39 protein-coding genes (1 of these 39 running past the window's edge) are annotated in these 57671 nt (G+C 65.6%); 12 read left to right on the forward strand and 27 right to left on the reverse strand.

Annotation, left to right across the window (positions count from 1 at the left end; genetic code table 11):
• Positions 1 to 67: 67 nt before the first annotated feature.
• Complete coding sequence (locus tag WCL10_RS12155; protein ID WP_336895913.1) at positions 68 to 3397, reverse strand: glycosyl hydrolase; 3330 nt, start codon at positions 3395 to 3397, stop codon at positions 68 to 70.
• A 406-nt stretch (positions 3398 to 3803) separates the two neighbouring features.
• Here WCL10_RS12155 and WCL10_RS12160 point away from each other — a divergent pair, with 406 nt between their 5' ends.
• Entirely contained in the window at positions 3804 to 4685 is an 882-nt protein-coding gene (locus WCL10_RS12160; protein ID WP_336895914.1) for a sterol desaturase family protein, read from the forward strand.
• Here the strand turns inward: WCL10_RS12160 and WCL10_RS12165 are convergent.
• The 9 genes from WCL10_RS12165 to WCL10_RS12205 form a co-directional block, all read right to left on the reverse strand.
• Entirely contained in the window at positions 4674 to 5624 is a 951-nt protein-coding gene (locus WCL10_RS12165) for a YncE family protein (RefSeq protein WP_336895915.1), read from the reverse strand. The two genes, WCL10_RS12160 and WCL10_RS12165, sit on opposite strands and share 12 nt — an antisense overlap.
• Positions 5625 to 5686: 62 nt before the next feature.
• Complete coding sequence (gene atzF / locus WCL10_RS12170) at positions 5687 to 7474, reverse strand: allophanate hydrolase (protein WP_336895916.1); 1788 nt, start codon at positions 7472 to 7474, stop codon at positions 5687 to 5689.
• Positions 7471 to 11067, reverse strand: a complete 3597-nt coding sequence (gene uca, locus WCL10_RS12175) for an urea carboxylase (protein WP_336896014.1) — start codon at positions 11065 to 11067, stop codon at positions 7471 to 7473. The genes atzF and uca overlap by 4 nt, the downstream gene beginning before the upstream one ends.
• Before the next feature lie 181 nt (positions 11068 to 11248).
• Positions 11249 to 11887 (reverse strand): urea amidolyase associated protein UAAP2, encoded by a 639-nt coding sequence (locus tag WCL10_RS12180; RefSeq protein WP_336895917.1) that lies wholly within the window; start codon positions 11885 to 11887, stop codon positions 11249 to 11251.
• 13 nt (positions 11888 to 11900) lie between these two features.
• On the reverse strand, positions 11901 to 12740 hold the full coding sequence (locus WCL10_RS12185) for an urea amidolyase associated protein UAAP1 (RefSeq protein WP_336895918.1): 840 nt from the start codon (positions 12738 to 12740) through the stop codon (positions 11901 to 11903).
• Positions 12737 to 13210, reverse strand: a complete 474-nt coding sequence (locus WCL10_RS12190; protein ID WP_336895919.1) for a CopG family ribbon-helix-helix protein — start codon at positions 13208 to 13210, stop codon at positions 12737 to 12739. The genes WCL10_RS12185 and WCL10_RS12190 overlap by 4 nt, the downstream gene beginning before the upstream one ends.
• A gap of 11 nt (positions 13211 to 13221) precedes the next feature.
• Positions 13222 to 14007: an ABC transporter ATP-binding protein gene (locus tag WCL10_RS12195; RefSeq protein ID WP_336895920.1), complete on the reverse strand. Its 786-nt coding sequence runs from the start codon at positions 14005 to 14007 to the stop codon at positions 13222 to 13224.
• A complete protein-coding gene (locus tag WCL10_RS12200; RefSeq protein WP_336895921.1) occupies positions 14004 to 14819 on the reverse strand; it encodes an ABC transporter permease in 816 nt (271 codons plus the stop codon). Before WCL10_RS12200 ends, WCL10_RS12195 begins: the two co-directional genes overlap by 4 nt.
• 4 nt (positions 14820 to 14823) lie before the next feature.
• Positions 14824 to 15867, reverse strand: a complete 1044-nt coding sequence (locus WCL10_RS12205; protein WP_336895922.1) for a putative urea ABC transporter substrate-binding protein — start codon at positions 15865 to 15867, stop codon at positions 14824 to 14826.
• Between the two features lie 797 nt (positions 15868 to 16664).
• On the opposite strand from WCL10_RS12205, the gene WCL10_RS12210 reads away from it, so the two are divergent.
• The 3 genes from WCL10_RS12210 to WCL10_RS12220 all read left to right on the forward strand — a co-directional run bounded on the left by WCL10_RS12210 (position 16665) and on the right by WCL10_RS12220 (position 21622).
• Positions 16665 to 19037 carry a TonB-dependent receptor gene (locus tag WCL10_RS12210; protein WP_336896015.1) on the forward strand — a complete coding sequence of 791 codons (2373 nt, stop codon included), beginning with the start codon at positions 16665 to 16667 and terminating at the stop codon, positions 19035 to 19037.
• Positions 19038 to 19157: 120 nt separating this feature from the next.
• On the forward strand, positions 19158 to 20051 hold the full coding sequence (locus tag WCL10_RS12215) for a sterol desaturase family protein (RefSeq protein WP_336895923.1): 894 nt from the start codon (positions 19158 to 19160) through the stop codon (positions 20049 to 20051).
• Positions 20048 to 21622 carry a sulfotransferase gene (locus WCL10_RS12220; RefSeq protein ID WP_336895924.1) on the forward strand — a complete coding sequence of 525 codons (1575 nt, stop codon included), beginning with the start codon at positions 20048 to 20050 and terminating at the stop codon, positions 21620 to 21622. The genes WCL10_RS12215 and WCL10_RS12220 overlap by 4 nt, the downstream gene beginning before the upstream one ends.
• 6 nt (positions 21623 to 21628) lie before the next feature.
• On the opposite strand, the gene WCL10_RS12225 is transcribed toward WCL10_RS12220, so the two are convergent.
• The 16 genes from WCL10_RS12225 to WCL10_RS12300 all read right to left on the reverse strand — a co-directional run bounded on the left by WCL10_RS12225 (position 21629) and on the right by WCL10_RS12300 (position 42915).
• Complete coding sequence (locus WCL10_RS12225; RefSeq protein ID WP_336895925.1) at positions 21629 to 24025, reverse strand: glycoside hydrolase family 3 N-terminal domain-containing protein; 2397 nt, start codon at positions 24023 to 24025, stop codon at positions 21629 to 21631.
• 80 nt (positions 24026 to 24105) lie between these two features.
• Complete coding sequence (locus tag WCL10_RS12230; protein WP_336895926.1) at positions 24106 to 25314, reverse strand: MFS transporter; 1209 nt, start codon at positions 25312 to 25314, stop codon at positions 24106 to 24108.
• Entirely contained in the window at positions 25307 to 26371 is a 1065-nt protein-coding gene (locus WCL10_RS12235) for a LacI family DNA-binding transcriptional regulator (protein WP_336895927.1), read from the reverse strand. Before WCL10_RS12235 ends, WCL10_RS12230 begins: the two co-directional genes overlap by 8 nt.
• A 3-nt stretch (positions 26372 to 26374) precedes the next feature.
• Complete coding sequence (locus WCL10_RS12240) at positions 26375 to 27361, reverse strand: glycoside hydrolase family 16 protein (RefSeq protein ID WP_336895928.1); 987 nt, start codon at positions 27359 to 27361, stop codon at positions 26375 to 26377.
• Positions 27361 to 28863, reverse strand: a complete 1503-nt coding sequence (locus tag WCL10_RS12245; protein WP_336895929.1) for a tryptophan halogenase family protein — start codon at positions 28861 to 28863, stop codon at positions 27361 to 27363. Before WCL10_RS12245 ends, WCL10_RS12240 begins: the two co-directional genes overlap by 1 nt.
• Positions 28860 to 29891, reverse strand: a complete 1032-nt coding sequence (locus WCL10_RS12250) for a cupin-like domain-containing protein (RefSeq protein ID WP_336895930.1) — start codon at positions 29889 to 29891, stop codon at positions 28860 to 28862. The genes WCL10_RS12245 and WCL10_RS12250 overlap by 4 nt, the downstream gene beginning before the upstream one ends.
• Positions 29884 to 30603 (reverse strand): SapC family protein, encoded by a 720-nt coding sequence (locus tag WCL10_RS12255; RefSeq protein WP_336895931.1) that lies wholly within the window; start codon positions 30601 to 30603, stop codon positions 29884 to 29886. The genes WCL10_RS12250 and WCL10_RS12255 overlap by 8 nt, the downstream gene beginning before the upstream one ends.
• A complete protein-coding gene (locus WCL10_RS12260; protein ID WP_336895932.1) occupies positions 30600 to 32135 on the reverse strand; it encodes a tryptophan halogenase family protein in 1536 nt (511 codons plus the stop codon). The genes WCL10_RS12255 and WCL10_RS12260 overlap by 4 nt, the downstream gene beginning before the upstream one ends.
• Positions 32136 to 32243: 108 nt before the next feature.
• Positions 32244 to 35240 (reverse strand): TonB-dependent receptor, encoded by a 2997-nt coding sequence (locus WCL10_RS12265; RefSeq protein WP_336895933.1) that lies wholly within the window; start codon positions 35238 to 35240, stop codon positions 32244 to 32246.
• A gap of 149 nt (positions 35241 to 35389) precedes the next feature.
• Positions 35390 to 36319, reverse strand: a complete 930-nt coding sequence (locus WCL10_RS12270; protein WP_336895934.1) for an alpha/beta fold hydrolase — start codon at positions 36317 to 36319, stop codon at positions 35390 to 35392.
• On the reverse strand, positions 36319 to 37281 hold the full coding sequence (locus WCL10_RS12275) for an NAD(P)H-binding protein (RefSeq protein WP_336895935.1): 963 nt from the start codon (positions 37279 to 37281) through the stop codon (positions 36319 to 36321). Before WCL10_RS12275 ends, WCL10_RS12270 begins: the two co-directional genes overlap by 1 nt.
• Positions 37278 to 38138 carry a hypothetical protein gene (locus WCL10_RS12280; protein ID WP_336895936.1) on the reverse strand — a complete coding sequence of 287 codons (861 nt, stop codon included), beginning with the start codon at positions 38136 to 38138 and terminating at the stop codon, positions 37278 to 37280. Before WCL10_RS12280 ends, WCL10_RS12275 begins: the two co-directional genes overlap by 4 nt.
• Positions 38138 to 39736 (reverse strand): acyl-CoA dehydrogenase family protein, encoded by a 1599-nt coding sequence (locus WCL10_RS12285; RefSeq protein ID WP_336896016.1) that lies wholly within the window; start codon positions 39734 to 39736, stop codon positions 38138 to 38140. Before WCL10_RS12285 ends, WCL10_RS12280 begins: the two co-directional genes overlap by 1 nt.
• A 121-nt stretch (positions 39737 to 39857) precedes the next feature.
• Positions 39858 to 41087, reverse strand: a complete 1230-nt coding sequence (locus WCL10_RS12290; protein ID WP_336895937.1) for an acetyl-CoA C-acetyltransferase — start codon at positions 41085 to 41087, stop codon at positions 39858 to 39860.
• Positions 41084 to 42292 carry a CoA transferase gene (locus tag WCL10_RS12295; protein WP_336895938.1) on the reverse strand — a complete coding sequence of 403 codons (1209 nt, stop codon included), beginning with the start codon at positions 42290 to 42292 and terminating at the stop codon, positions 41084 to 41086. Before WCL10_RS12295 ends, WCL10_RS12290 begins: the two co-directional genes overlap by 4 nt.
• A 149-nt stretch (positions 42293 to 42441) precedes the next feature.
• Entirely contained in the window at positions 42442 to 42915 is a 474-nt protein-coding gene (locus tag WCL10_RS12300; protein ID WP_336895939.1) for an Lrp/AsnC family transcriptional regulator, read from the reverse strand.
• A gap of 131 nt (positions 42916 to 43046) precedes the next feature.
• On the opposite strand from WCL10_RS12300, the gene WCL10_RS12305 reads away from it, so the two are divergent.
• Entirely contained in the window at positions 43047 to 45389 is a 2343-nt protein-coding gene (locus tag WCL10_RS12305) for a transketolase (protein ID WP_336895940.1), read from the forward strand.
• Here WCL10_RS12305 and WCL10_RS12310 read toward each other — a convergent pair.
• On the reverse strand, positions 45329 to 45877 hold the full coding sequence (locus WCL10_RS12310; protein ID WP_336895941.1) for a glycosyltransferase family 4 protein: 549 nt from the start codon (positions 45875 to 45877) through the stop codon (positions 45329 to 45331). The two genes, WCL10_RS12305 and WCL10_RS12310, sit on opposite strands and share 61 nt — an antisense overlap.
• Between WCL10_RS12310 and WCL10_RS12315 the strand changes: the two genes are divergently transcribed.
• The 7 genes from WCL10_RS12315 to WCL10_RS12345 form a co-directional block, all read left to right on the forward strand.
• Complete coding sequence (locus tag WCL10_RS12315) at positions 45870 to 46754, forward strand: ATP-binding protein (RefSeq protein WP_336895942.1); 885 nt, start codon at positions 45870 to 45872, stop codon at positions 46752 to 46754. The two genes, WCL10_RS12310 and WCL10_RS12315, sit on opposite strands and share 8 nt — an antisense overlap.
• Before the next feature lie 234 nt (positions 46755 to 46988).
• Positions 46989 to 49457 carry a TonB-dependent receptor gene (locus tag WCL10_RS12320; protein WP_336895943.1) on the forward strand — a complete coding sequence of 823 codons (2469 nt, stop codon included), beginning with the start codon at positions 46989 to 46991 and terminating at the stop codon, positions 49455 to 49457.
• A 177-nt stretch (positions 49458 to 49634) separates the two neighbouring features.
• Complete coding sequence (betB, locus tag WCL10_RS12325; protein ID WP_336895944.1) at positions 49635 to 51044, forward strand: betaine-aldehyde dehydrogenase; 1410 nt, start codon at positions 49635 to 49637, stop codon at positions 51042 to 51044.
• Positions 51031 to 52698: a choline dehydrogenase gene (betA, locus tag WCL10_RS12330; protein ID WP_336895945.1), complete on the forward strand. Its 1668-nt coding sequence runs from the start codon at positions 51031 to 51033 to the stop codon at positions 52696 to 52698. The genes betB and betA overlap by 14 nt, the downstream gene beginning before the upstream one ends.
• Positions 52677 to 54344: an APC family permease gene (locus WCL10_RS12335; protein ID WP_336895946.1), complete on the forward strand. Its 1668-nt coding sequence runs from the start codon at positions 52677 to 52679 to the stop codon at positions 54342 to 54344. The genes betA and WCL10_RS12335 overlap by 22 nt, the downstream gene beginning before the upstream one ends.
• A 252-nt stretch (positions 54345 to 54596) precedes the next feature.
• Positions 54597 to 57104, forward strand: coding sequence for an FAD-dependent oxidoreductase (locus WCL10_RS12340; protein ID WP_336895947.1), 2508 nt, complete (start codon positions 54597 to 54599; stop codon positions 57102 to 57104).
• Positions 57105 to 57108: 4 nt separating this feature from the next.
• On the forward strand, positions 57109 to 57671 hold the start of the coding sequence (locus WCL10_RS12345; RefSeq protein ID WP_336895948.1) for an aromatic ring-hydroxylating dioxygenase subunit alpha. Its footprint extends 679 nt past the window's final position; 563 of the gene's 1242 nt are visible here — the first part of the coding sequence; the start codon lies at positions 57109 to 57111; the stop codon falls past the right edge of the window.

A 57671-nucleotide genomic window follows, 5' to 3' on the forward strand; every position in this document is an offset into this window, starting at 1 on the left:
CGCACTTCAACCACAGCACTCGGGGCAGGCAAGGTGGGGCCGGAACACCGCTTACGATGAGTTCGATCTAGTACTCGACCTGAAGCGTCACCGGTCCGATCAGGCCCGAGGGCCGCAAGGGCGCATCGGCGCGGTAGGTCTTGAGCGTGGTGAAAGTGATCGGTTTCGCATCCGGTTGGGCGTCGCCGATCAAGCGGTTGACCCAGAGGTTGGTGACGCGGATTTCGAGGGTGTTGGTGCCGCGCCGGGCGAGTGCCGTGATGTCCGCTTGGTAGGGCGGATTCCAGAGAATGCCGGCAGATTTGCCGTTCACCAGCACCTCGGCGAGTTCGCGCACTTCGCCGAGATCGAGGATCAGACGGTGGCCGGGCCGGATGGCGGGAACCTTGAGCACTTGGCGGTAGGTTGCGGTTCCGGAGAAGTAGCGCACGCCAAGATCGGCATTCTGCGTCCAGTCAGCGAGTGCGGGCAGCGTAACGCTGACGGGTGCGCCCCGTCCCGACTGGAAGGCCACTACCCAAGGACCTTGAAGCAGTGCAATCTCGCTGCGGACTGGTGTCGGCACATCGTCGCTGGCGGGGCCTGCCTTGCGGAACACCACGAAGCCCGATTGCAACGGGTTCAGCGTGAGCGCGATCTCGGTGCGGCCATCCTTCGTGGTGTAGCCGAGCGGGGTGGCCTTGCCGCTGGCCGCATCCCACCATTCGGGGGCCTTGCCGGTCTGCGCGAAGCTCAGCGTAGTTGGCTCGGCGCGGTCCTTGCGGTTGGTGACGAAGTAGATTTCGGCGTCCGGCGTCTTGCGGTGGACGAACATCAGCGAGGTGTCTGCTGCCGCCCGGGTGTAGGTCAGGTCGGGCGCGATGTCGAGCGTGGCCAGCGCGCTGTCCGGATTGCGGCTGGCTAGGACGCGGCCCTTGCCCGCAGCACCGCTCCACAGGGCATCTGCGATGCGGGTGAACTCGGACGCATCGTCCATCAGTACGGGCGAGCCGGTGGGCTTTTCGCCGATCAGCGTCGCGCCGGCGCGGACCAGTGTGTCGATGCGCTTGAGGACAGCAAGGCTCATGCGGGCCGAGCTGCCGCCGAGGTAGAGCGCCTTGTAGCGCGCGCCGCTCTTGGCAACGAGGTCCGTGCCGTCATTGGAAAGCTGGTTCAGCAGGACGTCGGGATTGACGAAGTCGAAGGCGTTTGCGGTGGGCAGGTCGCCCGGTACGGCCTTGGCGAAAAGCGCGGTGAGCGGGGCTTCCTCGCCGTAGAAATAAGCGACATCCGCCACATTGCGGCCCTGTTGGAGCATGTAGCTGCTGCGCGCCATGTAATCGACCCAAGGCTTGGCCTGCTCGCCCCAGGTCTCAAGGCGGTTGAAGTACTGGCCGAAGATGAAGAGCGAAAAGCCGGGCGCCTTGTCGGTAAGCGGCTGGTGGACCGAGGTGTGGATCACCGGGCGGTTCACGCCGAGCGCGAATTCCATGTCGATCATGGGTTTGAGGTCGCGCGGGGAAAAGGCCCAGGGCTGCAGCGCGGCGGTTAGCGATTCCGCGGCGACGAGGTTCTGCCCATAGACGTGGGCAACCGAGGCCGCTCCGCGCATATCGCCCTGGTGCGTGGGCTGCGGCGCGCCCCCGGCCGGGTAGGACCACATCGCGGCCATCGGCACATCGGCGTTGCGGCGCATGGCCATGTCGTCGCCCAGTGAGGGGCGCTTGTCCTCGAGCGCTTCGGAATAGTGGATAAGACCGCGCTTGTGGGCTTCCTCGGTGATGGTCTTGTAGTGCGCGTCGGCCATGAGATCGGCGAGGGTGGCGCGGAAATCGTGGAGGAAAGCATCGGTGCGTGCCGGGCTTTCGAGGATCACCCCGGTGAGCGCGGGGAGCCATGGCACCGGATCGTAGCCGCGCCGGGCCTTGAATTCGGCCACAAGATGCGGCGTCCAATTGCTCGCGCCGACTTCGATGCTGTCATTGAGCAGCGCGCGCACGCCCTTTGCGCCGATCAGGTCGGGGCCGGCCGCGGTGATATAGGTATCGAGGTAGGTGTTGATGTAGCGGCGCACGGCATCGGCATCGAACTTGTCGACCTCGAACCCGGTTGCTTCGGGCGGGGCGGGGTGGTTCTCGGTGCCGGTGAGGCTGTAGCCCAGGCGCAGCACACGCCACTGGCCCTTGGGCGGCGTCCAGTCGAGAGTGCCATCGGGCTGCAGCTTGCCGGTAAGGTCAATCACCGCGCCGGCCGGAAGCGCGGGCGCATCGGGCGTGGGAATCGCGTCATAATCAAGCGTGGTGGCAAAACCTGCCTTTTCCTCGAAACGATGCGTGCGCGCGGTGGCCGAGAGGGACAGCTCCGACACGGTGATGTGCGGCGCGGTGCCGCTCATGAAGCCTGGGAAAGCCGGAAATTCGGCCCCGGGCGCGGGCGGCGTGGGCAGCCCGAAGCCGGTTTGCTCGGCCAGAAAGCGCACCCGCAGTGCCTTTGCGGTGACCGGTGCGAATGTGACCGTGTACTGCGCGGCGGTGCCGGTGGGGAAGCGGGCGACTTCGCGGAAGGTTGTGCCGTCCTCGCTCGCCTCCAGCACAGGCACGTACTTTGCGGCACTGAACAACGAGACCGGGGGCATGCCGAGCGTCGCCGAGCGGACGGTCTGCGGTGCGGCGAAATCGGCGCGGATCCATGCAGGTGCATCGGCCGTGCCGGCGGGAACTTCGGCGGCGGTCGTCTGCCTGCCGTCAGTGAGGAGGGCGCCGTCGACGTTGCCGGAGGAAGCGGACCAGACCGGGGCAAGCGGCGCCTCGGCTTCGGGCACCGCGAAGACATAAGTATCGCGGTAGAGCTGCGGGAGGTCGGTCTTGGGATGGTCCGAGCCGATCTCGGGCTGCATGCCGAGGTCCTGGAATGGGCCGGTCACGGTGGGCGGCGGGGCAAGCTTGCCCTTGAAACGCTTGCCGCCGGGGATGCGGGTTTCCGACCAGACGAGCTTTTTCATCCCGTCCTCGGGCTTCACCCAAGGCCCGCCGCTCTCGCTCCAACCCGGCGAGGCGGCAATGGCAAGTTCGAGGCCAAGCCGGTCAGCGGTTTCGGCGGCGGTGCGGAAAGCGTGCTTCCATTCGGGGGTCATGTAGACGAGGCGCTTGTCCACGACTTGCGGCGTCTGGAGCTGGGCATCGAAGGTCTGCGCGCCGCCGATGCCGATGCGCTTCATCCATTCGAGATCGAGCTTGATGCCTTCTTCGGTGACGTTGCCGTTCATCCAGTGCCACCAGACGCGCGGGCGGGCCGAGGCTGGGGGATCGCGGAAAGCCTCGGCGAGCGGATCAGCGGCGGCCTGCTGGGCCTGAAGCGGGGCCAGTGCTGTGCCGGTGAGGAGGAGCGCGCCGAGCAGGCAGGTGGGGGCCTTGAACACTGCGTCTCTCCCGCAGAATGATTGTTTATGATTGATTTGATCAAAAACGCGCATCGAGTGCAAGCGAATTCGCCGGGGGTGCATCGTTGAGGGTGACACAGGGTGACACCGTGTAACCGTCGATTTCCAGAAATTAAACTTCTTTATCAGCGGCTTGAATGGTGAGAGCGACAGGGTGACGCCGATTGGCGCGCTGCTTTTCCGGGGGGACTCACAATTTCAAGGAGCAGATGTGCAACATGGCAGATTCGGGGTGTGTAGGACAGCGGCTTGGAAGATGGCGCCTGATGTGTTGACCGGGCGCTCTGGATTCCTGCCTTCGCGAGTATGACGAATGGGGCAGTTGTTCATACCTGGACTTGGTGTTAGCCTCATGCCCGCAAGACAAGCCGTGAGGGTTCGCATAATGGCGGCAGTTATTAAATTGATCATCTTCAAGTATTACCAGCCGGCCACGTTGCTGGCGATCTTCGCGTTCTGGTCGCTGCTGCCGGCGGAGCTCGCCACAAACGGCTGGACCATCGTAACTGCCGCGATCTGCACCAAGTTCATGATCCTGGGGCTGGAACAGGTCAACGAGCGGCACGCCGGATGGCGGTTGACGCGGGCGGAGCTCCTTTCCGACCTGTTCTATTTCGTGATGTTCTACACGGTAGTGCGCTGGGCAGGGAAGCACTGGGCCGATACGCCGCTGCTGAGTTTGAAGGACGCGCTGGGCATTCACACGCCCTGGCTCGAACACGCGCCGCTTGTCGTGCAGGTGGCGCTGATCATGCTGCTCATCGAGTGGGGACACTATTGGCTGCACCGCGCGATGCACAATTGGTATCCGCTGTGGCTGACCCATGCACCGCACCATTATGTGCGGCAGTTGAATGCCTTGAAGGGTGCGGTGGGCAATCCCTTCGAGCTGTTCCTGATCGGCCTCAGCGTGGTTGTCTTCCTCGATTTCTCGCTGACGGCGCTGTTCTGCGCCGGGCACATGCTGGGGACGATCGCGGCGTTTTCGCACGCCAACGTGCGCTTCAATCCGCCGCGCTGGTATTCGGCCGTGTTCACCACGGTGGAGGCCCACAGCCTGCACCATTCGGTCGAATACGAGGATACGCGCTGCAATTATTCCTGCGCGCTGATCCTGTTTGACCGGCTGCATGGTACGTTCAAGGCCGGCGAGGCGGTCGAGGTGGGGCAGGAGGGCCGGCGCCACATGGGGATTGGCGAGACGCTGCTCTATCCGGTGAGCCCGATTATCGCATGGGTGAAGGGGCGGATGGTTTCACCTACCTGAGGGTTTGGCCGTCTCGCTGCCCTTGGGCCACCACGTCAGCAGGTGGAAGTCGTGGGCCGACGTCCACACACCCTTGGGCGTCCAACGCAGGCCGCCACTGTGTACGGGCTTGCCGACGCGGGTCAGGATCGCATTGGTGGCAGCATCGATAACGACGAATTCCTGATCGTCGGTGGTGCGAAGCCAGACCTTGCCGCCGCCGACGTCGATATCGCCGTACTTGAGGTTGTCGCCAACCTTGATCCGCGCGGTGACCTGCATCGTCGTGGGATCGATGCGAGCAACGGTGCCGTCGCCCTGTTCCTGCACCCAGACCGCGCCTTCGCCCGCGACGAGGAAACCGGGCATCTTGCCGAGCGCGACGGTGCCGGTGACGGTGTTGGTGGCCGGGTCGATGCGGCTGAGGAGCTGTTCCTTGCCGCTGACCGCCCACAGGGAGCCGAGGCCGAACGCGAGGTACCACGAGCCCGGCGCGGTGGGGATCGAGGCGACGATCTTGTTGGTGGCCGCATCGATGCGCGCGATCTTGCCGCTGGCCTCGCTGGCGATCCACGCCGAGCCGGCGCCGGTGACGGTGTTGAGTTCGCCTTCCATATGGTTGGCGATGCCGGTCGAGATCGTGGCGAGGAGCTTGCCGGTTGTCACATCGACGCGCTTGACCGCGCCTTCAGGGCAATCGGCGACCCAGAGCGCGCCATAGTCGACGCTCATGCCGCCGCAAGGGCGGCTCATCGGCGTCTCCAGCTTCTTGCCCTTGAGCGACCATTGTTCGACCGAAAACCGGTTGGTGGCCCAGACCGTGTCGCCGTCGATGGCGAGGAAGTCGGCGAAGCCGGGCACGACCATGGGGACGGGCTTCGCGGCAGACGCCGGCTTAGCGTGGGTGGCAAGAGGCGCCAGCATGGTGGCAGCAACGAGCAGGGCCTTGAGCGGCTTCATGCGGTTCGTCCTTTCGCCCGGTGTCTCGACTTCGCTCGACACGAACGGTTGTGTGTTGGGTCTCAGCTCTTCTGCGCGATATAGGCGCGCCAGCCGCCGAGGTGGGTGATGTCTTCAGCCCCGGTGATTGCGCGGGGTTCGGCAACGAAGCCTTTGACGCTGGTACCGTCTGCCAGCGTCACTGTGCCGATGGCAAGCGGGGCGGGAACTTCGACGACGAAGCTGCCGAATTCGGCGACGCCCAGTTCATAGACCTCGACCGCGATGGCCGCGCCGCCCTCGCCAGCGTGGATCAGCGCGGGCTTTGGGGGCACGCTGTCGGCCATGGCATAGAGCTTGTAGGTAGGGGCGGTGTGGGTTGCTTCCACGAAAGTGGCCTCGCGCGAGGTGAGCTGCCAGTGGAGCGGCATGTCCTTGAGGTGGGCGCCGACGACGGCGAGCTTCACGGTCTGCATTCTTCCCTCCAGATCAAGTGGGGGCGGCGGGGCGAGGTTCGCCTTGGCGAGATAGGCATCGGCCAGGTTGAGGAGCGCGCGGTCGGTGTCAGCCGGGCCGATCAGCGTGATACCAAAGCCCGTGGCGTTGGCGCGCGTGCCGGCGGGGACCGCGAGCGCGGCCATATCGAGCAGGTTCACGAAATTGGTGTAGGCGCCAAGGTTGCTGTTGAGCGCGATTGGCGCCTTGGCCAGTTCGGCGACGCGGTAGGTGGTGCCGGTGGTGGGGAAGGCGAGCGCGTCGAGGTCTTCCCACATCAGATCGGCGTGGCGCTTGATCTCGGCGAGACGGTAGACGCCGTTGAACGTTTCGACGGCGGTCTTGCTCCACCCGGCTTCGACCACGGCGCGGACAGTGGGATCGACCGCCTCGGGATTCTCAGTGAGGATCTGCGCCATCGCTGCGGTGCGTTCCGCGACCCAGGGACCACCGTAAAGCAGGTGCGCGGCTTCCTGCAGCGGGGCGATGTCGATCTCGACGATTTCGGCGATCCCGGCGAGGTGACCCAGCGCGCGGTCGTAGAGGTATTCGGATTCCGCATCGCCGAACCACTGGCGCTGGCGGCGCAAGGGCACGCCGATCTTGCGCGGCGCGATCGCGCGGTCGGCAAGCGGCTTGGACCAGGCATCGGCGACGTCGAAGCCAGCCAGCACCGCATCGACAAGCCCCGCATCGGCCGTGCCCTGCGCGAAGACAGTGACGCAATCGACCGAGCGGCAGGCGGGGACGACGCCCTTCGTGGGCCAGCGGCCCTTGGTGGGCTTGAAGCCGACGAGGTGGTTGAAGGCAGCGGGTACGCGGCCCGAACCCGCCGTATCGGTGCCGAGCGCGATGGGGACGAGGCCGGCGGCTACCGCAATGGCCGAGCCAGAGCTCGAGCCGCCGCTGACATAGGCGAGGTTGTAGGCGTTGCGCGGGATGCCATAGGGGCTGCGCACGCCGACGAGGCCGGTGGCAAACTGGTCGAGGTTGGTCTTGCCCATGCAGATCGCGCCGGCCGCGGCGAGGCGCTGGGTGACCTTGGCGGAGGCTTCGGGGCGATAGGCGAAGGCGGGGCAGGCGGCGGTGGTCTGGAGGCCTGCAACGTCGATATTGTCCTTGGCGGCGTAGGGCACGCCCGCGAGTGGCAGGACTTCGCCAGCCGCGATCCGGGCATCGACGGCGCGCGCGGCGGCCAGTACATCCTCGCGCGCGGCGCGGCTGATCCAGATCTGCGGCTGGATGCCGTCATAGGCGGCAATGCGGGCGAGGGCCTCTTCCGCGACAGCAACGGCGCTGGTGGTGCCCGCGCTCACAGCTGCGGCGATGGCGGCGGCGCTCTGGCGCCCAAGCAGGCTCAGTTCGCGGTTTGTCATACAGTCCGCCGCAGCGCGAGCATGGGGGAACCGGGCTGCAAGGATTGCTTTTCCTTGATGTAGAGCGCTTCGATCGTGCCGGTGCCGGGGCTTTCCACGGGGCATTCCATCTTCATCGCCTCGATCACGGCAATCGTGTCTCCTGCTTTCACTGCATCGCCCGCCGAGACGAGCAGTTTCCAGACACTGCCGCCGAAGGGTGCCTCGATGAGGTCGGTGCCGTCGGGAACCACGGTGAGGCTGGCGGCGGGGGCTTCGGCTTCGGCGAGGTCGGTCACGCGGTCGAATTCGCCGCGGGCGTGCCAATCGGCGCGTTCGGCGTCGAAGGCGGCCTGGCGGTTGGCTTCGAAGGCGCTGATCGCTTCGGCATTATCGGCGAGGAACTTGCGGTAGTCGGCGAGGCGGAATTCGCTCGGTTCGATCTTCAGCGCGCGGCGGCCGGCGGGGAAATCGCGGCGCCAGTCGACCAGTTCTTCGGCGCTAACGGGGTAGAAGCGGATCTGGTCGAAGAAGCGCAGGAGCCAGGGCTTGCCCTCGGTGAAGGCTTCGGTCTGCTTGTAGGTGTTCCACACCTGCACGGTGCGGCCGAACAGCTGGTAGCCGCCGGGGCCTTCCATCCCGTAGATGCACATGTAGGCGCCGCCGATGCCGACGACGTTGGGCGGGGTCCAGGTGCGGGCGGGGTTGTACTTCGTGGTGACGAGGCGGTGGCGCGGATCGACCGGGGTGGCGACGGGCGCGCCCAAGTAGACGTCGCCGAGGCCCATGACGAGGTAGTTCGCCTCGAAGATGAGGTTCTCGACCGCCGCGACATCGGGCAAGCCATTGATGCGGCGGATGAATTCGATGTTGTCCGGGCACCAGGGCGCATCGTCGCGGACGGCGGCGATGTACTTCTCGATGGTCTCGATGGTGGCGGGATCGCGCCACGAGAGCGGCAGGTGGACGACGCGGCTGGGGATGGTGAAGTCCGCAAGATCGCCGAGGCGTTCTTCGGCCTCGATGAGGGCGGCCAGCGCGGTGGGCTGATCGAGCTGCACGCCATCGAAGTGCAATTGCAGCGAGCGGATACCGGGGACGATGTCGATGACGCCGGGCAGCGCGAGGCGTTCGAGTTCGACCATCAGCGCGTGGACGCGGATGCGCAGTTCGATATCGAGGACGATCTGGCCGTATTCGACGAGGATGTTGCGGTCGCCCTGCTGGCGGTAGATCGTGCGGGGGCGGCTCTCTGTTTCGGCGATTTCGGCAAGAATTGGCGAGAGGTGTGCGATCGGGCGATCGGGCACCGGGCCGGGAAGCGTTCCGGAGCCGAGCAGGCGCTGCTGGTCGGCATCGGCCGCAGCGGCATCGGCGATCGTCACGGGGGCGAAGCGCAGGCGGTCACCCGGCACGAGCTGGCCGAGCTTCCAGCGGTCCGGCGCGATGACCACGAAAGGACAGACGAAGCCGCCGAGCGAGGGGCCATCGGGGCCGAGGATGATCGGCATGTCGCCGGTGAAATCGACCGCGCCGATGGCGTAGGGGTTGTCGTGGATGTTCGAGGGGTGGAGGCCCGCCTCGCCGCCATCCTTGCGCGCCCAGTGCGGCTTGGGGCCGATCAGGCGCACGCCGGTGCGGTTGGAATTGTAGTGCACCTGCCATTCGGCGGCGACGATCATCGCGATATCGTCTGCGGTGAAGAAATCCGGCGCGCCGTGGGGGCCATAGAGGACGCGCAAGGTCCATTCGTTGCCAAGCGCAGGCAGCGCCGTGGCTGCAAGCGCTTCCTGTGCAGGTTCATCACCAAAGTGCAGGACATCGCCCGCGACGAGGCGGCGCGCGGCGTGGCCGCCGAACTGGCCGAGCTCGAACGTGGCGCGGCTGCCGAGATAGGGGGCGATATCCAGCCCGCCGGCGAAGAGCAGGTAGCCGCGCATGCCGCCGCCGCGTGCGCGGCCCAGGGCCAGTGTCTGGCCGGCGGCAACATCGACCGCGATGCCGACGGGGAGTGATACGCCATCAAGCGTTGCCCCGAAATCCGCGCCGGTGAGCGCGATCCGTGCGGGTGCAGTGAAGGCGAGGCTGGGGCCGGAGTGCGTGAGTTCAAGGCCCGCGGTGCCTTCGGGATTGCCGAGCAGGCGGTTGCCGAGGCGGAAGGAGTGGTCGTCCATCGGGCCGGAGGGCGGGACGCCGACCGCCCAGAGGCGCTGGCGGCCGGGCCAGTCCTGCACCGTCGTCGCCGTGCCGCCGCTGATGACGCGGACGCTCCGCGGCGTGTATGGGATGGAATCGAGGACGCGGGTGGAGACATCGCCGCTGGTGAACTGCTGCGTGCGGACGACGTCGCGCAGCCAGCGCAGATTGGTTTCGATGCCGTCCACGCGGGCCTGTTCGAGTGCCGCCTGCATCGCCGTGACAGCGAGCTCGCGGCTGGGCGCGTGGACGATCAGCTTGGCGAGCATGGGATCGTACCAGGCGCTGACTTCGCTGCCGGCCATGACCCAGGTTTCGGTGCGGATGTCGGCGGGGAACTGGACGGCGGTGAGCGTGCCCGAAGTGGGGCGATAATCGAGCGCGGGGTCCTCGGCATAGAGGCGCACCTGCACCGAATGGCCGGTCGGCAAAGTAGGTGCGCTGTCGAGGAAGCTGAAATCCCCGCTGCTGCCGCGCACCATCCATTCGACGAGATCGATCCCCATGACCATTTCGGTCACGCCGTGTTCGACCTGCAGGCGGGTGTTCATTTCGAGGAAATAGAACTGCTCGCGTTCGCCATCGTAGAGGAATTCAACGGTGCCGGCGGAGCGATAGCGGGCGGCCTCGCCGAGGCGGATCGCGGCGGTGTAGAGGGCTTGCCGGACAGCCTCGGGCAAGAGCGGCGCCGGGGCTTCCTCGACGACTTTCTGGTTGCGGCGCTGAAGCGAGCAATCGCGTTCGCCAAGGGCCACGACGCGGCCTTCGCCGTCGCCGAAAATCTGCACCTCGACATGGCGTGCGCGGCGCACGTAGCGCTCGAGAAAGACGCCGGCGTCGCCGAAATTGCTCTGGCCGAGCCGGGCGACGGTTGCGAAGCCTTCGCGCACATCCGCCTCGGTCTCGCAGACCCGCATGCCGATGCCGCCGCCGCCGGCGGTCGCCTTGAGCATGATCGGGAAGCCGATATCCTTCGCAGCGGCGAGGGCTTCATCCTCGCTCTGGAGGAGTTCAGAGCCGGGGGCCAGCGGGACGCCGTGCGCCTTGGCAAGTGTGCGGGCGCTGTGCTTGAGGCCGAAAGTGCGGATATTGTCGGGCGTGGGGCCGATGAAAACGATTCCGGCGGCGGCGCAGGCTTCGGCGAAATCGGTGTTTTCGGCGAGGAAGCCGTAGCCGGGGTGGATCGCGCCCGCTCCCGTTTGCTTTGCCGCCGCGAGGATCGCTTCGATATTCAGATAGCTTTCGGACGGCCGCGCGCCGCCGATGCACACCGCCTCGTCTGCCTCCGACACGTGGAGCGAACCCGCATCGGCCTCCGAATAGACCGCAACCGCGCGCAGCCCCATGCGGCGCAAGGTGCGGACGATCCGGGTGGCGATGGCGCCCCGGTTTGCAATGAGGACGGTGTCGAAACGCATCGGTGAGGGATCACTCATTGCTCGCCTCCCAAGTGGGGAGGCAGGACGTCGGTGCGGACAAGCCGGGCAAGTTCCATTGTCATCCCGGGCTTGACCCGGGGTCCCGCTGCCTTCTGCGCGCGAAGCGTTTGCCGCGCGAAGCGGGACCCCGCATCAAGTGCGGGGTGACGAAGTAAGAGACTCATGCGGCGACGATCATGCGCACGGGTGTGGGGTTGAAGCCGTTGCAGGGGTTGTTGATCTGCGGGCAGTTCGAGACGACGACGATGACGTCCATCTCGGCTTTCAGATCGACCGTGAGGCCGGGGGCGGAAATGCCATCGACAATGCCGAGCGCACCGTCGCTTTCCACCGGCACGTTCATGAAGAAATTGATGTTGGCGACGATGTCGCGCTTGCCGCGACCTTCCGTGAGGTTGGCCTCGAGGAAGTTCTCGACGCAGGCATGCTGCGCCTTGGTGTGATGTCCGTAGCGCAAGGTATTGGATTCGCACGAGCACGCGCCGCCGATGGTGTCGTGGTATTCGACCGTCGTACCAGCGATCGTCATCATCGGTCGGCCCTCGTTCGAGCGCAACACGGTGCCGGTGCGCAGGAAGAGGTTGCCTTGCGCCGCGACGGTATCCTGCGCGCTGTAGCGCTCGCAGTCGTCGGCTTCCGAATAGAGCAGGAAGTCCACCGCCTGGTTGCCTTCAAGGTCGACGATGCGCAGCGTCTGGCCCTTCTTGATGTGGTGGATCCAGGGCGCGCGGGCGGGGACGACCTCGTCGTGGACAATGGTGTCGGGCAGGCCATCGTGATGCGGATCGCGGTTCTGCATGGGCGTGGCCTCCTCAGCGGCGGTAATAGTCTTCGACGTTGAGGAAGGCGCGTAGGCCCTCCGGCGTCGCGGTGCGGATGGGATCGTCCTCGGCGGCCACGGCCCCGCGCCAGGCCGTGAGGCGCAGCGGGGTGACGGTGTAGTCGGGCCGGGGATCAAGCACGTGGGGCACGTTGGCGATCACCACGATGACTTCCATCTCGGAGCGCAGGATCACTTCGCGGCCCGGCTCGAACGGGCCGACGTCGGGGACGATCGTGCCATCATCGGCAATGCGCGCGCCCTTGAACAGGGTGACGGCGGCGTGGATGTCGCGGCGCTGGAGACCGTGCTTGGCAGCGCCAAGGAGGAAGCGGTCGCGCCCGTTGGGGAACTTTCCGCTGTTGCGCCCGTCACCGTACTTTGCGGCATTGGTGTAGGCGTTGGAGGTGCCGGAGAAGGTGTCGTGCTTGCCGCCGGTGGTGTCCTCGGCGATGCTCATGAGCACGCGGCCCATGTCCGAGAGCAGGAACTTGCCCTTTTCCAGATAGGCGTTCCACTGGATCTTGACGGTGTCGGCGAAGCTGTAGCGCTCTGTCGGCATTTCGGCGTTGAAGATCTGCAGGCTCGCGCAGGCATCGCCCTTGACGTCGAGCAGGCGCAGGCGCGCGCCGCGCGGCAGGCGGCGCGTGGCATAGCCGCCGGGAGCGACGGTTTCTTCCCAGAGCAGCGCATCGGGGGCAACGCCTTCGGGCAGGTCCGGCGCGAGCGGTGGAAGGATCGGCATCGCCTCGACCACGGTGCCCCCTTGCGCGCGGGCGTGATCGCGGGCGGCGTTTGGATTGGCCAGAGTACCTGAGGGTGCAGTGGTCATGCGGCGGCTCCCTGCGGCGCGTCAAGCTCGGGCTCGTAGAGCTGCGGTAGAAGCGCGGTGGTGGTGACGAGTTCGAGCTGCTGGACACCGCGCACGCGGCGCAGTGCGTCCGACAGATCCTTGAGGCGGGCGGCGGGGCCCTGGACGAGGAGAACCTCGAGCGACTGGTCGTCTTCAAGAAAGACGTGCTGCGAGGAGATCACTTCCTTGAGATAGTGCGCCTGCGTCTGCGCGAGCTGGTGGCGGACGCGGCCGCGCTCGCCGCGGTAGACGAGGGTGATCGTGCCGGCGAGCATCTCGTCGGGCCGGGTGAACGCCTCATGCGCGGCGAGGGCGTGGCGGATCAGTTCGGCCATGAGCTGCGAGCGCGAGGGCAGCTGGCGCTCGGTCACCATCATGTCGAGCTTGCGGAAGAGTTCGGCCGGAAGGCTCATGCTGAGCCGGGCGAGGCCGGGCGTTTCTATCGTCATTGCCATTCCTCTCAGTGTGTGGCCGCGACAGGTGCATGTGGGGGTTCTGATTGGGGGGCGCTTTCGGGCACCGGAGGACCGCGCAAGGGCAGGTCGTAGACCGCGGTTGCGCCGTAGCGGTGCGGCGCATGGGGATCGTGGCGGCGCTTGTCGAGCGCAAGGACACGCGTGCCGAGCGTGAAGGCTTCCTTGATATCGTGCGTGACCATCACGACCGTGAGCGAATAGTCGCGCCACAACCGGGTGATGAGGCCATGCATGTCCGCCCGGATGCCGGGATCGAGCGCGCCGAAGGGTTCGTCGAGCAGAAGGATGCGCGGGCGCTTGATGAGGGCCTGCGCGATGGCAAGGCGCTGCTGCATGCCGCCTGACATCTGCGCGGGGTAGAGGTGGAGACTGTCAGCCAGACCGACTGCTTCGAGCATCGCGCTCGCGTCTGCCACTGCCTTGCGGCGGGCCGTGCCGAAGAGGCGCGCGGCAAACGGCGCAGCAGGGCATTCGAGGCCGAACAGCACGTTGCCGAGCACCGACATGTGCGGAAAGACCGAGTAGCGCTGGAACACCACGCCGCGGTCGGGGCCGCACTGCGGCTCCAGTGGCTGGCCATCGAGCAGGATCGTGCCGCGCGTGGGCGCCTCCTGCCCGAGGATAAGGCGCAAGAGGCTGCTCTTGCCCGCACCCGATGGGCCGATGATCGAAAGGAAGGCGCCTTCGGTGACCTCGAGATTGACCTTCTCGAGCACGACCTTGTCGCCATACTCTACCCAGATGTTGCGGAGCGAGAGGAGCGCGCTCAATGTCCGGCTCCATGCGCCCACGGGAACGCCCGGCGGCTGAGTGCGGCGAGGCCCACATCCATCAGTATAGCGAGAAGCGCGATCCACGCGACGTAGGGAATGATCACGTCCATCGCGAGATAGCGGCGGACGAGGAAGATGCGGTAGCCAAGCCCGATATCAGACGCGACCGCTTCGGCCGAGATGAGGAAGACCCAAGCCGGCCCCAGCGCAAGGCGGATCGCCTGGATGAGGCGGGGCATGGCCTGGGGCAGCGCGACACGGGCGATGATCTGCCATGAGTTCGCGCCCAGGGTCTCAGCCTTGATGATCTGTTCTCGCGGGAGACTGCCGACATGGGCAGCAATGTCGCGGATCATGACGGGTGCGATGCCGATGGTGATGAGCACCACCTTGGACGTCTCGCCAAGACCCAGTGCGATGAACAGGATCGGCAGCAGCGCGATCGGCGGGATCACCGCGATGCCGGTGACCAGCGGGCTCAGCGTGGCGCGCACCGGTGGCAAGGCGCCGAGCACGAGGCCAAGCACCAGCGCGAGCAAGGTAGCGATGCCAAGCCCGAGGCCGAGACGCTGCAGACTCGCGAAAGTGTCTGCCCAGAACACCAGATTGCCGGAAAGCGGATCGGGCGTGGTGAGCAACTCGGTGATCGCCTTGGCCATGCCTGAGGGCAGGGGCAGGATCTTGTCGGATGGATTGGCGGCGTGGCGCTGCGCCGCCATGATCAGATAGGTAACAAAGATCAGCACGATCGGCGTGCCGCCCGCAATCAAGCGGTCGCGCTTGCTCAGCTGCCAGTTGATCCAGCGCATGCGCTCAGAGCTTCCCGTCTGCGGCGAGCTTCATGTAGCTGTCGTCGAAGCGCAGCGTGACATGGGCCGCATCCCCAAGCGTCTTGCCGCCGGGGAAGGCCATGCCCACCGCGTCGGCCGAAGCGGCGCCCTTGAACAGGCCCTTGGAGAAGCTGAAATCGCGCACACGGGTCATCGTGGTGACGAGCGAAGGCGACTGCGCGGCGGCTACGGCGGCCTTGGGATCGGTGTAGAGGAAGGTCGTCTTCAGCTGGCTGTCGAACGTCTCGGGCGCGGCACCGGCAAGCTTGGCCATCGCGGCGCGCGCGGCCTTGCCCTCGGCGTCCTGGCGCATCATCAGCTGCACGGTATCGTACCAGATACCGGCGAGCGCCTTGCCAAGATCGGGATTGGCCTTGAGCGTGGCGGTATCGACGACGAGGAGATCGAGGATCTCGCCCGGAATGTCAGCCGAGGAAAAGACCTGCGTGACGCCGGGCTGCGCGCGCATCACCGAAAGCTGGGGATTCCATGCGACAGCGGCGGTGACATCGGAACTGGCGAAGGCGCCGACGATATCGGCATCGGCGGTGTTGACCGTCTTGATGTCGGTCATCGCCATGCCGCCCTTTTCAAGCGCGCGGCCAAGGAGATAGTGCGAGACCGAGAGTTCGACGAGATTGACCGAGCGGCCCTTGATCGCGCTGAGGTTCGTCGCGCCCTTGAGCAGCACGCCGTCGTTGCCGTTGGAATAGTCACCCAGGATGACCGAGGTGGTGTCCTTCCCGCCCGCAGCGGGGATGGTGAGCGCGTCCATGTTGGCCAGCGTCACGCCGTCAAGCTTGCCGGCGGTGTACTGGTTGATCGACTCGACGTAGTCGTTGACCTGTACGATCTTGATCTTGATGTGGTACTTGTCTTCCCACTTCTTCACGATACCGGCCTGCTGGGCATAAGGCCAAGGCATCCAGCCCGCATAGATCGACCAGCCGATGTTGAATTCGGTCTTTTTTTCCACCGGCGTGCCCGCTCCACCGGAGCAGCCGCCAAGGGTGAGAGCCGCAAGCATGGCGGCGGCAAGGAGGGGACCGGTTCTGGCTCTGCGGTTCCGTTGGCTGGAGGTCTGGCGCACGAGTCTGTCCCCTTTCGCAGTGCAGCATTGCGAGTCTCGCGCTGCTTGTCCATGGCAAAATGTTACGTTTCGGAAAGATAGTAATAACACTTGTGGGCAGCACCCGCGGCGAAGCGCGAATCAGCATTGGTTCGTGTGGGATGATTGGCGCCTGTCTGCCACGCTGCGTGATGCGCTGTGTGCGCGAGATAGCGGCGATTGCGGCACTCGCTAACGCGAGAATGGCGGATTTCCGCAGTGCAGCGACAAGCGTTTCATACCAAGGTTGCCCGAAATTATTACGCTTGACCTGTTAGGTAATATCGATAGCGTAACTGGAATGTCTTGGGGGCGAAAGTCCTCCGATGACGAATTACGAAATTCCATGCTAGGCAAAGCTATTGCCTGGCAACGTTACTCTGCAAGACATTGGTCTTGTGGAGGTGTGGGGTGCTGTTTTGGTATTTGTATTTGAATTGGCGCAACCTGCACAAATGGTTTGATTGCTGGATGGCGGGCCCTTCTGGTCGAATTTCCTCTTTGTTCATCTAGCTTGTTGAATGGTTCGGCCGCCTTGTGCGGTTATTGAATGAGGGAAGTTGAATATCGCTGGATCCGCAAAGGATCGGCGAGGCCTGCTCAGGCAGGCGACCGGGGACAGGGTGTCACTTAGCGACAGGCTTTTACGCAACAAAGCGGGGGCTCGAGTGACCAAGCATTCTTTCAAGACAACTCTGGTGTGTGCGACGATCCTCATGGGCAGCACTGCCATTCCCGCTTTTGCGCAGGCCGTGCAGGAAGCGCCGCAGGCCGATGCCGAGGCCGGCGACAACAACGCCATTGTCGTGACCGCAACCCGCCGCGCGACTTCGCTGCAGGACGTTCCGATCAACATTTCCGCGGTCAGCTCGGAGCAGCTTGAGCGCCAGCGCATCGACGATGTTCGCGACATTGCCGACTTTACCCCCGGCGTGACGATTGCCGATACCGGGCCAGGCTCGACCGGCACGATCGTGCTGCGCGGCCTCAACGCCTCGGACACCGACACCTCGGGCGCCTCGTATGACAACGCGCTGGGCGTCTACCTCGGCGAAGTCCCGATCTACTACGATTTCAAGATGCTCGACATTTCCCGGGTCGAGACGCTGATGGGCCCGCAGGGCACGCTCTACGGTCTCGGCACGCTGGCGGGCGCGATCCGCAACATTCCCAACCGGCCCGACCCGACCAAGTTCTCGGCCGAATGGCACGGCCGCGTCTATGGGAAGAACCAGGCTTCAAAGGCGGGTTACCAGGTCGACGGCGTGGTCAATATCCCGCTGATCAAGGACCATGTCGCGTTCCGCTCGGCGACGGGTTACTACAATGACCCTGGCTTCATCGACTATCCGCTGCTGGTCAAGACGCCGGGCGTCTCGCTCCCGCAGCCCACCGGCCCCGTCTCGATCACGCCCGAGGGCTACGCCGCGAACCTCTACCGGCAGAAGGACCTCAATTTCGAGAAGACCTTCAGCACCCGCAACCAGTTGCTGGTGCAGGTGACCGACGACCTCTCGGTCGACTTCACCTATGCCTACCAGCGCACCAAGACCGGCGGCGGCCAGTACAACAGCAACGGCGTGCTCGGCACAGGCAAGTACGAGAGCGCGGCGCGCTACGCCGAACCGGTCGACCGCCATGCGCACCTTGCGAGCATGGAAATCAACGCGCACGTCGGCGGGATCTTCGATCTGGTCGCCACGTCGGCCTACACCCAGGTGAAGAACAAGCGCCAGAGCGACAACACCGATCTGCTGCTCGATCTCGACTACGACTACGAACTGTTTCCTGCGTTCACGAGCTGGAATGAAAGCCAGAACACGCGCAACCAGTTCAACCAGGAAATCCGCCTTGTCTCGACGCATGGCGGGCCGTTCAGCTGGGTTCTCGGCGGGTTCTACAACGAGCAGAAGCTTCAGGCCGACTACCGCGAGCACGTGCCGGGCCACCCGTGGGTAGCGTTCGGAACGCAGCCCAACCCTGAAGAGATCGAATATGCCTCCTTCAACCGCGCGAAGGTGACTGAGCAGGCGGTCTTCGGGGAAGGAACCTTCAAGATCACTCCCGAGTGGCAGGTGACCGCCGGCGGACGCGTGTTCAACTATACCTCGAAGGTTTCGGGCCGCGCGGTGACGCCGCTGCTCGGCGATCCGATCAGCCCTTATGACCTCAAGGCGGCCGGCGGCACCTCGAGGAAAGGCGGCGGGGTGTGGAAGTTCAACACGTCCTACAAGTTCACGCCCGAGATCATGGTCTACGCGACCTACAGCAAGGGCTACCGCATCGGCGGACCCAACACGGTTGCGCCCTGCGTCCTGCCGCTGAAGCCGCCGCCGTTCCAGAACGTTTGCGCGCTGCCGAACGAACAGCAGTTCGGTCCTGACTCGACCAAGAACCTCGAGGTCGGCATTCGCGCGGAACTGTTCAACCGCAAGCTGACACTCAACATGAATGCCTTCTCGATCGATTGGTCCGGCATCCAGGTCGCCTCTGCAACGATCAACGGCATCGTCGGCATCACGGTGAATGGCGGCAAGGCCAAGGCGGAGGGCTTCGAGGCCTCGTTCCAGCTTCGTCCGGTCGATCGCCTGTCGATCCAGGGAACCTACTCGTACACCAACGCAAGGCTGACCGAGGATGTCCCCAGTATCATCGCGGTCAACAGCCCGGCAGCGACCTACCCCAGCAAGCCGATCCAGTTGGACGCGCTCAAGGGCGATCGCCTGCCCGGCTCGACCAAGAACAGCGGCAGCCTGGGGGTGAACTACACCTTGCCGGTGATGGGCGGCGATCTCATCGCCGACTGGACCGCCACCTATCGCGGCGATGTGGTGACCCGCCTTGGTTGGGAGCGCGCCTATGGCGACAAGCTGCCTGGCTTCGTGCTGCACCGCGCCTCGCTGAGCTGGCAGAACGACACCCTGAGCTTCGGGTTGTTCGCAAACAACATCTTCAACAAGTACGCGGTGACGGCGGTCTCGAACGACCGTTCGCGCGTGGGTCTGAACGACGGAGCGCTGCTGCGCTACTACCGCAAGACTGTGATCACGCCGCGCACCTTTGGTCTGGAAATGCGAGTGAAGTACTGATCCGGCAAACCGGGAATGGTAAAAGGGGCGGGGTTGATCCCCGCCCCTGATTGCGTAATCCTGTGATGATTGAAAAAGCATCAGGGCAACGAACGGCAAGAAGCGAGGAGTGGTGAGGTCATGGTTTCGGGCTTGAAGAAGCTGGCAGTCGACTGCATTCCACCCGCGACATTGGCGGCGGTGGTGGCGTTCTGGTACTATGCGCCTGCCGACTGGGTGGCCAATCCGTGGACACTCCTCCTCGTGAGCAGCGTTGTCACCGTGTTCGTGCTGGCGCTCGAACTGGTGTTCGAGCGTCACGAGGGCTGGCGGATCAATCGGCAGGAACTTCTGACCGACCTGTTCTATTTCATCCTCATCAACACCGTGATCGGGCGGATGGCCTACATCCTTTCCGAAGCACCGCTCCGCAGCCTCAAGGAGGCCTGGGGCATCTCGACGCCGTGGGTCATGGAAATGCCGTTTCTGGCGCAGGTGGCGCTGGTCTGGGCGCTGTGGGAGTTCGGCCAGTACTTGATGCACCGGCTGATGCACAATTGGGAGCCGTTCTGGCTCACGCATGCGCCGCACCACCATATCACCCAGCTCAATGCGATGAAGGGTGCGGTTGGCAATCCGATCGAGCTGTTCCTGATCAGTCTTGGCGTGGTCGCGCTGCTCGATGTCTCGCCGGCGGCCTATCTCTGCGCGTTCAGTGCGGGCAACGTGGTCTCGACCTTCAACCACGCCAATGTGAAGTCGGATCCGCCGCTGTTCTATTCGTTCTTCTTCACCTCGATCCGCCACCACAGCTTCCACCATTCGGTTGGATACGAGAATACGCGCTGCAACTATGGCAACGCGATCATCCTGTTTGACCGCATCCTTGGCACCTACAAGGAAGGCGAAGGCGTGCTGGTCGGTCAGGACGACCGGCGGCGGCTGACGATCTGGGAGCAGTTCGTGTTTCCCTTCCAGCCGCTGATCGCGATGTTCGAGCGGCGACGTGACAAGACATCGTCCACGGCGGGGTGAAGGCAGAACCGTCCCGCATTGCCGCTGTCCGCCGCGCGCTGGGCCGCAGCGATTTCGCGGCGGCCGAGCAGCTTGCTGCAGGGGTTGTCGCGGCGTTTCCGGAGGATGCTGAAGCACGATTCCTGCTCGGCATGGCGCGGGCGGAGGCGGGCCGCGTTGGTGCCGGGATCGCGGATATCATTCGCGCGGTCGACCTTGATCCCCGCGGGAGCTACCGGGCACAACTGGCGCGGCTGCAGGTGATGCTCCGCCAGGACGGCGCGGCGGCGGAAACGCTGGCTGCGGCAGAAACGGCATTGCCCGAAGACGCGCTCGGGCGGGACACCATGGGCTGCGTCTATGCACGGCTTGGCGAACATGCCGCTTCGGTGCCGCATTTCCGCGAGGCGGTGCGGCAAGCTCCGCACAACGTATCCTTCCGCTACAACCTTGCCGCGGCGCTCAATTTCATCGGCGATGTCGACGGGGCCGAGGCGGAGGCCGAGGCGCTGCTCGCGCTCGATCCCGACTATGCGCGGGGCCATCACATGCTGGCCGGGCTGCGCAAGCACAGCGCAGGCCGCAACCATGTCGAGCGGCTGGAGCGGGCGCTGGACCGTGCGCGCGCGCCCGACGCGCGCCTGCTGCTGGGCTATGCGCTGGCGAAGGAACTGGAAGACATCGGCGAACAGCAGGCCGGGTTCGTTCGGCTGGCCCAGGCCAATGCCGAGCATCGCGCCCGGCTGCCCTACACTTTCGCCAGGGACAGCGCCAATTTCGATGCGATCGAGCGGACCTGGCCGCGCGTCGCAGCAGCCCCGGTGCGCGGGGCGCCCGATGCAGCGCCGATCTTCGTGATCGGCATGCCGCGCACCGGCACGACGCTGGTTGATCGCATCCTTTCCTCCCATCCCGCAGTGCGCAGCGCGGGCGAGCTTCAGGCCATGCCGCTGGCGGTGAAGATGGCATCAGGCACGCGCAGCCGCACGGTGCTCGATCCAGAGACGGTGGAAGCGGCTGCTGGCGCCGATCTCGGGGCAATCGGCCGCGACTACATGGCCCGCGCGCTGAGCCATGCCGGGGCGCGCGAAAGCAGGCGGTTTGTCGACAAGTTCCCGGGCAACTTCCAATATGCCGGGATGACCGCCCGGGCGCTGCCGGGTGCGGCGATCGTGTGCCTGCGGCGCCATCCGCTCGACACCGTACTGGCGAACTTCCGCAACCTCTTCGCGGTAAGCTCGCGCTACTATGACTACAGCTACGATCTCATGGATATCGCGCGGTACTACGCGCGGTTTGACCGGCTGATGGCATTCTGGCGCGCCGCACTTCCGGGGCGCATTCTGGAGTTGCGGTACGAGGCGCTGGTCGATGATCAGGAAGGCGAAACGCGGCGGCTGCTCGCGCATTGCGGGCTGGCGTGGGACGATGCGTGCCTGGATTTCCACCGCAACGCCGCGCCGGTTTCGACGCCCAGCGCGGCGCAGGTACGGCGGCCGATGTACCGCGACGCGGTCGCGCGGTGGGAGCGGCACCGGGACGCACTGGCCCCGGTGATCGCCTTCTTCGAAGCGGAAGGCATCGCTGTTTAACAGAGCCTATTTGGCCGGGCAGGGAATCGTCTGGCCGACGCCTTCGATGCTTGCACCGCGCAAGGTGAGGACGAGGCCTTTCTCGCCGGTGATCTTGAGCGGCGTGCCAACCGCCTTGAAGCTGGCGCCGGCTTCAAGGAAGCAGCGCAGCGGAATACGCAAGGTCAGCGCGCCCGGGGCGGGATCGACCTTCAGCGTGGCGCCAGCCATCGTAACGGCGATGGGGCCCGCAGCAGCATCGAGGCGGCCTTCGAGCTTCAGTGCGAACTCCTCGTCGAGCTGGCGCATGAGATCGACCGGGGGGCCATCGATGCCGATGGCGCCGGGCTCGCTCCAGGCAAAGGCCTGCGCATCTTCCTGTGCGCCGAGATCGACCGCATGCGCGGCGATGCCGGGATCGAGGCTGAGGTGCCAGGGCGAGGGGACCTTGCCCAGCGCGAAGTAGACGCCTTCGCTGGCCGAGGCGACGAGATCGACACGGGGGTCCTCGTTCACCGGGCCAACCTTGGCCTTGCTGGCATAGGTGAGGCCGTAGCCAGCAGGAAACAGCGGTGCTTTCACCGGCGAGACCGCGTCGGCAGGCCATGGGAAGGAGAGCTTGCCGGTGAAACCGCGCGCATGCTTGCCGTCCTTGCGGGCTACAAGGACGTCGGCCACGCCTTGCCCCTGCGTGCCGGGCAGCCAGGCCGCGACGAACGCATCGGAGGCATTGATCTCGGAGCCTGCGAACATCGGACGGCCCGAAAGGAAGACCGAGACGACCTTGATCCCCTGCGCCCTGAGCTTGGCGAGCATTGCCTGCTCGCCCGCATGGGCACGGAAGGCGATGTTGGGCATGTCGCCCTGGAATTCGGCGTAGGGCTGCTCACCATAGACCACGACCGCAACATCGGGGCGTTTGGCAAAGCTGCCATCGGCCGAGAGCGCCGCCTCGCCGCCCGCGTCCTTGACCGCCTCGGCAATCGCGCGGCCGATGGTCTGGCCATGGGGGAAATCGGCGGTGGTGGTGTCGGTGCCCTGCCAGGTGATGGTCCAGCCGCCCGCCTGCATGGCCATGCTGTCCGCCCCGGGGCCGGTGATCAGGACCTTTGCACCAGGGCGAAGCGGCAGCACACCGCCATTGTTCTTGAGCAGGACGAGCGACTTTGCTGCAGCCTCTCGCGCCACGGCGAGGTGCGCGGGCACCCCGACAAGCCCGGGGTTGCCGCGCTCGACCGGCGCCTTGCCGAGCAAGCCGAGCTTGGCCTTGACGCGCAGGATGCGCGCGACCGCGTCGTCGATGCGCGCCATCGGCAGCGTGCCGTCCTTGGCCTCGCGCAACGTCGCCTCGAAAAGGCCCTTCCAGCTGTTCGGTGCCATGGCGAGATCGAGCCCGGCCTTGAATGTCTCCGGGCAATCGGTGACGCTGCAGCCCGGGATCTGCCCGTGGCCGTTCCAGTCACCCACCACCAGGCCCTTGAAGCCCATGCGGTTCTTGAGCACATCGGTGAGCAGCGACTGGTTGCCGTGGTTCTTGGCGCCGTTCCAGCTCGAGAAGCTGGCCATGACGGTCAATGCACCGGCATTGATCGCGGCGGGATAGCCCTGCGCATGGCGGCTGACGAGTTCGGCTTCCGAAATTACCGCGTCGCCCTGGTCCTTGCCCTCTTGTGTGCCGCCATCGGCAAGGAAGTGCTTGGCGGTGGCAGCGACCTTGTTGGCGGCCAGGGGTTTGCCGGGCACGAGAGGGCCTTGCAGGCCGACCGTCATCGCCTTCGCATAGCTGACGACGAGCGCCGGATCCGCGCTGTAGCCTTCATAGCTGCGGCCCCAGCGCAGGTCCTGCGGCACGGCGAGGGTGGGCGCGAATGTCCAGTCGATGCCGCTTGCGGCGACTTCGGCGGCGGTAACCGCGCCGATGCGCTGGATCAGCGCGGGATCATGCGCGGCGCCAAGACCGATGTTGTGCGGGAAGATCGTCGCGCCCGGGAGATTGGAATGGCCGTGGACCGCATCGATGCCGAAGAGGATGGGAATGCCCGCGCCGCTTCTGGCCGAGGCCTTGCGAAATTCGCCGACAAGCCGCGCCCACTTGGCGGCATCGGCGCGTTCATCGCCATAAGGGCCGGAATTGCCGCCGGCCAGAATCGAGCCGAGCGGATACTTGGCCAGATCCTCGGGCGTCACCGCGCTGATATCGGCCTGGATCATCTGGCCGATCTTCTGCTCGAGGCTCATCGCCGCGATCATGCTGGCGATGCGGCGCTCTGTGGCGGGGCCGGTGATGGCAGCCGGGCTCTTCGCGGCAGGCCAGAGCAGGGGGTGCGCGGTGCTTGAGACTGCAGGGGCGCTATCGCCCGGGGCTGCCACAGCGCTCCCGGATGCCAGCAACATGGCTGCCAAAAGTGCGCGCCTGACCATCATCTCCACTATCCCCGCCCTGTTCCTGTGAACGTTCTCATAGAGTTCGTCGCATGGGAAAGTATCAAAATCAAGCGGGGCCGTCAGTTTTCCCGACCGAAACGGGCCTGAAGTCTGGCCAGAATCACCGCCGACACCAGCGCGAGCGCGGCAAAGAGAATGAAAAGTCCGGAAAAACCAAACCAAGGTACCAGCGCCAGCGTGAACCAGGGCATGACCAGCGAAGGCATGGTGTTGGTCAGGTTGAAGAGGCCCAGATCGCGCCCGCGGCGGCGGCTGTCGGGCAGGGTGCGCAAGGTCTGCGCCGAATGGAGCGCCAGGAAGATCGAGGTGGAGAAGCCGAACACCGCGTAGCTGGCGATCCCGGCGGCAATGCTGTGCGAGAGCGCCATGCCGACAAGGCCGAAAGGCGCGATCAGCGTGCACACGACGAGCGGGGTCAGCGCGCGCCGGTGCCGGTCGGCCCAGCGGCCGGCGATAAGTGCGACAGGGGCGGAGAGCACCAGAACGAGACTGAAGACCCGCGCGGTGAGGTGATCGTCGACGTCCGGGTCGATCGAGCGGAACCAGAGGTAGAGGAACGAGAACAGCGCCGCCTCCGCGACCTGCACAAGCAGCCGCGCCGTCCACATATGCAGTGCTGCCTGCCGGAGCGTGGTGACGGGCGCTGCGGGCGCCGGGTCGGGCAAGGCGGCGCCGGGTGGCGCCTGCGGTGCCAGCAGCAGCGCCGGGAGCACAGCTGCCGCCACTGTCAGCGCCACCAATACAAGGCGCCCGTCGGCCGAGGCAAGGCCGGGCAGGGTCACCATGGCACCCGCCAGCGCGCCCAGCCCCGGCGCGAAGGCGAGCAGCCCGCCCAGCAGGCCCTTCTGGCTGTTGGGCACGCTGTCTGCACCCCAGGCAGCGAGCGGCGCCAGCATCATGTTGAGGCCGACTTGCCAGGCCGCGACGATCACGATGAGCTCGCCCAGCGTTCGCGCCCAAGGCACGGCGAGCAGCAGCGCGCATGAGAGCGCAAGGCCGAGCACGGCCCAGCCGCGGCGATTGCCGGTAACATCGCTCAGCCAGCCGAAGGCGATATGCCCCGCACTGGCCGCAATCGCGCCGAAGAAGGCAATCGTCGAAAGCCAGACCACCGCACCGGCGCTGCCCGCAAGCGCCGTGACGCGCACCGGCAGCAGGATCGTCAGGAACGGGACATAGGCAATCGACCCGCCCGCCCAGGCAAGCGCATAGACCACCAGGAACCAGAGCGGCTGCCGCGCCTGCGGCTCGCCCGGGTGATCAGGCACTTACGGTTTGCTTGGCATCGACGACCGAGTTGCGCTCGACCAGCGTGGCAGGGATCACGGTCACCCGATCGGGCAGGGCCTCTCCCTTCTGCGCGGCGATGATCAGTTCGACCGCCATGGATGCCGTTGCCGCGATCGGCTGGTCGATGGCGGTGAGCTGCGGCTGGGTGAACTGCATCATCGGCGTGTTGTCGAAGCTGATCACCGAAAGATCGCGCGGAACCGAAAGGCCCGCCTTGCGCGCGACTTCCAGCGTTGCGAGCGCCATCTGGTCATTGCTGGCGATGATCGCGGATGGCGGCGAGGGCAGGGCGAGCAGCGCCCGTGCAGCCCGTTCGCCCGAGGCGAAGGTGAAGTCGCCCGCTTGGAGCAGATCGTCGGTGGCAAGTCCGGCCTCGGCCATCGCCGTCTTCCAGCCGTCGATACGCCAGCCGCTGAGATTGTACTCCGGCGCGCCCGCGATGAAGCCGATGCGCCGGTGCCCGCGCCCGGCAAGATACCGGGTGGCCATGGCGGCCGAACCTTCGTCGTCCATCGAGATCGGCATGCCCGCATCCTGCGCATTCGAGCCGATGCGTGCGAAGGGTATCTGCTGTTCGGTAAGGCAGCGCACGATATGCGGGTTGTCGGAGTGCGGCGGGGTGAGGATGATCCCGTCGGGCTGGAGCGCGGCGATGGCACCGAGCAGCTCGCGCTCTACGTGGTCACTGTGGGTGTCGACCAACTCGACGATCATGCGATAACCGTGCTCGGCGCACTTGAGCATGCCGCCGAGCAGCATCTGGTCGACCCAGTCGGTGCCCTGCCGCGCGCGCCAGTCGGCGATCGTGCGGGCCCGGTCGTTGAGCGCAAGGATCAGGTACGAGCGCGAGCCGCTCATCCGCTGCGCGGCGATCGAGGGCACGTAGCCGAGCCGCGTGATCGCCTCCTGCACGCGTTCCTTGAGTTCCGGGCGGACGTTGGGCTCGTTGTTGATGACGCGGCTGACGGTCTGGAGCGAAACCCCGACATCTGCTGCAACGTGCCTGATCGTGACCGCCTGACGACGCCTCGCCATGCGCTACTTGCCCCCTTCTTGTCTCGCAGGTGCTGCCATGGCGACAGTCTGCCCGCCAACAGCCGGCGGTGTGCTGGCAGTTGTCATGGGCTTCTGCCAGACGCGGACCCAATCGATCAAGAAGCGCTTGGGAAAATTGGCGGTTGAAACACCGCCGGTCCCGCGAGATTCGGGAAGGCCGCCGCCGATGGCGAGATTGAGCAGAAGGTGGAAGGACTGATCGAACGGCGCGCCGGGGGCGCTGGAGCCCCCGGACCACCATTCGTTGCGGGTCCGCGTGGCATAAGTCTTGCCGTCGACTTGCCAGATGATGCGGTCCGGCGTCCATTCGATGGCGTAAGTGTGGTAGCCCTTGAGCACGGCAGGGTAGTGGATCGAGGTAGAGGCAAAGACGTTGCCCGGCCACTGCTTGCCGAAATGGATCGTGCCGAGGATCGTGTCTTCCTTGCCGGTGCTGCACGCCTGGCACGGCACGCCGAGGTTGACCGCTTCCATGATGTCGATCTCGCCCGATGCGGCCCAACCGCCGTAGACCCATTTTTCCGGCAGCATCCAGATCGCAGGCCAGGTGCCCTGGCCCTGCGGCAGGCTGGCGCGCACTTCGATCCGGCCATAGCGCCACGAGGCCTTGCCGCGCGTGACCATCCGGGCCGAGCTGTAGTCGCGCTTGACGAGCGTACCGGGATCGGACGGGTTGGGCCGCTGGCTGGCGGGAAGGGCGGGCCCAGTGGTCGGCTCGCGCCGCGCGGTGATGACAAGCTTGCCGGCCACGACGCGCGCGTTGCGGACCTTGTCGGTGTAGCACTGGCGCTCGTTGTTGCCACCGCCCCAGCAGTCGACGTCAAAGTCCCACTTGGTCCTGTCGATGGTAGTGGCCGTGAACTCGTCCGACCAGACAAGTTGCCAGTCGCCGGCCGGTGCGGCGGCGAGTGCGGGCTGCGCGGCGAGGAGTGCGGCGAGCGGGGCGGCGCATTTGAGCAGGGTGCGCATCAGGCTGCCTTCGATTCCTTCGCGCCGCAATACTGCGCGACATAGGCCTGATGATCCGGGAGCCCGGCAACCGTCTTGGTCACGCTCTCGCGCAGGCCGGTAAGCAAGTGCGCGAGCTCGGCATCGCTAAGCTTGGTCGCGACGGGGTGATAGGCTTTTGGCATGATCCCTTGTCCCATCATGACCTGGACCCAGCTGTTTTCGACAAACAGTTCCTCGTTCTTGCGGAACACGCGGCCGGTTTCGCGGAACAACTCGATCTTGTGGGTAAGGCTTTCGGGGATATCCATCGCCGCGCACTGGCGCCAGAACGGACTGTCGCGCCGGTCGGTGGCCTTGTAGTGCAGGATCAGGAAGTCGCGGATCTGCTCCATGTCGGTCATCTGCTGGTCGTTGAACTCGGCAACGTCGCGCGCACTGATCTCGCCCATCGGCAGCATGCGCACGATGCGCAGGATGGCGCGCTGGATGAGGTGAATGCTGGTGGATTCGAGCGGCTCCATGAAGCCGCCCGAAAGGCCGACCGCCACACAATTGCGATGCCATTGCTTGCGCCGCGCGCCGGTGGTGAAGCGGATCACGTTGGGCTCGGTGAGGCGCTCGCCCTCCACGGTCGAGAACAGCCGGTCGAGCGCGGCGTCCTTCGAGAGGTAGCGGCTGCAATAGACGATGCCGTTGCCCTGCCGGTGCTGCAGCGGAATACGCCATTGCCAGCCGGCATCGTGGGCGATGGCGCGGGTATAGGGCACAGGCGGGCGGACACTGGCGGTCTGCACCGCGATGGCGGAATCGCAGGGGAGCCAGTGGGTCCAGTCGTCATAACCCACGTGGAGCGCGCCTTCGATGAGGAGAGCGCGAAAGCCCGTGCAATCAAGGAACAAGTCACCTTCGATGCGCTGGCCGGATTCGAGGCGCAGCGCGGCGATATCGCCGCTTTCGGGGCTCAGTTCGACCTCGGCGATCTTGCCTTCGACGCGGCGCGCACCATCGGCTTCGGCCAGCTTGCGCAGAAATGCTGCGTAGAGCCCGGAATCGAGCTGGTAGGCGTAGTTGATGCGGTTGTCGGGCAAATGCGCGAACCTGGACTTCATCGCGGCCTGAAGCTCGATGCAGTAGTCGTCGTAGCTCGCCTCGTGGCCCTTGGTCAGGCCGTGCATCCAGAAGTGCTGGAAGCCGGCACTCCAGTGATCGCGGCCGGTGACGCCGAAGGAATGGAAGTAGTTTTCACCCTGGACGCGCCAGTTCTCGAAATTGATGCCCAGCTTGAAGGTCGCCTGCGTGGCGCGCATGAAATCTGCCTCGGCGATGCCGAGCAGGCGGTTGTAGGCGACTAGCGGGGGAATGGTGCTTTCGCCGACGCCGATCGTGCCGATCAATTCGGATTCGACGAGGGTGAGTTCGATCGCATCGCCCAAGGTACGTGCAAGTGCGGCCGCGGCCATCCAGCCGGCGGTGCCGCCACCGGCGACGACGACGCGGCGCTTTGTGTAAGTCTGGGTCATTTGCTGAGGGTCCTTAGGAGAAACGAGCGGAGGCGGCCGGCGGCGGCGGGATCGAGCGGATCCAGAATGCCGCGTCCGCCTTCGGGGATGTGGGCGGTTACTGCGGTGCTGCTGTCGAACACGTAGTGATCGAACAGGGCGCGCCAGATCGCCTTGTCCTCGGCGGGCAGATCGCGGATCGAAAGGATCGCGTGGTTGAGCGCGTCCTGCGGCTGCCCGAGCCAGCGCGGCGTATCGCGCCACCAGTAGTTCATCAGGATGTTGAACGGGGCAAGCCCTTCGACATGGTGCCACCACATCGAGGGAATGAAGAGCGCATCGCCCGGCTCCAGTTCCGCGACTTGCGCCGCGGCCAGTGCATCGGTGAAGCGGGGGTGGGCGGCGAAATCGGGTGCGTGGAAATCGACCATCGAGACCGCGCGGCCCGCAGGCGTGTTGTCGATCGGGCCGAGGTAGAGATTGGCGAACTGTTCGGGCGGAAACAGTGTGAAGCGGCGGCGACCGGCGGCGCAGCATGCAAGATTGTCGGGAAAATCGTTGTGCGCCGCGATGCGCGTCGGCGTGCCGATCCACAGGCTGATGATGGGCTCGCGGGTGCCGAGATCGATGGTGTTTTCGGCGCCGACGGTGGTGAAGTGGGCGGGTACGCTGATCGAGCCGAGATAGATCGCCGGGGCATCGGTGCGACCCTCGTTGGCGTCCATGCCGCCGAATATGTCGGCAAGCTTGCCGCGCGCCTCGCGGAAATTCATCTCCATTGCTGCATCATAGAACAGGCGGCCATCCTTGCCGGGCTGGCCGAGCGAGACGGAGAAGGGCACTGGCCGGGCGCGCGCCAGCAGGTAGTCGCGCGCGGCGCGGGACGAGGTGAGGCCGGCCTGGACGAGCGGCCAGTCCTTCACGAGGCCGCGGATCACGAACGGCGCGCGCGCGCCCAGCAACAGAGCATCGAGCGCGGCAGCGTCTGCGGCCTCGCGCTCCTCTACCGCCGGTATCGCGGCGAAGATCGAGGCGTCTGCCTCAGCCAAGGAGGACCTTGCGGTTCTTGCGTGCGACGAGCCCGCCGAACTGGGCGAGACTGGCGAGGACCATGTAGATCTGCGCAAGGTGCCCCTCGGACATCAGCGCCGCGAGCGCCTCGCCATCCAGCGCGGCGAGGCGGTCCTCATGGATCGTCTGGAAGCCGACGAGCGACTGCACCGATCCGTTGTCGAGCGTGACTTCGAGGCTGAACGGTTCGACCAGATCATAGGCCTCGAGCGCGGTGAAGAAGGCGGGGCTTTCGTGCCAGGCATAGTCGAGATCGCCGAGCATGGTCGCCACGGCTTCGAGGTAGGGTGTGGGCGTGCCGGCATCGTCGAACACGCGCATGCCTTCGCCGGAGGTCGAGATCCGCGGGCTGTCCATATCGATGTGAACTTGCGGAGCTGCGCCCTCTTCTGCCGGACGGCCGATCAGGAACGGCTGCACGGCATGCGCCATGGGGCGATAGCGTGCCTCCCAGGTGCTGCCGGAAAGAAACAGGTTCTCGCCCGCCTCGAACCCGAACAGCGCCAGCGCGGCGAGCTTGCCGGTTTCGGCATCACGCCGAAAGACGATGGGATAATGCGCCTGCACTTCGCGGAACTCGGCCGGCATGGCGAGGGAGGCCATGACGTTGTCGCCGAACTCGGCGCCCGCTTCGGTGTAGATGCGAAGTTGGCCGTGATCGGTGGAATTGAGGATCTGGTGCTGGCTCATGCGGGTATCCTGGCAGCCGGGGCTTGCGCGGCGAGGCGATCGAGGTAGTCGCGCGCGGTGGGCAGTGCGGCCGTGAGCGCGCGGGCCTTGGCGGTGACTTCGGAAAGGCGTGCGGAATCAGCACGCAAGGAGGCAGTGTCGGAGAGTGGGACCGGATAGCCCATACCGTGCAGCACAAATTGCTGGCTTGCGGCAGGGAACATTTCATCGACCCGGGGAAAATCCCAAGCCGAGGGTGACTGTTCACGCCACAGGGCGAGGCATTCGGCAAGGCGGGCAGGTATGGTCTCCGGTGCGCGCTGGGCCTGCCAGTAGGGTTCCGGGCGGGCGCTCAGCACGTAGTGAAGCTTGAGGAATTCGACGATGCGGTCCCAGCGGTAGCGGAACAGTTCGTTGAAGCGCGCGGCGTGGATATCCATGCTGGCGCGGGTTTGCGGGAAATTTTCGGCAAGCGCCTTCAAGGAAAGTTCGATCAGCACGATCGCCGAGGCTTCAAGCGGTTCGATGAAACCGGCAGAAAGCCCCACGGCAAGGCAGTTGCCGATCCAGAAGCGGTCGCGGTGGCCGGTTGCGAAGGCCAGCTTGCGCGGTTTCAGGCTGGCGGGATCGGCGCCGGGAACGTTTGCAGCGACATGGGCCATAAGGATTTCTTCAGCGCGTTCATCGGTAAGAAAGCGCGAGGCGTAGACGCAGCCCACGCCGCGCCTTGTGGGGAGACCGATATCCCAGAGCCAGCCCGCTTCGTGCGCGGTGCCGATGGTCTGTGCGGCGATGGGGCTGCCAGGCGCGACCGGGACCTGTACGGCCAGCGCGCGATCGTTGAACGAAACGTCGGAGCGGTCAACCCAGCCTGCGCCACATTCGCCCGCGATCAGGATGCCGGCCTGGCCAGAGCAATCGAGGAACAGATCGCCTGCGACCGGTATCTGATCCCGCAGCACGAGTGCGGCAATATCGCCGTTTGCTGCGCGGGTAACGCCGGTGACATGTGCAGCAATCCGGGTGACGCCGAGCCGGTTCGTGGCATGGCGCATAAGCAGCGCGGCGAACTTTCCGGCATCGAGATGGTAGCCGTAGTTCAGCGCACCGGCATAGTCTGGCATCGCCCGCTGACGCGGGGCGAGATTGGCACTGCAGACCGCATGCTGCGGCGTGATGGCCGCAGCAAAGGGACCAGCGCATCCGCCCGCTTGCCAAGCGGAGGCAAGGCCGTGCATTTCGGCGGGCGGCGGGGCGGTGAAGGGATGAAGGTAGCTGTCGGCGGGGCTGCCGTCATGCCAGCCGTCGAAGCGCGAGCCTTGCTTGAACGCAGCGTCGCACTCGCGCAGGAACTCAGCCTCGGGAATGCCGATCATGCCCAGCGTCTCGCGCATCGTCGGCCAGGTGCCTTCGCCGACGCCAATGGTCGGGATATCGGGCGCCTCGACCAATGTGATCTTGCGGCCGGGCAAGCGCGCGGCAAGCAGGCACGCCGCAAGCCAGCCAGCCGTGCCGCCGCCGACAATCACCACATGCTGGACCGGGTTGCTCATGCCAGGGTGACCATAGCGCAGATTTGCCTGCTTTACCAAAGACGAGAGCCGCACAGCAGGGCAGTGCGGCTCTCGAACATTGCGACCTTCAAAGGCTCTTTGAAAGCGTCAGAAGGTGAAGCGGGCCCCTGCTGCGTAGCGAGCATAACCGGGTGCTGCGAAGAACACGGTCTGATTGTTACGCATATGGCCCTTGCGGTCGGCATTCGTGACGTTGATGCCTTCGGCAAAGATCGTGAGGCCCTTCTTGATCTCGTAGCTCGCGCTCATGTCCCACTGCCCATAGGAATTGGTGTAGTAGGGATCAAAGCCGTAGCCGCCGAGGAAGCCGGCGCGCCAGTTGTAGGCGACGCGGGCCTGAAGGCCGTGCTTGTCATAGAACAGCACCGCGTTGGCGCTGTTGCTGACGCCGTTCACAGCGAACTGCGGGACGGTGTAGCGCTTGGTATCGTCGAACTTGGTGTCGCTCTGAACCACCGTGTAGTTCACGATCGCACCGAAGCCGGTTTCCCAGAAGCTGTGCTGCACCGCGAATTCCCAGCCCCAGAGCTTGGCCTTCTGGTCGCTGTTGGTGGGCTGGGTGGTGATGAAGTTCACCAGCGGATCGCCGGAGTCGCCGATGATGCCCACAACGGCGCCGTTGCCGTCCTTCACCGCCGACGAAGGGTACTTCGTGGCGATGTAGTCGATCAGCTGCTGCGCGGTTGCGCCCGCACCGAGCGCGTTGCGCGCTTCGGTTGCCTTCGGACCGGCAGCGGCGTTGGTGAGGCCGAAGGCCGGCTGGTTCACCTGAGTCTGGCTGATGAAGTTCTTCACGACCTTGTGGAAGAAGCCCACCGAGATGTAGCTCGTCGGGGCATAGTACCACTCAGCCGAAAGATCGACGTTCTGCGACTTGTAGGGCAGCAGGCCCGGGTTGCCGCTCGAGGCGGTGCTGCCGCCGATGCGGATCGGCGAAGCGAGCGAGGTGCCGCCCTGCATGCTCGAGTAGTCCGGACGCGTGATCGTCTGGCTGTACGAGGCGCGCAGCTTGACGTTCTTGATCGGCGACATGTCGAAGTCGATCGCGGGCAGCCAGTTCTCGTATTCACCCTTGAGCGAGGCGGCCGAGATCGTCGGCACCGCGCCGTAGTCGATCCCGGTTTCGTTGCCGCCCGACCACACGGTGCGGACCGGAATCGGAACCTGCGCCGAGCTGTCGATCTTGGTCTTTTCATAGCGCAAGCCAAGCCGCAGGTGGGCCGGGTTCTCGCCCAGATCGAAGGTGTGCAGGGTCTGGATGTAAGGCGCCCAGGTCCGCTCCTTCACCGTGCGGTCGGTGGTGAACTTGCCGTAGCAGGTACCAGCCTCCGTCGCGCTGGCGCAGATGCCGAGCTTGCTGTCGAGCAGCTGGACAAGGCGCGTGGTGTCGATCTGGAAGTAGTTCGGAATGACCCCCGAAAGGTCCGCACCGCTCATGCCCTTGAGATCGCCCGGCAAGTCGCGGCTGGTGTAGATGTCATCCGGTGTATCGGCAGCCGAGAGCGTGCCGCCCCAGGTATCGTTCTGGATCACGCCGAATGCCGAGCGCACCTTGTTTTCGGTGTAGGTCACGCCGAAATCGAGGCTGTCGATGAACGAAGCGTCGAAGTCATAGCCGCCGCGGAAGCTGACTTCGTTGATCTCGTCGCGCATGTAGGCCGTGCGGAAGGCGTTGCCCGCCGGACGGATGTTCGCCGCGGTGATATCTGCGCCGGGGTACATCTCGACCGAGATGACCGGCATGGTCTTGGTGAAATCGACCTTCTGGTTCTTCACGCCGAAGATCGCGCTGCCCACGGCAATGCCCGAACCGTAAGGCGCGGTGGGCTTGCTTTCGGCGGTCGAGTGGTGACCGTCGAGCTCGAGGCGCAGGCCGCCCGGGCCATCCCACTTGAGGTTGCCGCCGATCGAGCGGTTGATCGAGCGGTTGGCTTCGATCGCACCGGTGATGGCGAGATCCTTGCCGGGGCCGAAGGCTTCTGCGTAGAAGTTGGGGCCGGCGGCCGGGCCGTCGGTCCAGCTGCTGCTGGTCTGGTCGTGGTTGAACCACACACCGATGCTGTTGCGGCGGGCATCGATGGTGTTCTGCGAGAAGGTGTAGTCGACGGTCGCGACGAGCGTGTCGGTCGGCTTGACCTGCACCACGGCCTGGCCGTTGATGCGCTTGCGCTCGAACGTGGTGAAGTCATACCCGGCGTTCTGCGTGACCTGGTAGACCGTGTTCGGACCCGGGCGGTTTTCGGTCCGCGCGTAGTTGCCGCGCCAGTCGTTGGCGTCGACGGGGAGCGAACCCCAGTTGTTCTCGTTGCCGAGGTAGCCTTCACGCCAGCCGGCGTTGAACTGCGCCTGGCTCGCGCGGCGATCCTGGTAGGAACCGCTGATCGCGATACCGATGCGGTTGTCGGCAAAGGTATCGCTGATGATGCCCGAGACTTCTGGCTTGGTCTTCGCGCCATCAAACACCGAGGTGTCGTAGAGCGCCTTGAAGCCGATGCTGCCATGCAGGCCCGGCCGGTCGAGCGGCTTGGCCGTCTTGATGTTGATCACCGAGCCGATGCCGCCAGTGGCGATCGGGGCACGGCCCGACTTGTAGACTTCGACGCCCGCGATGCCTTCCGAGGCGAGGTTCGCGAAGTCGAAGCTGCGCGAGGCCGGGGCGCCGCTAGAGCCGCCGAGGCCGGAGGCCGGCATCTGGCGGCCGTTGAGGAGCACCAGGTTGAAATCAGGGCCGAAGCCGCGAACGGTAACGGTCGAACCTTCGCCGTTGGCGCGGTCGATCGAAACGCCGGTGATGCGCTGGAGCGATTCGGCGAGGTTGGTATCGGGGAACTTGCCGATGTCTTCGGCCGAAATCGCATCGATCACACCGATGTTGGTGCGCTTGAGGTTCATCGAGCTTCTGAGGCTGGCGCGGATGCCGGTCACAACGATGGCGTTGGCCGGTTCATCAGTGGCAGCGGCCTGCGGAGCGGCGGCGGGCTGGGCCGCTTCCTGCGCGAGGGCGCCTTGCGCGGTAAGGGCGAGTGCTGCTGCCGAAACCCCAAGCATGAGGTGGGCGTGAGCAGGCTTGCGCGATCCTTTCATTCCGATTCTTCCCCCTGAAATCCGGCGTTCTGTAAGGGTGAACGCCGATTGTGAACGTTCACCTAGCTGGGAACGTTCACTTCGTCAAGCCGGAACGGCGCGTTTTCCGCATGCGCAGATGCCGAAAATGCATCTGTCGTCTGCCTCGGTCAGGGGGTCTCGTTGGCAAGGAACCGTTCGAGCGGCGGCAGCGCCTGGGCCGGGGCTTCCTCGAACGGCACGTGGCCCATGCCGGGCAGGCGTACGAGCGCGGCATGGGGCATAAGGCGCAGGTAATCCGCGGCATTGCGGACGGGGATCATTTGATCCTCCTCGCCCCAGAGGAGGAGCGTGGGCGCGGTTATGCGCTTGAGGCGCGCCGAAGGATCAGTGAGCACGGTCTGGCGCGTGCGGTCCAGGATCGCGCGGCGCACGCCCGGGGCAAGCAGCATGTCGCGGTAACGGTCGAGCACGGCATCGGGGAGCGCGTCGGGGCGGGCCCAGGCCGGGGCGAGATTGGCGCGGATGAGGCTGCGCGGGCCGACCCAGGGCATGGCTTCCATCATCAGCGGCACTTCGGGCGCCCTGCCGTATTCGAAGCCGGGGCTGGCAAAACCGTCGGGCGAGATCAGCACGAGGCGGGTGACACGCTCGGGATGGGCGGCGGCGAACTGCCAGGCAAAGCGCCCGCCGAGCGAATTGCCAATGAAGGCGGCGCGCGGCAGGCCAAGCTGGTCCATCAGGCCCGCCAGGATCGCCAGCGTGCGCTGATCGGAATAGTCGCCGATGGGATCGGGGCCAGTGAGGCCAAAGCCGGGCAGATCAAGCCGGATGACGCGGTAGCGGCGTGAGAGCGCGGTGGCCCAGGGCTCCCACGTATCGAGGCTGGACCCGAAACCGTGGAGCATGATCAGCGCCGGGGCATCGCGCGGGCCTGTGTCACGCAGGCGCAGACGCAGACCGGCTACTTCGCGGTAGGTGCCGGGATAGGCCGCCTCGAGCGCGGCGCGGGCCTTGTCCGGAGCGTAGAGCCAGATGGCCAGCGCGGCGATGGCAAGGAGCAGTAGCGCGCCCGCCCAGCGCAGGATGCGGCGCAGCATCAGAAAACCGAGTGATCGCCGCGCGCGTCCGGCGCAGCTTCGCCGGCGAGGATCGCACGGTAGTGGTCAAACAAGGTCCGGGTGCCGGTCTCGGGCGTCAGCGCGGCACTGTATTGCCCGGTTTCCGGGTCGAGCACGAGCATGGATTCGGTGGCGTAGTAATGGCCGATGCGGGCAAGCTCCGCCTTCGTGGCGAGCGAAGGGACGAGCCGGCCGGCTAGGCCCAGCGCGCCGGCAATAACGCCGAGAAAGCCGGGAGGTACCGAGCGGAACCGGGGTTCCTTGCCGAGCATGGCGAACAGCGCCTCGCCCTGATCGCGTGGGGTAATGGCGGGGCCGGGGCCGCCGATCGGGAGGATCTTGTTGCGGCGCGCCGGATCGGTGAGGCAGCCCGCGAGATAGGCGGCGAGATCGCTGTTGCTGATCGGCTTGCAGGCGGTGAGCCGGCCATCGCCGAAGAGCAGGAACGGCCTGCCGCTGCGCACCCGCTCGATCTGACCGGAGAGTGACTTGAAGAATGCGGTTGGGCGGACGATCGAATAGGTGAGGCCCGACGCGATCAGTTCGGCCTCGAAGGCGAGCTTGGCCTGCTGGAAGGCGAGGCGGGGCTTTTGCACGCAGATCGCCGAAAGCAGGACGAAGTGCTGCACACCGGCCCGCTTGGCGGCGGCAAGGACGTGGCTGTGGGCCTTGTGGTCGATGGCCCAGGCATCCTTCGGCTCGCCGGTGCGCGAGGCCATGCAGGAGACGACGGCATCGAAAGCCTCGCTCGCGAAGCCGTCGTTCATCAGGCTTACGGGATCTGCGGGGTCCGCCACGCGCACCACAGCGCCGGCGATCTGCGGTAGCGGCTCGCGGCGGGGGCGGACAATGCAGACCACTTCGTGCCCCGCCGCCACCAAGGCCTCCGCAGTCGCGCGGCCTATGGTGCCTGTGGCGCCGAGAAGAGCAATGCGGCTCATGCCGCCGGGGTCGCCTTTGCTGCCATGACTTGCCGCCCGTCGTCGGCATGCGCGGCGAGGATCAGGCCATCCTCCTCCCGCCGCAGCGCGAGATGCAGCGGCTCGTCTGCGATGGCCGGTGAAACCGCGCGGAACTGGAAGCGGGCAAGTGCGGCCTCCGAGCCCAGAGCGCGGCGGGCGAGATCGAGCAGCAGGCTTGCGATCAAGGGGCCGTGGACGACAAGGCCCCGGTAGCCTTCGGTGCCCACGGCGTAGGGATGGTCGTAGTGGATGCGGTGGGTGTTGAAGGTAAGCGCGGAGTAACGGAACAGGAGCGGCGTGCCGGGGACAAGCATGCGCACCGCGTCCCATCCGGCCGGGTCGAAGCGGCCCTCGCCAAGCGGCGGCGGGGCGGGCGGCGAGCCGGGAGGCGGCGCATCGCGGTACACCAGCGTCTGGGTCTCACGCGCGGCAAGAATACCATCGCCGGAGGTCTCGTGGGCGAGTTCGGCGAAGACGAGCGGGCCGGTGCCGCCCTGCTTTTCGGTGATCGAGAGCACGCGGGTGCGGCGTTCGATCCGGGCGCCGGTTCCGATCGGGGCGAGGAACTCGACCGCGCCCGCTGCCCACATACGGCGTTCGAGCCGGAGCGGGGGAAGCAGGCTGGCGGGGCTTTCGTCGCGCTTCGGATGGCCGTCGGCCCCGAGCGCGGCCGTGGGGGCGTCGGGAGTGCACAGGCACCAGTGGAGGCCTTGGGGAGCGCACCGATCTGCAGGTGGATCGCGGTCAAGCGCGGCACACCAGCGGGCGATCAGGCTATCGACAAGAAAATCGCGGCGTGTCTCCTCGCGCCCGATCCATGCGGTGTAGTCGCCCATCAGCCGCGCCCCGCCATCAGGCCGCGTGCGATGACCTGCGCCTGAATCTCCGCCGCGCCTTCGAAGATCGAGAGAATGCGCGCATCGCACAGCACGCGGCTGATCTCGTATTCGAGCGCGTAGCCGTTCCCGCCATGGATCTGCAGCGACGCATCGGCGGCGGTCCAGGCAGCGCGGGCGGCGTGGAGTTTGGCCATGCCGGCCTCGATATCGCAGCGCCGGCCGGCATCCTTGGCGCGCGCAGCGGCATAGGAAAGTTCCCGTGCAGTCACGTATTCTGCGAGGATCACGGCGAGCTTGTCGGCAACGCGGGGAAAGTTGATCAGCGCTTGCCCGAACTGCTTGCGTTGGAGCGCATAGGCCAAGCCAAGCTCAAGCGCGCGGCGGGCGGTGCCGACGGCGCGCGCGGCGGTCTGGATGCGGGCGCCTTCGAAGGTCTGCATGAGCTGCTTGAAACCGGCGCCTTCCTTGCCGCCGAGGAGGGCTTCTGCGGGCGCATGCATGCCATCGAACTGCAAGGTGTATTCTCGCATACCGCGATAGCCCAGCACCTCGATTTCGCTGCCGGTCATGCCGTCTGCCGGGAAGGGGTTTTCCTCGGTGCCGCGCGGTTTGGGCACGAGGAGCATCGAGAGACCTGCATAGCCGGCAGCATCGGGAAGCGTGCGGACGAGCAGCGTCATCACGTCTGAGCGGGCGGCGTGGGTGATCCAGGTCTTGGCGCCGTGGATCACCCAGTCGCCGCTATCGTCCCGCTGCGCGCGCGTGGTGAGGGCGCCGAGATCGGAGCCGATATCGGGTTCGGTGAAAACGGCGACAGGGAGCGTTTCGCCTGCGGCAATGCGGGGAAGCCACTCGGCCTTCTGTGCTTCGGTGCCGCCGAGCATGATGAGCTCGCCCGCGATTTCCGAGCGCGTGCCTAGGGAACCCGCGCCGATCCAGCCGCGCGACAGCTCCTCGCTGACGAGGCACATGACCAGCTTGCCGAGGCCAAGGCCGCCGTATTCCTCCGGAATGCAGACGCCGAAGGTGCCGAGATCGGCCATGGCGCGCACGGTCTCGTCCGGGATCAGCGCGTTGGCGAGGTGCCACTTGTGCGCATGGGGGAGGATTTCGGCATCGGTGAAGCGGCGGAACTGGGCGCGGATTTCATCGAGTTCGGGATCGTGGAGCGTTTCGCTGGGCCACTGCCCTTCGGCCAGCGCTGCGGCGAGGGCGGCGCGGGTTTCGGCCATATCGGCATCGAGCAGCGGCGCGGCGGCTTCGGCAAGAGCGCGGGCTTCGGCGGTAAGGCCAAGATCGGCCGGGCGCAGCATTTCAGCGGGCCCCATCAGCAGCGCGCCGGTAAGCTGGCCGAGGGTTTCGGCGAAGGCGAGTTCGGCGACCTTGGCATCGAGCGGGTTCGTGCCGCCGCCCGCTTCGGCCCAGGCATGGACAGCTTCGAGCGCGGCGACGCTGGTCGCGATCCAGGCAAAGCCGTGCGCTGCGCGCTGCTCCGCGTCCACCGGGCGGTTGGCAAGGCGGCGGGCGAGCGCACTGCGGGCGGCTTCGCGGTAGGTTTGGGCTGCGGAGAGTATGACGCCCAAGTCCATCTGCATGTTCTTCATCACATCAAGACCGTTCGTGTCGAGCGAAGTCGAGACACCATGCGCGGCGTATGGTGTCTCGGCTTCGCTCGACACGAACGGGAAGGGGAACGGTTCACAGGATGACCGGACGTCAGGCCGCGCGCTCGAACACCGCCGCGATGCCCTGGCCGCCGCCGATGCACATGGCTTCGAGCCCGAAGCGGCCCTGACGGCGCACCAGTTCGCGGGTGAGGTTCGCAAGGATGCGCCCGCCGGTTGCGCCGATGGGATGGCCGAGCGAAATGCCCGAGCCGTTGACGTTGAGCACGTCGTGGCGGCTGTCGTTGTCGCTCCAGCCCCAGCCCTTGAGCACGGCAAGGACTTGCGGCGCGAAAGCTTCATTGAGTTCGACGAGGTCGATATCGCTCCAGCCAAGGCCGGTGCGCGCAAAGAGCCGCTCTACCGCCGGGACAGGGCCAATGCCCATGCGTGCGGGATCGCAGCCGGCGGCGGCCCACGAGTGGAACCAGGCGATCGGTTCGAGACCGAGTTCTTCGAGCTTGTGCTCCGCCACGACGAGGCAGGCGGCGGCAGCGTCGTTCTGCTGGCTGGCATTGCCGGCGGTGACGACGGCGCCGGGGATGGCTTTCGCTTCGAGGGCCTTTAGCGCGCCAAGCGATTCCATCGTCGCGTCGGCGCGGTAGCCTTCGTCGTGGGCGAAGATCTTCGGATCGCCCTTCTTTTGCGGGATCGCGACGGGAACGAGTTCGTCGTCGAACAGACCGTTCTGCCATGCCGAAGCGGCGCGCTGGTGGCTGCGTACGGCATAGGCGTCGCAGGCTTCGCGGCTGATATGGTAATCGCGGGCGAGGTTTTCGGCGGTCTCGATCATGCCCGAGATCACGCCGAAGCGCTCGATCGGCTGCGACATGAGGCGGCCGCGCGTCAGGCGGTCGTGCAGCATGAGCCCGCCCGCGCGCGTGCCGCGGCGGCCCTCGGTTGTGTAGTATTCGACGTTGGACATGGACTCGACGCCGCCCGCGACGACGACATCGGACTGGCCGGTCTGCACCATCATCGCGGCGTTGATCACTGCCTGCAGGCCTGAGCCGCAGCGGCGGTCGAGCTGGTAGCCGGGGACTTCCAGCGGGAGCCCGGCCGCGAGCCACGACCAGTGACCGATGGCAGGGGCCTCGGCATTGCCGTAGCCTTGCGAGAAGACGACATCGTCGACGCGCGCGGGGTCGATCTTCGTTCGCTCCATCAGGGCTTTGAGGATCACCGCGCCGAGTTGTCCGGCGTTGAGATCGGCAAGGCTGCCGCCGAACTTGCCGACGGCGGTGCGGATGGGGGCGACAATGGCGGCACGGGTGAGTTTCATGCTGGGGTTCCTGCGATGCCGGCTTCGAGCAGCCGGTCTATGGCGTGGGGATCAAGCGAAAGATGGCGGGTAAGCACATCGCGTGTGTCGGCGCCAAGGACGGGCGCGGGCGCGGCGGGCAGGCGGTCGAGCCCCGGGATCGTGGCAAAGGCTCCGGCGGCGGGATAGGCAAAGCCGCTCGGATTGTCCGAGCTCGCCGCAAACATCGGGTTCCCGCCGACAAGGCGCGGATCGGCGACGGCTTCGGGCATCGTCTTGTAAGGGCCGTGGGTGACGCCGTTGGCATCGAGCTTTTCGGTGAGCGCGGCGTGGGAGAGCGGGGCTATGGTCTGCTCGATCACGGCATAGATCGCGTCGCGGTGCGTAAAGCGCACGCCGTCATCGCCGTTGAACGAGACGCCGTGGCGCGCTTCCAGCGCGGCGAGCGGAACGGCGAGATCAAGTGCGCGGACAAGGCCCTGCCACTGACGTTCGTTGATCGCGACGATCATCACGCGCACGCCATCGGCGGTCACGAAGTCTCGGCCGATCGTGCCAAAGACACCGTTGCCGAGGCGCTCGCGGTCGCGCCCGTCGTGCAGGACTTCGGCTACGCGGCCGAGATTGGCGGCCGAGCCCATGGCGATATCGGTAAGCGGCAAGCGGACTTCGCCGCCAAGCCCGGTCATTTCGCGGCGGCGGATGGCGGAGACCAGAGCAAAAGCGCCGTAGGCTCCGGTGAGGAGGTCCCATGCGGGAAGGACGTGGTTGACCGGCGAAGGGTCGGCCAACGTACCGGTGAGCGCGGGATAGCCCACCACGGCATTGGCGGTGTAATCGAGCGCGATCGCGCCGTCCGGCCAGCCCATGACGCGCACGGTGATGAGGTCAGGGCGCTCTGTCGCCAGCTTGTCGTGCGCGAGGAAGCCGCCGACGGGCAGGTTGGTGACCAGCGTACCGACGCGCTGGATCAGCTGTGTCAGGACCGCGCGGCCTTCGGTCTTGGTCAGGTCGAGCGCGACGCTTTTCTTGGCGCGGTTGAGGTTTTCCCACGAGAGTGAATGGCCGTCGGAAGTCAACGGCCAGCGCTTGAAATCCTGCCCGCCGCCGATCTGATCGACGCGGATCACCTCGGCACCGAACTGGGCGAGATAGAGCCCGATGGTCGGCGAGGCGACGAAAGAGGAAACCTCGATCACCGTGATGCCGGAGAGCAGATTGTACATGAGGCGAGGGGTCTTTCAGGACTTTGTTTGGTGTCGGCGCAACCGTTTAATCAATCGAGCGGTTAAGCCAAGGGGGTAGGGTGGTCACTCTCGTTTTCAGGGGAGTGCGGGTCTGGAGCCTCACTCTCGGGCGATGACGAAAGTGGCGATCAATCCGGCACCGGCAAGGCCGTCCGGTTCACGATCGGGCGCAGCGCAAAGCTTGTCGTGACTTGCGCCACCCCGGCAATGCGGGTGAGCCGCTTGCGCAGAAAATCCTCGAAGGCGGCGAGCGAGGGAACGAGCACGCGCAATTGGTAGTCCGCCTCGCCGGTCATCAGATAGCAGTCCATCACCTCGGGAAATTCGGCAACCGCGCTTTCGAAAGTCGCGAGGTGGTGGTCGTCCTGCTGGTCGAGCCTGATACGCACGAAAGCGTTGACGGGGAGGCCGATCGCCTCGGGCTCGACCAGCGCGACGTAGCCGGTGATCACGCCGCGCTCCTCCAGCGCGCGCACCCGCCTGAGGCACGGGCTGGGGCTGAGGCCGACATCCTCGCAGAGCTGCTGGTTGGTGAGGCGGCCATTCTGCTGAAGGCGGCGCAGGATATTGCGGTCAATCGCGTCTAGATCAGGATTTGGCATTATCTTTTACTCATGCGGTGCGCACTGGCAGATTATGCCAAGTGTCTGCCTGTGTGAGGCACACTTCGCAAGACGCTGTGTCGCACCTCCCGCTATATTCCACGTTACCACGCCGGATTCGAAAGCCTGCCATGACCGCCGTTCTTGCCGATCCCCGCAGTGATCTCATTCCGTCCATCGAAGCGCTCGACACGCGGCTGCGCTGGCTTTCGGCCTGGACGGTGCACAATGCCAACAACCTGCGGCCCAAGCGCGACGGCATGAAAGTGGGCGGCCATCAGGCAAGCTGCGCCTCGATGTCCACGATAATGGCCGCGCTCTATTTCCATGCGCTGCGCCCGCAGGACAAGGTGGCGGTGAAGCCGCACGCGGGTCCGCTGCTCCATGCGATCCATTACATGCTGGGGAACCAGTCACTCGAGCAGCTGCAGCGTTTTCGCGGGCTCGGCGGCATGCAGAGCTATCCCTCGCGCACCAAGGACCAGATTCCGGTCGATTTCTCGACAGGCTCGGTGGGGCTCGGCGTTGCGATCACCGCGTTCGCCAGCCTCGTGCAGGACTACTGCATTGCGCAGGGCCATATGGCCGAGGCCGATGCAGGCCGCATGATCGCGCTGATGGGCGATGCCGAGCTCGATGAAGGCAATATCTACGAGTGCCTGATCGAGGCCTACAAGCACGATATCCGCAATTGCTGGTGGGTGGTCGACTACAACCGGCAGTCCCTGGATGCCACCACGGCAGACCGCATGTTCCGCCGCTTCGACGATATCTTCGAGACCTGCGGCTGGCGGGTGATCACCTTGAAAAGCGGCAAGCTGCAAAAGGCGGTCTTCGCAAGGCCCGGCGGGCAGGCGCTGGAGGACTGGATCGACAATTGCCCCAATGCCGAGTTCGCAGCCCTGACCTATCAGGGCGGGTCGGCCTGGCGCGAGCGGCTGCTGAAGGATCTGGGTGATCAGCCGGCCACGCGCGCGCTGATCGAGAGCTTTGACGATGCCGCGCTCGCGCAGCTGATGACGAACCTTGGCGGGCATTGCGCCGAGACGCTGGTCGAGGCCTTTGCCGAGGCCAATGATGACAAGCCGACGCTGTTCATTGCCTATACCGTCAAGGGCTATGGCCTGCCGCTGGCGGGGCACAAGGACAACCATTCGGGGATGATGAACGCACCGCAGATCGAAGGTCTGCGCGCAAGCCTCAACATTGCCGAGGGCGAGGAGTGGGAGCCCTATGGCGGGCTCGGCGCCAATGCGGCGGCGCAGTTGAAGGCCTTTGTCGAGGCAAGCGCGCTTGGCGCCAAGGGGCCCGAGCACAGCCCGCCGGCGATTCCGGTGCCCGCGCGGCTGCCGGTGCCCGAGGGCGAGGAGCAATCGACCCAGAGCGCTTTCGGGCGCATTCTCATGGACCTCGCACGGCCCGGCGATCCGCTGGGCGACCGCATCGTGACGACCGCGCCCGACGTGACGCAGACCACCAATCTCGGCGGCTTCGTCAATCGGCGCGGGCTGTTTCGCCGCAGCGAGCTCAAGGACGTGTTCCAGGCCGCGCGCATACCCTCCGCGCAGAAATGGGTGGGCAATACGGCCGGTCAGCATGTCGAACTGGGGATTGCCGAGACCAACTTCTTCCTCGTGCTCGCCGCCTTCGGTCTTTCTGCGCCGCATTTCGGGACGCGGTTGCTGCCGGTGGGGACGGTCTATGATCCCTTCATCGCGCGCGGGCTCGATGCGCTGAACTACGGCTGTTATCAGGATGCGCGGTTCCTGCTCGTCGGGACGCCTTCGGGCCTGACCCTGGGTGCGGAAGGCGGTGCGCACCAGTCGATCAACACGCCGCTGATCGGGATGGGCCAGCCCAACCTCGACTACTTCGAACCGGCCTTTGCCGACGAAGTGGCACTGCTCATGCGCCATGCCTTCGATCATATGCAGCAAGCCGACGGCAGTTCGGTCTATCTCCGGCTCAGCACCCGCTCGATCCGGCAGGAAGAGCGGGCTGACGAGAGCTGGGAAGCCGATGCGCTCAAAGGCGCCTACTGGCTGCGCAAGCCCGCGTCGGGGGCCGAGGCGGCGGTGGTCTTCACCGGTGCCATTGCGCCCGAGGCCATTGCGGCGTGGGAGACGCTCGGCGAGGACCTGCCGGGGCTGGGCCTGCTCAATGTGACTTCGCCTGATCTGCTCCACCGCGGCTGGTCGGCCCGGCGCGCAGCGCGCTGGACGGGCAAACGGCCAGAGCCTAGCCACGTGGAGACGCTGCTCGGCACGCTCTCGCCTCGCGCCGGGCTTGTGACCGTGATCGACGGTTCGCCTTCAGCGCTGTCGTGGCTGGGCGCAGTCAAGGGCATGCGGGTAAGCCCGCTGGGGGTCGACCGGTTCGGCCAGACCGGCGACCTGCCCGACCTTTACCGCACTTACAGGCTCGATGCCGATGCGATCATCGATGCGGCGGCGGAGCTTTTCCTCGAAAGCTGAGGTTCCAGCAGCCGGGTCCAGTCCTCGCGCGTGCGGCGGGCGCTGTCGGCGGTCTGGCGCCGGGCCGCGGCCGCCATCGGCTGCAATCCGCGCGCCGTGATCTGCGCCAAGGCTTGGGCGATGCTTTCGGGATCGGTGAAATCGACCAGCAGCCCTGCGCCCTCGGCCTGTTCGGGCAGGCCATCTACGGGGGAGACAAGGATCGGCCGGCCAGCTTCACGCGCTTCGGTTGCGACCATGCCGTAGGCTTCCCAGCGTGAAGGCACGGCGACCACGTCGCACGCGTCAAGGAAGTCGGCGACGCGCTCAACTCGCCCGGTGAAGCGGATCTGTGCGCAATCACCGGCGAGCGCGCGCAGCAGCGTGGCCTGGGGGCCGAAACCGCCGAGCAGCAGCTCGCAATCGCCGAACCAGCCCGCGCGAACGGCCCTGACCAGCGTGTCGAAGCCCTTCTGCTCGCAGAAGCGGCCATAGGCGCTGATGCGCAAGGGGCTGGCGCTCGAACTGGCGATGACCGACGATGTGCCGCGCCGGATCGTGGGCGACAGTCTGCGCCTGCGCCAGATCCTTGCCAACCTCATCGGCAATGCGGTCAAGTTTACCGAGAGCGGCCACGTTCGGCTCGAGGCAGCGGTTGAGCGGGGCGAGGACGATGCCGGGGACGGCACGCTGGTGATCGCGGTGGATGACAGCGGCATCGGGATTGCGGAGAGCTTGCAGGCGCGGGTCTTCGACGAGTTCACCCAGGCCGATGCCGGAACCGCGGACAGCTTCGGCGGTACCGGCCTGGGCCTTGCCATCTCGCGCCGCCTTGCCGAGGCCTTTGGCGGCACGCTGACGCTGAGCAGCATTCCCGGCAAGGGAACCCGGCTCATGCTGCGGATGCCGCTGGTCCTGCCCGGGGTGGAGCCGAGCCTCCCGGCCCCGGCTGCCGCCACTCCCGAGCGGCCGACCATGGCACCGCTGCATCTGCTGGTGGCGGAAGACAATCGCACCAACCAGCTGATCATCGGCGCAATGCTGGAACGTCTCGGGCACAGCCACGTGGTGGTGACGCGCGGGGACGAGGTGCTCGACACGGTGCGCAAGGCCCAGATCAGCGGGCGGTGCTTCGATGCAGTGCTGATGGACCTGCTGATGCCCGGCATGGACGGCCGCGCGGCGACACAGGCGCTGCGTGAGGCCGGCCATTCAGCTGCCGACATGCCGGTGATTGCGGTCACCGCGAATGGCTTTGCCCAGGATATCGAGGCCTGCCGCGCGGCGGGGATGCAGGGCCACCTCGTCAAGCCGGTGCGGATCGACGCGCTTGCAGGCGAACTGGCGCGGATAATGGAGGCGGCCCGGATGGCGCGCGCGGCCTAGGGTTGATCCCGGAAGCCTTTCCACCCAATCATTCCGACATCTTATGATCAATATCAGTGGAATTGATGTGTTGCATTATACCCCAAGATATTGACGAATTTCGGAAAATCACCTCTACCGGAGAAGCGCGGCCTGTCACGCTGGCGCGCTGCGGCTTGCGCCGCTGCGGAGCTTGGGGCACTCGTGGCGCATCTGGAGAAGCGGGAGGGACGCTGGTCTTCGGGGAGAAAGCACATGAACACGAACGATATGAGCACCATCCGCACTGCCATGCAGGCAGGCACGGCCCTTGCGGCCATCACGCTGGCCCTGATCATGGCGGCACCAGCCGCCGCGCAGAGCGCGGCAAGCGGGTCCAGCGACGCAGCGACGGCCGAACCGGCCATCGCGGCAGGCGAGATCGTTGTCACCGCACAGCGCCGCGAGCAGAAGGCCAACGACGTCGGCATCGCGGTGAGCGTGGTTGGCGCCAAGGACATCAAGGCGCTCAACATCACCAACGCAACTGATGTGGTGCGGGCGATCCCGAACCTCAAGTTCAACGCCTATGGCTCGAGCCAGGTGGTCTACAACATCCGCGGCGTTTCGCAGAACGACTACGGCGACCAGCAGGAACCGCCGGTCGCGGTCTATCAGGACGACAGCTATACCTCATCGATCACCACAGCGAGCTTCCCGGTGTTCGACCTTGCGCGCGTCGAAGCGCTGCGCGGGCCGCAGGGCACGCTGTTTGGCCGTAACGCCACGGGCGGCGCGGTGCAGTTCATTTCGGCTCAGCCGACCAAGGACCTCGACGGGTATCTCTCGGCGACATACGGCCGCTATAACCAGACGATCCTTGAAGGCGCGCTTTCGGGCGCTCTGTCCGACACGCTGACGGCGCGCATTTCGGGCCAGTATTCGCGCGATGACGGCTATCTCAAGAACATCACCCCCGGACAGCCTGACCGCGGCGCGGACAACCACTGGGCGATGCGCGGCATCCTGAAGTGGGAGCCGAGCAGCGACTTCAAGGCCAAGCTGACGGTCCGCTACACGCAGGCCGACAAGGAACGTCAGGCCGGTGTCTACACCCTCGCGCCCGCCTGCCCGAATGCGCAGTTCCAGGGCGAGTTCCTCGGCGAGAACGAAGCCTGCGCCTACTGGGGCACCGTCGGCACCACCGGCAGCGGCTACAAGAACCCGTCGATCACGCCTTCGCAGGGCGGCAATCCCTGGCGCACGGCAGGCACGGGCGATGCCTATGTCGATCGCAAGGTGTTCGGCGCCTCGCTGCGGATTGATGCCAAGCTCGGCGTGTTCGACGTGACCTCGATCACCGACTACACGCATCTCAAGAAGTTCTACATCGAGAGCGGCGACGGCCAGCCCGAGCTGCCCTATGTCGAATTCGGCGCACCGCGTTCGCCCGGGCCGTGCCCGGCTCCGGCGCAGAGCGTGACCTGCTACGAGAGTGGCACGGTGTTCTATCAGGATGCCCGGACCAACCAGTACACGCAGGAACTGCGCGCTGCGGCCACGCTTGGCAGCAACTACCTGACCATCGGCGGCTTCGGCATGATCATCGATGGCAAGTTCCGCGCGAAGTACGCAACGCCCTTCGACGGCTATGATCCGCGCGTCCGCTTCACCCAGCGCACCGAGAGCTTCGCGTTCTTCGCGCAGGACGAATTCAAGATCAGCGACCAGTGGAAGCTGATCGGCGGCGTGCGCTACTGGCATGACAAGAAGCGCGGCGACTACACGGCTGAATCGCCGGTTGGCCCCTATGCGCTCTCGCTGCATTTCGGGCCGAACGACATCTCGTACACCGACAACACCGGCACGGTTACGCCGGGTTCGTGGAGCTATGGCAGCGGGGCCGCCTCGGGCGTCACCGTAACGCCGGCCGCTGCGACGCCCAGCTTCAGCGGCGTGACGGCCCGCGCGGAAATCGACTACAAGCCAACGCCGGGTACGCTGATCTATGCCAGCTACAACCGCGGTTCGAAGTCGGGCGGGTTTACCTTCTCGACCGGCACGCCGTTTCCGACCCAGCTGATTGATACGATTAATAACATCCCCTACCGGCCGGAAACGCTGAACGCCTACGAAGTGGGCCTGAAGGCCAAGCTGCCCGGGAACACGCAGTTCAACCTTGCGGCGTTCTACTATGACTACAAGAACTACCAGGCCTTTGTGCAGGTCTTCGCGGCGCAGGTGGTTCGCAACCTGCCCGCGAATATCAAGGGCATCGAGGCGGACATCACCAGCCACCCGATCCCGGGCCTGACGCTGCAGCTTTCGGGCGCGGTCCAGGATAGCGAAGTGAAGAACGTGCTGCTGCCCGACGGCGTGACGGTGAAGACGAGCAACCTGCCGCAGGCCCCGGGCTTCTCCGGCAATGCGCTGGTGCGTTACGAGTTCGACACCGGGATCGGCCGTGCCTCGCTGCAGGCCGATGGGCTCTACACCGGCAAGTTCTGCTACTCGGTGATGTGCGCGCCGGTCGAGCGCGAGAAGGCCTACCATGTCGAGAACGTTCGCGTAGGGCTGACGCCGAAGGGCTCCAACGTCGATCTCGCGGTGTTCGTGAACAACGTGTTCGAGCGCCAGTACCGCACCTATGCCTTTGATGGTTCGGCCTATTGGGGCGATGTGCTTGGCGTTTATGGCAAGCCGCGCACCTGGGGTGTGAACGCCGTGTGGCACTTCGGGAAGTAAGCAGACGATTACCCCTCCGTCAGCGCTTCGCGCTGCCACCTCCCCATTTGCACTTCGTGAGAATGGGGAGGATTTTTTTACCCTCCCCATTTTTGCCGCAGGCACAAATGGGGAGGTGGCCCGTCTCAGGCGGGTCGGAGGGGTTTTCCTCTCAATCGGGAACAGCGATACCAACCCATGACCCAGACCTTCCAGACCACCAATCCCGCGACCGGCGAAGTGCTGGCGACGCTTCCTATCGCGGGCGAGGCCGAAGTGAACGCGGCAGTCGCCAAGGCGGCGGCTGCGCAGAAGGAGTGGGCCAAGCGCACAGGTACCGAGCGCGGGCGCATCCTGCGGCGCGCGGCGGATATCCTGCGCGAACGGAATGACGAACTCGCCGCCATCGAAACGCGCGATACAGGCAAACCCATCCAGGAAACGCTCGTCGTCGATGTCGTCTCGGGCGCGGATTGCCTTGAATTCTTCGCGGGGATCGCGCCGACGATTGCGGGCGAGCATCTCGATCTGGGCCCGGCGGCGTTCGGTTATACCCGGCGCGAGGCGCTGGGGGTCTGCGCGGGGATCGGGGCATGGAACTATCCCATCCAGATCGCCTGCTGGAAATCGGCGCCCGCGCTGGCCTGCGGCAATGCGGTGATCTTCAAGCCTTCGGAACTGACCCCGCTCACCGCGATCGAGGTTGAGAAGATCTATCTTGAGGCCGGGCTGCCGGAAGGCCTGTTTCAGGTGCTCCACGGCTTCGGCGCAACCGGCGCGCTGCTCACCGAGCATCCCGGAATTGCCAAGATCTCGCTCACCGGCAGCGTGCCGACGGGCAAGCGGATCATGGCGGGCGCGGCGGCGACGCTCAAGAACGTGACGCTGGAACTGGGCGGCAAGTCGCCGCTGATCGTGTTCGCGGATGCCGACATCGAGAATGCTGTTTCGGGCGCGCATCTGGCCAACTTCTACTCGGCGGGCGAAGTCTGCTCGAACGGCACGCGGGTGTTCGTCGAGCGCAGCGTGCTGCCGCAGTTCCTCGAAAGCCTGAAGACGCGGACGGAGCGGATCAAGCTGGGCGATCCGATGGACCCGGCCACGCAGATGGGCTCGCTGATTTCCGAAGCGCATCTGAACAAGGTCATGGGCTACATCGAGAAGGGCAAGGCGGAAGGCGCCGAAGTGCTGACCGGCGGCCACCGCGTGACCGAGGGCGTTCCTGCGGCGGGCTTCTATGTTGCACCGACGGTGTTTACCGCGTGCACCGACGACATGACCGTGGTTCGCGAGGAAATCTTCGGGCCCGTGATGACCGTGCTGCCGTTTGACAGCGAAGAGGAAGTGATCGCGCGGGCCAATGATACCGAGTTCGGCCTTGCCGCCGGGGTCTTCACCAAGGACCTGACCCGCGCCCACCGCGTGATCGCGGGGCTCGATGCAGGATCGTGCTGGATCAACACCTACAACATCTGCCCGGTCGAAATGCCGTTCGGCGGGTTCAAGCAGTCCGGCATCGGCTTTGAAAACAGCCGCGAGGCGATCCACCATTTCACCCGCCTCAAGAGCGTCTATGTCGCGATGGAGCCGATCGATGCCCCTTACTGACGGGGAGTTCGATTACATAATCGTGGGCGCCGGTTCTGCCGGCTGCGTGCTGGCCGACCGGCTCTCGGCGGACGGCAAGCACAAGGTGCTGGTGCTGGAATTCGGCGGATCGGACCAGTCGATCTACATCCAGATGCCGAGCGCGCTCGCCATCCCGATGAACACCGCGCGGTGGAACTGGCATTACGAAAGCGAGCCCGAGCCGGGCCTTGATGGCCGCGTGCTGCATACCCCGCGCGGCAAGGGGCTGGGCGGCTCGTCCTCGATCAATGGCCTCGTCTACATTCGCGGCAATCCGCTCGATTTCGAGCGCTGGGAAGAAGAAGGCGCGCGGGGCTGGAACTACGCCTCGGTGCTGCCCTACTTCCGCCGCGCGGAGCGGCGCGACGAGGGCGGCAACGCGTATCGCGGCAGCGATGGGCCGCTCGATACGCGCTATGGCACCTTGCAGAACCCGCTCAACCAGGCCTGGCTGGATGCGGCCAAGCAGGCGGGCTATGGCCTGACCGACGACGTCAACGGCTTCCGGCAGGAAGGCTTCGGCCGGATGGACATGACGGTGCGCGATGGCGAGCGCTGCTCGGCGGCCAAGGCCTATCTGCGCCCGGCGATGCGGCGGCCCAATCTGACGGTGCTCCAGCATACCTTGGCGACGCGGGTGGTGCTCGAAGGCAAGCGGGCGGTCGGCGTCGAGATCGAGCGGTACGGCAAGCGGTCCATCGTGAAGGCGGGCCGCGAGGTGATCCTTGCTGGCGGGCCGATCAACTCGCCGCAGCTGCTGAAGCTTTCCGGGATTGGGCCGGCGGAGGAACTGGCCCGGCACGGGATCAAGATCGCGGCGGACCGGCCGGGGGTCGGTGCGAACTTGCAGGACCACCTTGAATTCTATTTCCAGATGGCCTGCACTCAGCCGGTGACGCTCTACAAGTACGCCAACCTGCTGGGCAAAGGCCTGGTCGGCGCGCGGTGGCTGTTCCTGAAATCGGGGCTGGGCGCGACCAACCACTTCGAGACCTGCGGGTTTATCCGGAGCAAGGCGGGCATCCGCTATCCCGATATCCAGTACCACTTCTTCCCGATGGCGGTCAGCTACGACGGCAATTCGCTGGCGAGCGAGCATGGTTTTCAGGCCCACGTCGGCCCGATGCGTTCGAAAAGCCGGGGCACCGTCACGCTGCGCAGCGCCGATCCGGCGGACAAGCCGGTGATCCGCTTCAACTACATGACGCATCCCGACGATATCGAGGAGATGCGCGCCTGCGTGCGGCTTACGCGCGAGATCTTCCAGCAGCCGGCGTTCGCGCCTTGGCGGGGCCGCGAGATTCAGCCCGGCGCGGACGTGACCAGCGACGACGCGATCGACGCCTTCGTGCGCCAGAAAGTCGAGAGCGCCTATCACCCCTCGTGCACCTGCAAGATGGGCGCGGTGGATGATCCGATGGCGGTGGTCGATCCCGAACTGCGGGTGATCGGGGTCGAGGGTCTTCGCGTGGTCGACAGTTCGGTCATGCCCTCGGTCACCACCGGCAACCTGAATGCGCCGACGATCATGATCGGTGAGAAGGGCGCGGACCATATCCTTGGGCGCGACCTTCTGGCACCCTCCAATGCGCCCTATTTCGTCGCACCTGATTGGGAGACGTCGCAACGATGAGCGGCGCCGCGATCACCGATGTCGGCGGAGTCGAGGAGAGCGGCCAGCTCCACCGCTCGCTCGACTGGAAGGGCGCGTTCTGGGCTTCGAGCGGGGTGCCGGCGGGCGTTCTGCTCACCATCGGCGGGATTGCCACGATGATCGGCCAGCCGAGCTGGGTGATCTTTATCGCCTCGATCATGATGGGGTTCCTGCAGAGCTTCGTCTACGCCGAGATCGCCGGGCTCTATCCCCACAAGTCGGGCGGTGCCTCGGTCTACGGCGCGGCGGCTTGGCTGCCTTATTCCAAGTTCGTTGCGCCGATTTCGGTGTGGTGCAACTGGCTGGCATGGTCACCGGTGCTGACTTTGGGCACCAGTCTGGCCGCGGGCTACATCATGGCGAGCCTCTTCGCGCCGGACAGCGCGCTCAACACCTGGCACATTACGCTGCTCGATCTGGGCTTTATCCGCGACAAGCTGACCCTGCGGATCAATGCCGTTTCGATCATCGGGACGGCGTTTCTGCTGCTGACCTTTGCCTTGCAGCACGGCGGCGCGGCCAAGGCGGCTTCGGCGCAGAAGATTCTCGGTATCGCCTGCCTTGCGCCGCTCATTCTGGTCGGCTTTGTGCCGCTGATCACGGGTGACCTGCCGACCGAGAACCTTTTTCCGCTGCTGCCGCTGGTACGCGATGCGGCAGGCAATGCGCATTTCGGCACGTGGGATGGTTATGGCCTTACGCTGATGGCCGCCGCGATGTTTGCGGCGGGCTGGTCGACGTACGGGTTCGAGACGGCGGTGTGCTATACGCGCGAGTTCAAGGACCCGGCGCGCGATACGCCGCGTGCGCTTATCGCGTCGGGAATTCTGTGCATCGTGATTTTCGCGCTCGTGCCGCTGGCGTTTCAGGCCTCGCTGGGGCTCGAGGCGATGATGGACCCGCGCATTGGTGATGGTTCGGGCGTGGCGCTGGCGCTGGCGACGATCGTGACCAAGGGGCTCGGTGTGACGGGTGGGGGCGCGGTGGTCGTCGCCAACATTTTCATCGCCACCTTGATCCTCTCGCTGCTGCTGATCGTGATGACCTCGATGATGGGCTCCTCGCGCACGCTTTATCAGGCGGCGGTCGATGGCTGGCTGCCGAAGTATCTTGGGCGGGTGAACAGCCACGGTGCCCCGACCGCGGCGATGTGGACCGACCTTGGCTTCAACCTCATCCTGATGCTCGCGTCTGACTACTTCGCGGTGCTGATGATCAGCAACGTCTGCTATATGGCGTTCAACTTCCTCAACCTGCAGTCGGGCTGGATCCACCGCATGGACCGCCCGAACTGGGAACGCCCGTTCCGCTGCCCGACCTGGCTTCTGGCCCTCGGCGCTGTGCTGGGCTTCGCCAACATGGCCTTCATGGGGGCGGGGGCGGATGTCTATGGCGCGGGCACATTGCGCAACGGCCTGATCGGCGTGCTGCTGATCCTGCCTGTCTTCGCGTTTCGCCATTACGTGCAGGACAAGTGCGTCTTTCCGGCGGCTATGTCCGAGGACTTTGCCGAAAGCCCGGCGGTGAAGCGGGCGGGGGTGCTCCCATGGGTGGCGCTGGCGGCCTGTGCGGTTGTGGTGTGGGGCGCGCATTCGCTGGCCAAGCTGCCGGTGCCGGTGGGCTGAGATTACCCCTCCGTCAGCGCTCCGCGCTGCCACCTCCCCATTTGTGCCTTTGGCAAAAATGGGGAGGACCTATTTCCCTCCCCATTTTCACGAAGTGCAAATGGGGAGGTGGGCCGCCGCAGGCGGGTCGGAGGGGTTCTTTGACCTAATACCCAGCATTAGTCTTTGCGATGGCTGCAATGATCGGTTCAGCCGCGCACGCTGGGCTGGCATACCGCAGATCTGACAAGATATCTGAAAGCCGAGGGCGAGATGAAGACGACAGCGCGGGTAGTGGTCATCGGTGGCGGTGTGGTGGGCGTGAGCACGCTCTATCACCTCGCCAAGCTCGGCTGGAACGACTCTGTGCTGATCGAGCGCAAGGAGCTGACCTCAGGCTCGACCTGGCACGCGGCGGGCCTGCTGCCGCTGTTCAACCTCTCGTACTCGGTGGGCAAGCTGCACCAGTACTCTGTCGACCTCTACCCTTCGCTTGAGGCCGAGACCGAGCTCAACGTCGGTTTCTCGAACGTTTCGAACATCCGCCTCGCCACCACGCGCGACCGGATGGATGAATACAAGTACTACGCCGGGGTCGCGAGCACGATCGGGGTCGAGGTCAACTTCCTGAGCCCCGATGAGGTCAAGGGGATCTGGCCGCTGGCGGACATGACCGGCGTGCTCGGCGCGATCCAGCATCCGGCGGATGGCTATATCCAGCCTGCCGACCTCACGCAGGCGCTCGCCAAGGGTGCCCGCCAGCGCGGCGCGACGATCTATCGCAACACGACCGTCACGGGCATCACCCAGAAGGCCAATGGCGAATGGGTGGTCACGACCGATCAGGGCGAGATCACTTGCGAGCACGTCGTCTCCGCCACCGGCAGCTTCGCGCGCCAGACGGGCGAGATGGTCGGGCTCGATATTCCGGTCGTGCCGGTCGAGCACCAGTACATCGTCACCGAACAGCACCCCGATATCATGGCGCGCCGCAAGGCGGGTCTGCCGGAAATGGGCGTGCTGCGCGAGTCTGACGCGAGCTGGTACATGCGTGAGGAAGCCGGCGGCCTGCTGCTCGGGCCCTACGAAGTCGGTGCGCCCGCGTGCTACGTGAAGGGTCCGGCGGCGAACAGCGAGTACGAGCTGTTTCCGGACGCGCTGGAGCGGCTTGAACCTTACATCCTCTCGGCCATCGCGCGCGTGCCTGCGTTCGGCGAAGTCGGCGTGAAGAAGGTCTACAACGGCGCCATTGCCTATACGCCTGATGGTTCGCCCATCGTCGGCCCGGCGTGGGGCAAGAAGAACTTCTGGCTCAATGAAGGCCACTCGTTCGGCATCACCGCTGCGGGCGGCGCGGGCTGGCAGCTGGCGCAGTGGATCGTCGAGGGCGAGCCGAGCATCGACATGATGGGCGTCGATCCGCGCCGCTTCGGCGACTATGCCGGCGAGGGCTACCTCATCGAAAAGAACGAGGAGGCCTATGCCAAGGTCTTCACCGTGCACTACCCGGACGAAGAGCGCGAGGCCGCGCGCCCGCTGCGCCGCACGCCGTGCTACGACCGGATGAAGGCGCTCGGCGCGGTGTTCGGCAGCGTGTTCGGGTGGGAACGCCCGAACTGGTTCGCGCCGGAAGGCTATGAGCTTACCGACGCCGATCTCGACCGGCCCGACGTGATTCTCAACCACAACCACCCTGACGTGCCGGGTGAGCCGATCCGCGAGAAGTGGTCGTTCCGCCGCTCGAACTACTTCGAGCATGTGGGGAACGAGTGCCGCCACGTGACGAGCCATGTCGGCATTCAGGACATGTCGGCCTTCGCCAAGTGCCTGATCTCGGGCCCCGGTGCCGAGGATTGGCTGAATGGCCTGCTCTCCAACGTTGTGCCCAAGAAGATCGGCCGCGTGACGCTCTCGTACCTGCTCACCGATGCAGGCGGCGTGCGCGCCGAGTTCACCGTCTACAAGAAGGGCCCGCAGGCCTATTACCTCGTCTCGGCGGGTGCGCTGGAGCGGCATGACCAGGACTATCTGCTCAAGGCATTGCCGACCGATGGTTCGGTGCGCTTCGAGCGGCTGACTACGGCAATGGGCGTGCTGGTGGTCGCGGGGCCAAAGTCGCGCGCTGTGCTGCAGAAGCTGACCGGCAGCGATCTTTCGAACGAGGCGTTTCCCTGGCTCACCGGCCAGTCGGTCTCGCTCGGCGCGGCCAAGGTTGATCTGCTGCGCGTGAACTTCATCGGCGAGTTGGGCTTTGAGCTTCATCACCCGATCGAGATGCAGAACTACCTGTTCGACAAGATCATGGCGGCGGGCGCCGAGTTCCAGATCAAGCCCTTCGGCATTCGCGCGATGACCGCGATGGCGATCGAGAAGAGCTACAAGCTGATCCCGCGCGAGCTTTCGATCGAATATGCCGCGCTGGAATCGGGGCTCGACCGCTTCGTCAGCTTCAAGAAGCCTGCGTTCAAGGGCCGCGAGGGGCTGCTTGCGCGCAAGGAAGCGGGCCTCAAGTGGCAGTTCGTTACGCTTGAAGTCTTCGGTGTGACCGATGCCGATGCGCGCGGATCGGAAGCGATCTTCCGCGACGGCGTTCTGGTTGGCCGTGCGACCTCGGGCGGCTATGGCTGGCGCTGCGGCAAGAGCCTCGCGCTCGCGATGGTCGCGCCCGAGCATGCCGCTGTCGGCACGGAACTGGAAATCGTGATCCTGGGCGAGCCGCACCGCGCGGTGATCATCCCGGACTCGCCGTTTGACCCGGACAACAACGCATTGCGGAGCTGATCCCATGATGCACTTTGACGCGATTGCCGAGAGCCTGAAGCAGGATAAGCCCGGCTTCACCCTGCCGCAGAAGCTCTATGTGAGCGAGGAGGCCTACCGGTTCGATACCGAGGTGCTGCTCAAGTCGGTTTGGCTCTATGCCTGCACAGTGGCGCACGTGAAGAACCCGGGCGACCGCTTCCTGTTCGAGCTGGGCGAGACTTCGGTGATCGTGGTGCGCACCAAGGATGGCGCGATCAAGGCGTTCCACAACACCTGCACCCATCGCGGCGCCAAGTTGTGTGATGGTGCCGGGAAATCTGCTCGGCTGGTATGCCCCTACCACCAGTGGACTTTCGCGCTCGATGGCAAGCTGCTGGCGGCGCGCAATATGCCTGAGGAGTTCGACAAGGCGGAATACGGCCTACGTCCGGTGGCGCTCGAAAACATCGGCGGACTGATCTTCCTCTGTCTTTCAGACAATCCGCCGCCGATCGACCGCGTGAAGGCCGATATCGAAGAGCAGATCGCGATCTACGACATGACCAAGCTCAAGGTGGCGGTGCAGGATGACCTGATCGAGCCCGC

Source organism: Novosphingobium sp. (assembly GCF_037133355.1).
GTDB lineage: Bacteria > Pseudomonadota > Alphaproteobacteria > Sphingomonadales > Sphingomonadaceae > Novosphingobium.

What these genes read in the sequence shown, in the direction of transcription:
- atzF (WP_336895916.1), bottom strand. Translation starts at nt 7,474, where the DNA reads ATGACAAACCGCGAACTGAGCCTGCTTGGGCGCCAGAGCGCCGCCGCC.
- WCL10_RS12270 (WP_336895934.1), bottom strand. Translation starts at nt 36,319, where the DNA reads ATGCTGCGCCGCATCCTGCGCTGGGCGGGCGCGCTACTGCTCCTTGCC.
- WCL10_RS12265 (WP_336895933.1), bottom strand. Translation starts at nt 35,240, where the DNA reads ATGAAAGGATCGCGCAAGCCTGCTCACGCCCACCTCATGCTTGGGGTT.
- uca (WP_336896014.1), bottom strand. Translation starts at nt 11,067, where the DNA reads ATGCGTTTCGACACCGTCCTCATTGCAAACCGGGGCGCCATCGCCACC.
- WCL10_RS12180 (WP_336895917.1), bottom strand. Translation starts at nt 11,887, where the DNA reads ATGCAGAACCGCGATCCGCATCACGATGGCCTGCCCGACACCATTGTC.
- WCL10_RS12280 (WP_336895936.1), bottom strand. Translation starts at nt 38,138, where the DNA reads ATGGGCGACTACACCGCATGGATCGGGCGCGAGGAGACACGCCGCGAT.
- WCL10_RS12275 (WP_336895935.1), bottom strand. Translation starts at nt 37,281, where the DNA reads ATGAGCCGCATTGCTCTTCTCGGCGCCACAGGCACCATAGGCCGCGCG.
- WCL10_RS12200 (WP_336895921.1), bottom strand. Translation starts at nt 14,819, where the DNA reads ATGCGCTGGATCAACTGGCAGCTGAGCAAGCGCGACCGCTTGATTGCG.
- WCL10_RS12315 (WP_336895942.1), top strand. Translation starts at nt 45,870, where the DNA reads ATGCGCAAGGGGCTGGCGCTCGAACTGGCGATGACCGACGATGTGCCG.
- WCL10_RS12235 (WP_336895927.1), bottom strand. Translation starts at nt 26,371, where the DNA reads ATGGCGAGGCGTCGTCAGGCGGTCACGATCAGGCACGTTGCAGCAGAT.
- WCL10_RS12245 (WP_336895929.1), bottom strand. Translation starts at nt 28,863, where the DNA reads ATGACCCAGACTTACACAAAGCGCCGCGTCGTCGTCGCCGGTGGCGGC.
- WCL10_RS12240 (WP_336895928.1), bottom strand. Translation starts at nt 27,361, where the DNA reads ATGCGCACCCTGCTCAAATGCGCCGCCCCGCTCGCCGCACTCCTCGCC.
- WCL10_RS12285 (WP_336896016.1), bottom strand. Translation starts at nt 39,736, where the DNA reads ATGCAGATGGACTTGGGCGTCATACTCTCCGCAGCCCAAACCTACCGC.
- WCL10_RS12205 (WP_336895922.1), bottom strand. Translation starts at nt 15,867, where the DNA reads ATGCTTGCGGCTCTCACCCTTGGCGGCTGCTCCGGTGGAGCGGGCACG.
- WCL10_RS12225 (WP_336895925.1), bottom strand. Translation starts at nt 24,025, where the DNA reads ATGATGGTCAGGCGCGCACTTTTGGCAGCCATGTTGCTGGCATCCGGG.
- WCL10_RS12320 (WP_336895943.1), top strand. Translation starts at nt 46,989, where the DNA reads ATGAACACGAACGATATGAGCACCATCCGCACTGCCATGCAGGCAGGC.
- WCL10_RS12305 (WP_336895940.1), top strand. Translation starts at nt 43,047, where the DNA reads ATGACCGCCGTTCTTGCCGATCCCCGCAGTGATCTCATTCCGTCCATC.
- WCL10_RS12340 (WP_336895947.1), top strand. Translation starts at nt 54,597, where the DNA reads ATGAAGACGACAGCGCGGGTAGTGGTCATCGGTGGCGGTGTGGTGGGC.
- WCL10_RS12190 (WP_336895919.1), bottom strand. Translation starts at nt 13,210, where the DNA reads ATGACGATAGAAACGCCCGGCCTCGCCCGGCTCAGCATGAGCCTTCCG.
- WCL10_RS12260 (WP_336895932.1), bottom strand. Translation starts at nt 32,135, where the DNA reads ATGAGCAACCCGGTCCAGCATGTGGTGATTGTCGGCGGCGGCACGGCT.
- WCL10_RS12215 (WP_336895923.1), top strand. Translation starts at nt 19,158, where the DNA reads ATGGTTTCGGGCTTGAAGAAGCTGGCAGTCGACTGCATTCCACCCGCG.
- WCL10_RS12185 (WP_336895918.1), bottom strand. Translation starts at nt 12,740, where the DNA reads ATGACCACTGCACCCTCAGGTACTCTGGCCAATCCAAACGCCGCCCGC.
- WCL10_RS12160 (WP_336895914.1), top strand. Translation starts at nt 3,804, where the DNA reads ATGGCGGCAGTTATTAAATTGATCATCTTCAAGTATTACCAGCCGGCC.
- WCL10_RS12255 (WP_336895931.1), bottom strand. Translation starts at nt 30,603, where the DNA reads ATGAGCCAGCACCAGATCCTCAATTCCACCGATCACGGCCAACTTCGC.
- betB (WP_336895944.1), top strand. Translation starts at nt 49,635, where the DNA reads ATGACCCAGACCTTCCAGACCACCAATCCCGCGACCGGCGAAGTGCTG.
- WCL10_RS12165 (WP_336895915.1), bottom strand. Translation starts at nt 5,624, where the DNA reads ATGAAGCCGCTCAAGGCCCTGCTCGTTGCTGCCACCATGCTGGCGCCT.
- WCL10_RS12295 (WP_336895938.1), bottom strand. Translation starts at nt 42,292, where the DNA reads ATGTACAATCTGCTCTCCGGCATCACGGTGATCGAGGTTTCCTCTTTC.
- WCL10_RS12290 (WP_336895937.1), bottom strand. Translation starts at nt 41,087, where the DNA reads ATGAAACTCACCCGTGCCGCCATTGTCGCCCCCATCCGCACCGCCGTC.
- betA (WP_336895945.1), top strand. Translation starts at nt 51,031, where the DNA reads ATGCCCCTTACTGACGGGGAGTTCGATTACATAATCGTGGGCGCCGGT.
- WCL10_RS12210 (WP_336896015.1), top strand. Translation starts at nt 16,665, where the DNA reads ATGGGCAGCACTGCCATTCCCGCTTTTGCGCAGGCCGTGCAGGAAGCG.
- WCL10_RS12300 (WP_336895939.1), bottom strand. Translation starts at nt 42,915, where the DNA reads ATGCCAAATCCTGATCTAGACGCGATTGACCGCAATATCCTGCGCCGC.